The following is a 56,532-nucleotide window of genomic DNA, read 5'->3' as shown; positions in this document are numbered from 1 at the left end:
TCGGCCGGGGCACTCATCCCGAACTGCTCCAGACCTGTCCGACGTACGTCGAGATCGTGGAGTCCCAGCGGTCGGCGGAGGAAGCAGCATGACGGATCAGAAAGCGGCCGGACCGGCCGTCGAGGACCAGCCGGCCGAGACGGTGAAGTCGACCGAGCGGCCGACGATGAACCGCGGGTTCGGCCCACCCGGTGGCATTCCGGGGGACAAGTCGATGAACTTCGGCCCGTCGGCCAAGCGGCTGCTCCGGCGGCTGCGGCCGCACCGGGTGCAGGTCGGCGCGGTCGTCCTGCTGGCGATCGCCAGCGTCGGGCTGGCGGTGCTCGGGCCGAAGATCCTCGGCCGGGCCACCGACATCATCTTCTCCGGCGCGATCGGCAAGACCCTGCCCCAGGGACTGACGAAGCAGCAGGTGATCGACCAGGCCCGTGCCTCCGGCAACGGCCGGTTCGCCGACCTGCTCGGTGGCATCGACCTGATCCCCGGCGTCGGGATCGACTTCGATGCCCTCCGCAACGTGTTGCTGCTGGTGCTGGCGCTGTACCTCGGGTCGTTCTTCCTCTCCTGGATGCAGGGCTACATCCTGAACGGCGTCGTCCAGCGGACCGTGTTCGAGCTGCGCTCGGAGGTGGAGGACAAGCTCAACCGGCTGCCGCTGAGCTACTTCGACGGCGCTCCCCGCGGTGAGCTGCTGAGCCGGGTCACCAACGACATCGACAACATCTCGACCAGCCTGCAGCAGACCCTGAGCCAGTTGCTCACCTCGCTGCTGACGGTGGTCGGCGTGGTCACGCTGATGTTCGTGATCTCGCCGGTGCTGGCCCTGATCGCGCTCGTCACGATCCCGATCTCGATGATCCTGACCGCGGTGATCGCCAAGCGCTCGCAGGCCCGGTTCGTCGCGCAGTGGCGGCACACCGGCACGCTGAACGGCCAGATCGAGGAGGCCTTCACCGGGCACGAGCTGGTCAAGGTGTTCGGCCGGCAGAAGGAGATCGAGGCGAGCTTCGCGCAGAAGAACCAGGAGCTCTACGAGGCTTCGTTCGGGGCCCAGTTCATCTCCGGGCTGATCATGCCGTCGATGATGTTCATCGGGAACCTGAACTACGTGGTGATCGCGGTGATCGGCGGGCTGCGGGTGGCGTCGGGGACGATGACGCTGGGCGACGTACAGGCCTTCATCCAGTACTCGCGCCAGTTCACCCAGCCGCTGACCCAGGTCGCGTCGATGGCGAACCTGCTGCAGTCCGGCGTCGCGTCGGCCGAGCGGGTGTTCGAAGTACTGGATGCCACCGAGCAGCGGCCGGAGGAGGCGACGCCGGCGAAGCTGTCGGAGTCGCGAGGCCGGGTCGAGTTCGAGCACGTGTCGTTCTCCTACACCGAGGACAAGCCGCTGATCACCGACCTGAGCCTGGTGGCCGAACCGGGGCAGACGGTCGCCATCGTCGGCCCGACGGGCGCGGGCAAGACCACCCTGGTCAACCTGATCATGCGGTTCTACGAGCTGAACGGCGGCCGGATCACGCTGGACGGTGTCGACATCACCGAGCTGAGCCGGCACGATCTGCGCCGGCGGATCGGGATGGTGCTGCAGGACACCTGGCTGTTCGGCGGGACGATCCGCGACAACATCCTGTACGGCAACCTGGACGCGACCGAGGAGGACATGCTCGCCGCGGCCCGGGCGACGTACGTGGATCGCTTCGTGCACAGCCTGCCGGACGGCTACGACACGGTGATCGACGAGGAGGGCAGCAACGTCAGCGCGGGGGAGAAGCAGTTGCTGACCATCGCCCGGGCGTTCCTGTCCGACCCGCAGTTGCTGATCCTCGACGAGGCCACCAGCTCGGTCGACACCCGCACCGAGGTCCTGGTGCAACGGGCGATGGCCGCGCTGCGGTCGGACCGGACGAGTTTCGTGATCGCGCACCGGTTGTCGACCATCCGCGACGCGGACCTGATCCTGGTGATGGAGGACGGCTCGATCGTTGAGCAGGGCAACCATCAGCAACTGCTGGCGGTGGATGGTGCTTATGCGCGGCTGTACAACGCGCAGTTCAGTGGCGCGTTGACCGACGGGGCCGAGGAGATCGCGGACGGGGCTCCGGGGGCTGCCGCGGTACCGGCCGGCCCGCCCGCGCGCTGACCGCCCGGTCCCACTCTGGTGTCTTCGGACACAAAGCGGCGACCTTGGACAGGTAATAACCTGTTCAAGGTCGCCATTGGGTGTTCAAGGGCGCTGCGGGGTGCAGGGGGCAGGGGCGTCAGTCGGCGCGGGTGAGGCGGCGGACGGCGAGTTCGGCGAGCAGGGCCGCGGCGTCGGGGAGAACGGAGTCGTCGAAGTCGGCCAGCGGGGAGTGGTTGTCCGCGGCGGTGGTGTGGTCGGGGGCCGAGCAGGCGCTGAGGTTGACGTAGGCGCCGGGGACCTCGTTGAGGACGTAGGACATGTCTTCGGCGCCGCACTCGGCGTTGGGGCGTTCGCGGAAGCGGTCGGGACCGAAGAGGTCGACGATCGCCTGACGGGCGAAGACGTACTCCAACTCGTCGTTGACCGTGACGGGATAGCCGACCCGGTAGTCGGCTTCGGCGGTCAGGCCGTGGGCGGCGGCGATACCCTCCACGAGCCGGACGCAGGCCTCCTGCATCGTGGCCCGGGACTCGGCCGAGAAGCTGCGGACGGTCGCGTCGAAGAAGGCGTCGTCGGGAATGATGTTCTCCTTGGTGCCACCGGCGATCTTGCCGACCGTCAGCACCACCGGGTCGAACACGTCGAACTGCCGGGTCACCATCGTCTGCAGGGCGCCGACGATCTCGCACAGGACCGGGATCGGGTCCTTGCCGCGGTACGGCTCGGAGCCGTGGGCGCCGGCACCGACGACGCGCACGCTGAGCTGGTCGGCGGCCGCCATCAGCGGGCCGGCCTTGCTGCTCCAGACGCCGAGCGGATCACCGGCCGACTGGACATGCAGGCAGTACGCCGAATCGACGCGTCGCCCGGCCGCCTCCAGCAGACCCTCGCGAATCATGATCGGTGCGCCACCGGTGGTCTCCTCACCCGGCTGGAACATGAAGACCACGTCGCCGGCGAGCTGATCGCGCAGCTCGTGCAGGATCTTCACGGCGCCGACCAGACCCGCGACGTGCAGGTCGTGGCCGCAGGCATGCATCAGTCCGGGGTGGGTCGACCGGAACGGCACGTCGACCCGCTCGGTCACCGGCAGCGCGTCCATGTCGCCGCGCAGCAGCACGACCGGGCCCGGGCCGGCGCCACCTCGCAGTACGGCGGTGACCGAGGACAGCTCCTTGCCGAGCGTGATCTCCAGGTCGAGACCTTCGAGCGCCTGCAGGATCAGGCCCTGCGTCTTCGGCAGGTCGAGGTCGTACTCCGGGACCTGGTGCAGCGCGCGCCGGAGCTCGACGATGCTGCCACCGTACTTCTGGCCGAGCTCGAGCGTGCGGGTCATGCGGTTCCCTTCGGGCGGAGGATCAGGGGGTGGCTCACACGGAGTCCTTCGGCCCGAGCTTCAGCGCGGCCATCACGCGCTGGGCGCTGCTGCCGAGTTCGAGCAGCTCGACCAGGTCGAGCCACTTCTCGGGGTCGTGCACCTGGGCCGGCAGGGTGGCGTCGAAGCTGCCCACCGGGGCGTCCTTGGCGACCGCGACGACCTTCGGCGCGACATCCAGGTAGTCGCTGGAATCCAGGATCTTGCGCTTCACGCTCGGCGACATCGGCGTACCGGGGTCGGCCGCGGCGGCGCGGATCGCGGCGAGATCGCCGTACGCGGTGATGAGCGACATGGCCGTCTTCTCGCCGACCCCCTTGACGCCGGGCAGCCCGTCGGAGGCGTCGCCGCGCAGGGTGGCGTAGTCGGCGTACCGGCTGGCGGGGATCTCGTACTTCGCGAGCAGCGCCTTCTCGTCGTACACGTCGGCGCGGCCGACCCCCTTGGCGGCGGTGTAGATGATCCGGATGCCGCGCGAGTCGTCGATCAGCTGGAACAGGTCACGGTCGCCGGTGACCACGTCGACCGGCATCTTGGCCTGGTGCGACAGGGTCCCGATGACGTCGTCGGCCTCGTGGTCGGGCGCGCCGACGATGGGAATCCCGAGCGCCTCGAGACAGGCCCGGATGTAGGGCACCTGCAGCTCCAGCCGGTCCGGCACATCCTCGACCTGCTCACCTCCCGTGGCAACGAACTCGACCCGCTGCGCCTTGTACGACGGAATCAGCGCGACCCGCCACGAAGGCCGCCAGTTGTCGTCCCAGCAGGCGACCAGATGCGTCGGCTGGTGGTTGTCGACCAGCCGGGCGATGAAGTCGAGCAGCCCGCGGATCGCGTTGGTCGGCGTACCGTCGGCCGCCTTCATGGTGTCGGGCACGCCGAAGAAGGCGCGGAAGTAGAGAGACGCGGTGTCGAGCAACATCAACTTCTGAGGCATGGGGGGATGGTTTCATATGTGTTGAGGCTGCGCCTGCTCCTTCGTCGCATGGGTTGCTACGGGCTCCGCTAGACCTGGGCGGGATGGGTTGGGCTCACCGCGGTTGGAACCCGGTCGGGATGAGTGCGGCTCGCCTCGGCCAGCCGCCGGGCGACGGAGGTGCCGAATCGCCGGAGAACGCAAGACGCGAGCAGCCGCATCCGCCTTCACCGGGGCGACGTAGGAGCCCGTCGCCGGAGCATGCGACGAAGGAGCAAGCGCAGGCGTGGACGCGCCAGAGCACGCAAGACGCGAGCAGCCGCCTCGCCTCATCGGGGCGACGTAGGAGCCCGTCGCCGGAGCATGCGACGGAGGAGCAAGCGCAGGCCCTTGGCAGGCGACAGCTCATTCGACATGCGATAGTCCGGCGGCTGCATCGCCTTGTACGGCACGCAGGAGACAGCTCACCCAAGCCGCCAACACCTGGGCGGCTGCGTTCGCCTTCGACAGGGCGACGGAGGAGGCGAATCGCCGGAGCATGCAAGACGCGAGCAGACGCATTCGCTTTCACCGGGGCGACGTAGGAGCCCATCGCCGGAGCATGCGACGGAGGAGCAAGCGCAGGCCTTTGGCAGGCGACGAAGGGCAAGCGCAGGCGTGGACGCAATACAGCGGGAGCGCTCTCTCAGAGTAGGGTCGGCGCATGGAGGACCTGGATCGCAAGATTGTGGCGTTGCTCGCGTCCGATGGGCGGATGAGCTTCACCGACCTGGGGAAGGCGACCGGGTTGTCGACGTCGGCGGTGCATCAGCGGGTCAAGCGGCTGGAGCAGCGCGGGGTCGTCCTGGGGTATGCGGCAACGATCGACCACACCGCGCTCGACCTGCCGTTGACGGCGTTCATCTCGATCCGGCCGATCGACCCGTCGCAGCCGGACGACTCGCCCGAGCGGTTGCGGGAGGTTCCGGAGATCGAGTCCTGTTACTCCGTCGCCGGTGACTCCAGCTACATCCTGATCGTCCGGGTCGCGACGCCGTTCGCGCTGGAGCAACTGTTGGCCGTGATCCGGGCCAAGGCCAACGTCTCCACCACGACCACCATCGTGCTCAGTACGCCGTACGAGCGCCGCCCGCCCGCCCTCTAGTCCTTCTGCGCGAACACCGACAGGTACGACCGGCCGGGCCGGATGCCGGGCTCGAGCAGTTGGGCGGTGATCGTGAACCCGGCCGACCGGATGCTCTCGACGATGCGCTCCGGTGGCTGGATGAACGACTCGTACCGAACCGGTACGCCGTAAGCCTCGGTGAGCAGCCGCCGTTCCTCGTCGCCCGCATGCGTCCCGATCAGCAAACGTCCCCCGGACGACAGCACCCGATGAAAGCCGGCCAGCACCCCAGGCAATTCGCCCGGCGGCAGGTGATGAATCGAGTACCACGCCACCAGCCCGCCCAGCTCACCATCGGCCAGCTTCAGCGAGGTCATCGACCCGACGTCGAACCGCAGCCCCGGGTACGCCGCCCGCGCGATCTCCACCATCCGCGGCGCCAGATCGATGCCCCGGATCTCCACCCCGAGCGACGCCAGGTGACTGGTGATGTTGCCCGGCCCGCAGCCGACCTCGGCCACCGGCCCGTCCACCAGTTCCGCGAAGGCGCCGAGCACTGCCCGCATCATCGGCAGGCCTTCGAGCTTGCCGCTCACGAACTCCGTGTAGTTCTCGGCCGCGGCGTCGTACGACGCCCGCGTGGCCGCAAGATGGTCGCTCACCCGCGCTATTCAACCCCGTCGCTACCGCGCTGGTGTTCGGCGCCCGTGTCGAAGAAGGTGTCCAGGTACTTCTCCGGCGGCAGCGAGCTGCTGCGGATCAGCGAGTAGACCTCGGTGCCCGGGAGGATCTGGGTGACGTCGTCGCCGAGGTAGAAGCACTGGGCCAGACCGAGATAGGTCCAGCCCATGTCCTCGATGTAGTCGAGCGCCTCGTTCTCGGCCAGCTCGATCGCGGTGTCGAAGTCGTCGGCCCGCCACAGCGTGATGCGTTCCTCGTACGGCGAACGGCCCTCGCGGTCACCGTCCAGCTGGAACACACAGCGAACGTTGTACCAACCCATCGCACCCACCCGCCCCCGCTAGCCCCGTCATCCCCTGTCCGACGAGACCAGTGTGCAGTGTCAGAAGTTCGTTCCATCAGTTTTGGATGGCTGAGTTTCTGGATCTGGCCGGTTTGGCGGGTGTTGGCGGCACGGTGGCGGATGTTTCGTGCAGCAACGGAGGTGTCCCGGGGCTGGGGTGGGTTTTCCCCCCGATCCGGGACATTTCCCTCCCCAACCCGCTGTTGGGGAGGGGAGAATCCCTCAGCTGATCTCGATCAGCTTCTGCGCCTCGGCGGCGTTGCGGCTGGCGGCGGCCTGCTTCTCGGCCTCGGCCAGCGAGTCGCCGGCGTGCTCGTTCCACCAGGTCTGGCCCTCGACCGGCAGGGTGTCGATCGGGTCGTAGTACTCGTAGGTGCGGTTCAGCGCTTCGGGGTCCTGCTGCTCGATCCCAGTGCGGTAGTTCTTCTTCCAGTACGAGATGCCACGGACCTCGTCGTACTCCGACAGTTGGTGCACCCAGCGCTTGCCGACGTACGGCACGTCGCAGACGATCCGCGGCGTCGCGAAGCCCGGCAGGTAGCCGAGGATCCCGTGCTGCAGGTGCTGCGCTTCCTTGACCGACACCCGCCAGTGCTCGGAGAACGGGATCATGTCGCACATGTAGAAGTAGTACGGCGTGATGGTCGCGCCGTCGAGCAGCGCGAAGCACAGGTCGAGCAGTTGCGGCACCGAGTCGTTCACGCCGCGCATCAGCACGCCCTGGTTGCGTACGTCCCGCAGGCCGGCCTCGAACATCGCCTTGGTCGCCTCGGCCACCAGCGGCGTCACCGACTGGGCCGCGTTCACGTGGGTGTGCATCGCGATCATCACGCCGCGCTTGCGGCCGAGCTGCGCGACCCGCTCGACGCCGGCCCGGACGTCGTCGGACAGCCAGTGCTGCGGCATCCCCATCAGCGCCTTGGTGGCGAGCCGGATGTCGCGGATGTTCTCGATCTCCAGCAGGCTGGTCAGGAACGACTCGAGCCGTGGCCAGGGCATGTTGGCCACGTCGCCACCGGAGACCACGACGTCGCGGACGCCGGGGGAGCGGCGCAGGTAGTCGAGCATGTCGTCCAGGCGCTGCTGCGGCTTGATGGTGAACTTCAGCTTCTCGATCACCGGGGTCGAGTTCCCGACCAGGTCCATCCGGGTGCAGTGTCCGCAGTACTGCGGGCAGGTCGGCAGGATCTCCGCCAGCACCTTGGTCGGGTAGCGGTGGGTCAGGCCCTCGGTGGCCCACATCTCGTGCTCGTGCAGCGAGTCGCGGGCGGCGTGCGGGTGGGACGGCCAGTCCGTCCGCCGGTCGGTGAACATCGGCAGCATGTAGTGCCGGACCGGGTCGGTGTAGAAGGCCTCGGTGTAGTCGTGGCCGGCCGCCGCGCCCTGCGGGACGATCGTGTTCAGCATCTGCGGCGGCAGCAGCATCGACATCGTCGCGCGCTCCGCCTGGTCGCGGGTCAGGTCCTCGTAGACGCGATCCTCGAGCAGGTCGCCCATCACATCGCGCAACTGCTTGACGTTCTTCACGCAGTGCGAGCGTTGCCACTGGACCGAGCGCCATTCTTCGGCGGTGACGTCCTTGAACCCCGGCATCCGGGTCCAGTCGGGCTCGACGAGGTCGGCCCGGCGGTACGCGTACGGCTGCTCGTTCGGCGTCTCGCCGAGGGCGGCAGCTGCAAGCTCCGGGCTGATCAGATCGGTCACGAGTCCTCCTGGGGCTCTACGACGGTGTCGGTCTTCTGTGAGGATAGCGATAGAAGTTACGGTAGATCCATTAGAACACCGCAAGATTTCCTCTGTGTTGCCGCCACACTAGTCTTTTGCCCGTCGTCACCAAGGAGCCCCCGTGCCCGACAGCACTGGTTCGCCAGTCGGACTGCATCGCGTCATCGCACCTGCCGGAGTGTTGCCGCAGGCAGCCGAACGGCTGGACGCGTCCCCTGACCTGTGGCCCGACGAGGTGCGGATCTCGGTCGAGCGGCTGAATCTGGACGCCGCGTCGTACCGGCAGTTGGCCGAGGCGCACGACGGCGACGGTGAAGCGGTCAAGCAGGCCGTACTGCGGATCGTCGCCGAGCGCGGCAAGATGCAGAACCCGGTCACCGGGTCGGGCGGCATGCTGGTCGGTACGGTCGACGAGGTCGGCCCCGACTCACCGCTCGGCGTCGAGAAGGGCGACCGGGTGGCCACCCTGGTGTCGCTCACGCTCACGCCGCTGCTGATCACCGACGGCCTCGCCCAGTGGGACGGCCGCAGCGAGCAGGTGCCGGCCGAGGGGCACGCGATCCTGTTCGCCCGCTCGATCGTCGCCAAGCTTCCCGACGACCTCGCTCCGGAGCTTTCGCTGGCCGTGATGGACGTCTGCGGTGCCCCTGCGCTGACGGCACGAGTAGTGCGCGAGTATGTCGACAAAGGCATAAAGCCTGTCGTGTCAGTAATTGGCGGCGCAGGGAAAAGCGGGTCGCTCTCGCTGGCCGCTGCGCGGGATGCGGGCGCTGCCCGGACGATCGGCATCGTTCCGTTCCAAGCCGAGGCCGACAAGCTCACCGAGGCCGGGCTGGCCGACGTCGTCGCACTCGCCGATGCCCGTGATCCGGTCGCGCTCGCGAAGGCTGTGGCTGACTCGCAGGCGCGTAGCGCGGTGGGCAGCGAAGCCAACTTCACCCAGACTGAGGAGACCGCCGACATCACCGTGGTCTGTGTCGACGTACCCGGCTGCGAGCACGGCGCCGTGCTGTCCACCAAGGCCGGCGGCACGGTCATCTTCTTCTCGATGGCGACGTCGTTCTCCGCTGCCGCGCTCGGGGCCGAAGGGCTCGCCGCGGACGTGACGATGCTGGTCGGCAACGGTTATGTGCCCGGCCACGCGGAGTACGCGTTGAAGCTGTTGCGGGACGAGCCGGGTGTCCGTGGACTGTTCGAGCGCAGGCTGGCGGAGGATTAGGCCGTGCGCACACTTCTGACGAACGGTTCCGTCTACTCACCCGCCGACCCCCACGCCACCGCGATCGCCTTCGACGACGGTGTTGTCAGCTGGCTCGGTGACGACAGCAGCGCGGCCTCCTACGCGGAGGGCGCCGACGAGGTCGTCGACCTGCAGGGCAAGCTCGTCGCGCCGGCCTTCGTCGACGCGCACGTCCACACCGCGCAGATCGGCGCGCTGCTGACCGGCCTCGACCTCGCCGGTACAGCGAATCTCACCGAGGCGCTCGACCGCGTGGCCGCCTTCGCCGCGAAGCTCGGGCCGGACGCGGTCGTCGACGGCTCCGGCTGGGATGAGACCAAGTGGCCGGAGGGTCGCCCGCCCACCGCGGAGGAGCTCGACCGTGCCGCTGGCGGCCGCCGTGTCTACCTGTCCCGCATCGACGGCCACTCCGGCGTCATCTCGTCGTCCTTCGCCGCCGCGGTCGGCGATCTGGCAGCACAGGCCGGGTACGACGCGACGGGCCGGGTCGAGCGCGCTGCCCACCACGCTGTCCGCGACGCGTTGGGCGAGCTGGTCGGCGCCGACCAGCGGCTCGCCGACTCCCGCGCCGCGGTCGAGGCGATGGCGCGGCGAGGGATCGGCGCCTTCCATGAGATGGCGGCACCACATATCGGCCCGGTGTGGGAGCTGCCGCTGGTGCGCCAGGCCGCCGAGGAGCTGGGCCTGTCGGCCACTTTGTACTGGGGCGAGCCCGGCGTCTTCGACAACGTCACCAAGTACGGCCTCGCAGGCCTGGCCGGTGATCTCAACGCCGACGGTGCCCTCGGCTCGCGGACGGCCGCGCTGCGAGCGCCGTACGCGGATCGCGCGGATCACACCGGGCACGCGTACCTGACCGCCGAGCAGATCTCCGACCACGTGGTCGCGTGCACCGAGCGCGGGGTCCAGGCCGGCTTCCACTGCATCGGCGACGCGGCCCTCGACAACGTCGCGCGCGGCTTCGAACTGGCCGCGGCAAAGGTCGGCGTGCAGGCGCTGGTGGCCGCGAGGCACCGGCTGGAGCACGTCGAGATGGTCGACGACGCGGCGATCGCGACGCTGGCCCGCTGTGGCGTCGTCGCCAGCGTCCAGCCGATGTTCGACCGGCACTGGGGCGGACCGAACGACATGTACGCCGAACGCGTCGGTGACCGTTGGGCCGGCATGAACCCGTTCGGCTCGCTCGCCCGGGCCGGCGTCGTACTGGCCTTCGGGTCGGACTCGCCGGTCACCGAGGTCGGCCCCTGGGAGGCCGTGCGGGCCGCCGCGTTCCACCATGAGCCGGGGCAGCGGATCACGGTCCGGGCCGCCTTCGCCGCGCACACGCGAGGCGGGTGGCGGGCTGCGGGCATCGACGACGCCGGCGTGCTCGCGCCCGGAACCGCGGCGACGTACGCGGTCTGGGAGAGCGATGCGGAGCTCGTCGTCCAGACGCCGGACCAGCGTGTGGCGGCCTGGTCGACGGATCCGCGGGCAGGCGTTCCCGTGCTGCCCGACCTGAGTGACCAAGCCCCTGTCCCCGTCTGCCGGCGCACTGTCGTCGCTGGTCGCGTCGTGTACGAATCCGAAGGATGGTCCTCGTGACCCGTGCAGTGAAGAAGCTCGACCTCGATCCGGTCACCGTCCGCAAGGCGCGAAGCCTGGCCCGCAAGGCCGGGCGGCCGATCGTCGACATCGCCAAGCAGCACACGACGGTCTCGGTCGAGCGCGCCGTACTGCGCCTGGCCGGGCTGGCCGGCGCCGACAGCGACGGCATCCCCTGGGTGAACCGGCTCGCCGACACCGTGCGGGCCGACGTCGGTCTGGAGCACGGGCTGGCGCTGCCGGTGTGGGACGCCTTGCTGCGTGGCGAGGCGGAGGATTTGTCCGTGCTGGCGCAGAAGGCCGCCTCCGGATCGGTCACGTTCCGGCTGCCGGAGGGGCGCGACGCGGTACGGGCGAAGGCCGCGGCGCGGAAGGCCGCGGCGGGTGGGTTGAAGCTGGTCGACGGGCGGCGGCGCGAGCGGGACCGGTTGATCAAGAAGCACGGTGATCCCGAGCAGCGGCCGTGGATCTACCTGATCGTCGCGACCGGTGACATCTACGAGGACATCCCGCAGGCGCAGGCCGCGGCCCGGGCCGGCGCGGACATCATCGCGGTGATCCGCTCCACCGGACAGTCACTGCTGGACTACGTGCCCGAGGGTGCCACCCGTGAGGGCTTCGCCGGGACCTACGCGACCCAGGAGAACTTCCGCCTGATGCGGGCGGCGCTGGACGAGTCGTCCCGCGAACTGGGCCGCTACATCCGGCTGACCAACTACGCGTCCGGGCTGTGCATGCCGGAGATCGCGACGCTGGCCGGGCTGCAGCGGCTGGACATGATGCTGAACGACTCGATGTACGGCATCCTGTTCCGCGACATCAACCCGATCCGGACCTTCGTGGACCAGCGGTTCAGCCGGCAGATCCACGCCCGGGCGGGGATCATCATCAACACCGGCGAGGACAACTACCTGACCACCGCCGACGCGGTCGAGGCCGCGCACACGGTGACGGTGTCGCAGCTGCTGAACGAGTTCTTCGCCAAGGAGGCCGGGCTGGCCGACTGGCAGCTGGGACTGGGACACGCGTTCGAGATCACCCCGGAGATCCCGGACTCCTTCCGGATGGAGCTGGCCCACGCGATGCTGGCCCGGCAGCTGTTCCCGGAGGCGCCGCTGAAGTGGATGCCGCCGACCCGGCACATGACCGGTGACGTCTTCCGCGGCTACCTGCTGGACGGGTTCTTCAACCTGGTCGGCGCGCTGACCGGTCAGGGCATCCTGCTGGTCGGGATGATGACCGAGGCGGTCGTGACGCCGTGGATCTCCGACCGCGACCTGGCGCTGCAGAACGTCCGGTACGTATTGGGTGCCGCAGGCAACCTTCATGAGGACTTCCACCCGGCGCCGAACGGGTTCATCGCCAACCGGGCCCGGCAGGTGCTGGGGGAGTCGGTGGAGCTGCTGGAGCGGATCGTCGACGACGGTCTGCTGAACGCGATCGGGGACGGCACCTTCGGGCTGATGAAGCGCCCGCAGGACGCCGGCCGCGGGCTGGACGGCGTGGCTCGCCGTTCGCCGGAGTACTACAACCCAGCTATCGAGTTGCTCGAGGAGGCGCAGTGAGCATCATCCGGCCGTACGGCGACACCACCGGGGACGGGATGGTGCAGATGTCGTTCACGCTGCCGATCCCGCACGACAAGCGGGCCGAGGGCGCGGCGATCCAGCTCGCGAACAAGATGGGGATGGATCCGGCGCTGGTGGTGCACGCCAAGCCGATGGGCCCGGACTTCACCTTCTTCGTCGTCTACGGTCCGGTCAACCACCTGGTCGACACCGACAAGGTCGAGGTGATCGAACGCGACTACCCGCTGCTCTCGCCGAAGGACGCCAACCTCGCCATCCGCAAGGGCCTGCGCCGCCGGCTGACCGTGGTCGGCGCCTGCATCGGCACCGATGCGCACACCGTCGGCATCGACGCGATCATGAACATCAAGGGCTTCGCGGGGGAGAAGGGCCTGGAGTACTACCGGGAGCTGAAGGTGGTCAACCTCGGCGCCCAGGTCGCCGTACCGGAGCTGGTCCGGCGCGCGAAGGCCGAGAAGGCCGACGCGATCCTGGTCTCCCAGGTGGTCACCCAGCGCGAGGCGCACATGATGAACACCAAGGAGATGTCGGCCGCGTTCCGGGAGGCGTACCCCGAGGACGCGCGCCCCGTGTTGGTTGCTGGCGGCCCCCGTTTCACCGAGGCGATGGCGGCGGAGCTCGGCGTCGACCGGGTCTTCGGCCGCGGCACCACTCCCGGCGAGGTGGCCAGCTACCTCGTCGACGCCCTCGTCACCCGTCGCAAGCAGCCATCGGTTCGGAGAACTGCATGACCAAGGCAACGATCGGCCTCACCGTCACCCACCGGCGCTACGTGCCGTACAGCCACGCGCACTACGCCGGCAACCTGGTCGACGGCGCCTACGTGCTCGGCCTGTTCGGTGACGTCGCGACCGAGGTGTGCATCCAGGCCGACGGAGATGAAGGACTTTTCGCTTCGTACTCCGACGTCCAGTTCCTGCAGCCACTGCGGGCCGGTGACGTGGTGGAGGTGAAGGCGACGATCTCCCGGGTCGGCAACCGCAGCCGGGAGATCTCCTTCGAGGCCGCGGTGGTCTGCCGCGGCCGGACCGACCTGTCGGAGTCGGCGGCCGAGGTGCTGGCCGAGCCGCTGCTGATCACCCGCGCCACCGGCACGGTCGTCGTACCGGTCGCGTGACGATTGGTTGCCCTGGGTAACGATCACGTGGAGTGCCGAGACGGCTCTGTAACGTGACGCGGATGCCGATGGCTCGTTTGTCCTGTCAGGACAGGCAAACGTGTTACAACGACTTCAAGTAGCCGCCGGAGAGGTTGACACCACGGCTGCGAGCGAGCATCGTTTCTGGAGTCGTCACCACCCGTTTTCCCAGCAGTTCAAAAGAGGTTCGGCCACCGGATGATCCCGCGACGCTGACCAGGCCAGTGCCAGGCCTGAGTCGACGGGGGCTGAGATCGCCGGTGGTTAGCCCCCCGCGGGGCAGAGGTAAAAGAGGCTCGGCGCCCAGTAGACAACAGCCGGGTGGCTCGCAACCAGCGGGTCTCCGGTTGGTCCGAAGGGCGTCGGGCCTCTTTCCTTTTCCCGTACCGACCGGCTGCTGGTCACCGACCGGATATATCCGGGCCCACCGGACGTTGTACCGTCGTGCACCCGGCAGTGGCCGGGCGGTGAGGCGAAGGGGCGTGGTTGTGGAGCGGCTGAAGGCGTTGGCGCGGATCTTGCCGAGAGTGGCTGTGGCGGTCGGTGCCGGTGCGCTGCTCGGGTGGTCCTTCGAGCCGCAGGACCGCCCCTGGCTGGCGATCGTCGCCGTACCGCTGCTGCTGGCCGCCCTGAACGGCGTCTCCAAGAAGGGCGGCTTCCTGGTCGGTTCCGGCTTCGGGATCACGTACTACGCCGTCCTGGTGCCGTGGCTGACGGTGATCGGCGGCGATGCCGCGATCGCGCTCGCCATCCTCGAAGGACTCTTCTACGGCGTCTTCGGCCTGTTCGCCGGCCAGGTGCTGAAGCACCGGCTGTGGATGCTGTGGATCCCCGGCCTCTGGGTCGCCACGGAGTACGCGACCGCGTCGGTTCCGTTCGGCGGATTCCCGTGGGGCCGGCTGGCCTGGGCGTTCGCCGACTCGTCCCTGGGCAAGCTCGCCTCGCTGGTCGGCATCGCGGGACTGAGCTTCGTGATCGCGTTGCTCGGAGTCCTGGTCTACGCCGTACTGCGGCGCCGCAGCGCGCTGAGCCTGCGTGCGGTCGCCCTGGTCGCCGGAATCGCGATCGTCGGCCTCAGCGGCCTGGTCACGCTCTCCACCGAGGGCAACGGCCAGACCGTCACCGCGGCGATGATCCAGGGCAACGTGCCGGGCAAGGGGCTGGAGTTCCTCGGCCGCGCCCGGACGGTGACCAAGAACCACATGAACGCGACCCTCGATCTGCAGAAGCAGGTCGAGGCCGGCACCCAGGTCAAACCCGATCTGGTGATCTGGCCGGAGAACTCGACCGACATCGATCCGTACAAGGACGCCGAGACCAGGGCCGACATCGAGACCGCCGTCCAGGCCGTCAAGGTGCCGATCCTGGTCGGCGCCGTGACCGAGGGGCCTGGGCCGAACGAGCGCCAGACCACCGGCATCGTCTGGGATCCCAATACCGGTGCCGGCCAGCGGTACGCCAAGCGGCATCCGGTGCCTTTCGGGGAGTACGTCCCGTTCCGCGAACAACTGCTGCCCTACATCAAGCGTCTCGAGATGGTCGGGCGCCAGACCGCGCCGGGGGTCGGTCCGGGGCTGATGCCGATCAACGGCGTCACCTACGGCGACCTGATCTGCTTCGAGCTGGCCTACGACAACGTCGTGTCCGACGTGGCCAAGGGCGGCGCGCAGATCCTGATCGTGCAGACCAACAACGCGACGTACGGCGGCACCGGACAGCCCGAGCAGCAGTTCGCGATCACCCGGATGCGCGCGATCGAGACCGGCCGGACGGTGCTGGTCGCCTCCACCAGCGGCATCTCCGGCGTGATCACTCCCGACGGGAAGGTCGAGCACAAGTCGGGCGAGTTCGTCCGCGACGTGTACGTGGCGGAGGTCCCGGTCCGGGACGCGAAGACCCTGGCGACCAGGCTCGGCGGCTGGCCGCAGTGGATCTTGACCGGCCTGGGCATCCTGGGAGCACTGGTGGCGTTGGTGAGCGGCCGCAAGCCGCGCGCCGGCAACCCGCCCGCGGCGACCCCCGACCGTGAAAAAGTACCTGTCTAGGTAAGAAGGTGTGACTATGCCCTGGTTCGTTGCGGTCGCGTTGCTGGTCGTCCCGGTGATCGAGATCTACGTCATCATCCAGGTCGGTCAGGCGATCGGCGGCTGGCCGACGGTCGCCCTGCTGCTGGTCGAGAGCGCCCTCGGCGCCTGGCTGATCAAGCGGGAGGGCCGACGGGCCTGGAACGCGCTGGTGGACGCCACTCAGACGGCGCGGATGCCCGGCAAGGAGCTGGCCGACGCCGCGCTGGTACTGGTCGGTGGCACCCTGCTGCTGGCGCCGGGTTTCATCACCGACATCTTCGGGTTCTTCTTCGTGCTGCCGTTCACCCGGCCGCTGGCCCGCAAGGTGCTGGCCGGGTTCCTGAACCGGCGGGTCGCCGTCCAGCTCGGCGGCAATCCGATGACCGGCTTCATGCCCGGCACCTTCCGGCCGCCGACCGCCGACGACGCCGACCGGGCCCGCCGTGAGCGGGCTGCCTCGGACGACGTGATCCAGGGTGAGGTCATCGACCCACCGGACAACCGCCCGGCTCCCTGAGCCTCGACCGCCGAGGATCTGGCCCCGGACATGACAACGGGCCGTCACCACGGTGTGGTGACGGCCCGTTCGGGGTTCGTCAGGCGCTGCGCTTGCCGGTGGAACGGGTGCGGTGCAGGTGCGCCGGCCCGATCTCGCCGGACCGCAGCAACGCGACCCGCTCGGCCAGCAGTTCCTCCAGTTCGGAAATGCTGCGCCGCTCACGCAGCATGTCCCAGTGCGTCCGGGCCGGCTTCTCCTGCTTCGGCTCCGGCTTCTCACCGGTCGAACGGGCGGCCTCGCTGCCGCAGTGAGGGCACTCCCAGATCGCGGGCACCTCGGCGTCGTGCGCCATCGTGACCTCGACCACGTGGCCACGCGGGCAGTCGTAAGTGATCATCTGTCGCGGCGCGAACTCCACGCCACGGTCATCCTCGAAGCTGACCCCACCCAGCCCCGAACCACGCAGAACGCGATTAGACATGTCAAACCTCCGAGATTCGTCATCCGTGCCAACGGTCGGCCGACCCGGATCATTCCCATTTTGGCATGCCCGAGCCCCAGGTACGCACCTGACAGCACCGTCGTCACGCCTTGTCATCGGGCGTTCACCGATCACTGTGTGTCGCAGGCCACAGTGCGGGCCCGATCGGACTCGATCGCGGTTCGATACAGTCTTGGCTTGATTCAGTGACGGCTGTATCGTCGGCGTCATGACTTCAGTGGCAGTGGACGCCGGCGCGCTGGCGCGGGTCGGGACCGCTCTGGCGGACGAGAACCGGCGGCGGTTGCTGCTGGCGCTGCTGGACGAGCCGGCCTACCCGTCGGACCTGGCCGACCAGTTGGGGATGACTCGAGGCAACGTGTCGAACCACCTGTCCTGTCTGCGCGGGTGCGGGCTGGTCAAGACCGTTCAGGTCGGGCGTCGAGTGCGGTACGAGCTGGCTGATCCCAAGCTTGCGAACGCGCTGGCGGGGCTGGCCGCGTTGGTGCTGCTGGTCGATCACGACGGTGCGGACGACGAAGTCTGTGGACCTGAGGACTACGACTGCGCGCCGGTGTCTCGTGGGTGACGCGTGCTGCGCCACCGACACCCCGTCCGCATCGAGCGAGGTGACGCCGCCGGGCTCGGTCTGGCAAGTCCGGGAATTGCAGGCCGCTGGGCTGGCAGCGATCGTGCTCCTGAGCGCGCTCGTACTGCCCGGCGATTGGCCGAGGATCGCCGAGTTGGTAGCGCTCGGGATCGGTGCGGCGACGTTCGTGCCCGGAACTGTTCGGGCGCTGCTGCGCGGCCGGATCGGGGTCGGCCTGTTGATGACCCTGGCCGCCGCCGGAGCGGTTGCTTTGGGCAACTATGGCGAAGCGGCCATGCTGGCGGTGCTGTTCTCGATCGCCGAAGGGCTCGAGGAGTACGCGATCGCGCGGACCCGGCAGGGACTGCGGGCCCTGCTGACCCTCGTGCCTCCGGCAGCGACCGTACTGCGAAGTGGCGCGGAGGCGCAGGTCGCGCCGGAGGAGCTCCGGGTCGGCGACGTACTGGTGGTGAGGCCCGGTGAGCGGCTCGCGACCGACGGCGTGGTCTCGTCCGGGCGGAGTTCGCTGGACACCTCGGTGGTCACCGGAGAGTCGGTGCCGGTGGAGGTCGGGCCGGGAAGCGTCGTCTTCGCCGGGACAGTGAACGGTGCCGGAGCACTCGAGGTGACGGTCACTGCGACGGCGGAGGACAACTCGCTGGCGCGGCTGGTGCATGTCGTGCAGGAGGCGCAGGAGCGGAAGGGAACAAGTCAGCGGCTGGCGGAGAAGTTCGCCCGTCCGCTGGTTCCGGGAGTGCTCGTGCTGGCAGCTCTGGTGGCTGTTGTGGGGAGCTTGCTCGGGGACCCCGCTGTCTGGGTCGAGCGGTCGCTCGTTGTGCTGGTGGCCGCGGCGCCGTGCGCGTTCGCGTTGTCCGTACCGGTTGCCGTGGTCGCGGCGATCGGAGCGGCGTCGAAAGCCGGCGTACTGCTGAAGGGCGGTGCGGCGGTCGAGGCGCTCGGTGGGGTCAAGGTGGTTGCGCTAGACAAGACCGGGACGCTGACCCGGAACGAGCCGTCGGTGGTCGAGATCGTCGCGGCGCCGGGTGTCGGCAAGGGGCAGGTGCTCGAGATCGCGGCGGCGCTGGAGGCGCGCAGTGAACATCCGCTCGCTGCCGCCGTCCTTGCTGCGGCTGACGACGCTGCTGCCGGTACGTCGGAGCATGTCGCCGGGGTTGTGCTGAGCCGTGGGGTTCGAGGCAGTGACATGGAGGCTGTGCCGGGTCGGGGGATTCAAGGCAGCATCGATGGGCGCGAGGCGCGGCTGGGGAAGCCCGGGTTCGTCGAGGCCGGTGAGCTGACTGCCGAGGTCAGGCGGTTGCAGGACGCTGGTGCGACGGTGGTTCTGGTGGAGCACGGCGGTGCGCTGTTGGGGGCGATCGCCGTGCGCGACGAGATCCGGCCGGAGGCCGCGGAGGCGGTGTCGATGCTGAAGAGGCTCGGCGTCGATGTGGTGATGCTGACCGGTGACAACGCCCGTACGGCTGCCGCGATCGCGCTGGAGGCCGGCATCACCGACGTACGCGCTGAGCTGTTGCCGGAGGACAAGGCTCGCATCGTCACCGAACTGCAGGCTCGCGGACCGGTCGCGATGGTCGGTGACGGAATCAACGACGCCCCGGCGCTGGCGACGGCTGATGCCGGGATCGCGATGGGTGTGATGGGCAGTGACGTGGCGATCGAGGCGGCCGAGGTCGCGCTGATGGGCGAGGATCTGCGGCGCCTGCCGGACGCGATCGCGCACACGCGCGCAGCGCGGCGGATCTTCACGCAGAACCTGGTGCTGAGCGGCGGCATCCTGGTGACACTGGTGCCGCTCGCGGCCACCGGGGTGCTCGGGCTGGCGGCGGTGGTCGCGTCGCACGAACTGGCTGAGGTGCTGGTCATCGCAAACGGCATCCGGGCCGGGCGGAAGAACAAGCTGCCGGTTCATCGAGCGCTCGGAGCAGCGCGGCGAGCGGGCGCCGCGCGGGCTTCCGCGCCGACGCCGATTCCGGTGCCGTCCGGCAGACCGATGTTGTCGCTTGGCGCGGCGGTGCCCAAGGCGGTTGCGGCGGGTTGCTGTGCGGATTGCGGCGAAGGGTCGAAGACGCCGGAAGCCACTCGATGAGTTAGCCAGCGCTGGCGGCTGTGCTTAGACAAGACTAATGTTGAGGCTGTGCCTTCCCAAACTGCCGTGTGCTGCGAGATCTCTCATACCGAGGCGGTCGAGGACTGCCTGCGGACGATCTTCAAGCTGGCCGGGCGGAAGGTGCCGGTGACGACTTCGGGGCTGGCCGAGCAGTTGAGGGTCGCGCCGCCGACGGTCTCCGCGATGCTGAAGCGGCTGGAGGCCGGTGAGCTGCTGACCAGGTCGGCGCATGAGATCCGGCTGACCGGCCACGGGGAGCGGCATGCTCGTGGGGTGACTCGACGGCATCGGCTGGTCGAGACGTTCCTGGTCGAGGTGCTGGGGCTCAACTGGGACGAGGTGCACGAGGAGGCCGACATCCTGGAGCACGCGCTGAGTGAGCGGCTCGAGGACCGGATCGATGCCTACCTCGGACATCCGACGCACGATCCGCACGGCGACCCGATCCCGCCGCGCAAGGGACGGCACGTGGAGTCGTGGGCAGCGCCGTTGAGCGGGGCGACGGCCGGGAGCCGGTTCCGGGTCGAGCGGGTTGCCGATGACGACAGCGCGGCGTTGCGGTATCTCGCGGAGCGGGGCATCACGCCCGGTGTCGTCCTCGAGGTGATGGAGCGGGAGCCGTTCGGCGGGCCGTTGTGGGTGAAGGCCGGGGCCGAGCGGTACGCGCTGCCGCCGCTGCTGACGGATCTCGTGCACGGAGGGGCGGTCTGATGGGCGCCTCCCGCAGAGGGTTCCTGCTGGGTGGCGCGGGAGTCGCTCTCGGCGCGATCCCCGGAGCGGCGTACGCCGACCCGGCGCAGCAGAATCGGCAGGCTGACCCGGCGCCGAACCATCCCGGCACGGCGCACGGCAACCACGGCGCGCACGGTGGAGGCGTCAACGGCCCGACCTTCCGCGGCGGGCCGGTCGACCACGCGGCGAACGGGTTCAATCCCACCGAGATCCTCCGCAGCTTCGACTACGGCAAGACCTCCGAGCTGCCTGACGGGCGCACCCTGCGGGAGTGGGAGATCTACGCGATCGACCGTGAGATCGAGGTCGCGCCGGGAGTCCGGTTCCCGGCCTGGACCTTCAACGGCAGCGTCCCCGGCCCGACCCTGCGCTGCCGGGCCGGTGACCGGCTGCGGATCAAGTTCGTCAACGGCTCCGAGCATCCGCACACGATGCACTTCCACGGCATCCACCCGGCCGAGATGGACGGCGTACCGGGGATCGGCCGCGGCGTGATCGAGCCGGGCGGCGAGTTCGTCTACGAGTTCGACGCCGAGCCGTTCGGGATCCACCTCTACCACTGCCACGTCGGGCCGCTGGCCGAGCACATCGCCCGTGGGCTGTACGGAACCTTCGTCATCGATCCGCCCCAGGACCGGCCGAAGGCGGACGAGCTGGTGATGGTGATGAACGGCTACAACACCAACTTCGATGCCCAGGGCAATCAGCTGTACGCCGTGAACGGCATCCCGTTCCACTACCTGCACGAACCGGTCCGGGTACGGCGGGGTGAGCTGGTGCGGATCTACCTGGCGAACATCCTGGAGTACGACCCGATCAACAGCTTCCACCTGCACGGCAACTTCTTCGACTACTTCCCGACCGGTACGCGGCTGGAGTCCTCGGAGTACACCGACACCGTCGTCCAGGCCCAGGGCCAGCGGGGGATCTGCGAGCTGCGGTTCCCGCACCTGGGCAAGTACATGTTCCACGCGCACAAGAGCGAGTTCGCCGACCTCGGCTGGATGGGCTTCTTCGAGGTGATCGAGTGAGCACCGCCGGCCTTCGCGGCCGGATGCCGGTCACGGCCGTCGCGATCGTCGTCGTGGTCCTGGTGGCGCTCGGGCTGGCCGCGCTCGCGCTGCTCGGCAACCGCAGTCTGCCGGAGCGGACCGGACCACCGGTCGAGGAACTCGCGGTCGAACGGGTCACGCTCTCGCCGGGCATCATCGAGCTGACGCTGCGCAACACCGGCCCGGACCCGGTGCAGGTCGCGCAGATCGCGGTGAACGACGCGTACGCCGGATTCACGGGTGCCGAGCAGCCGTTGGGGCGACTCGGCAAGGAGATCGTCCGCATCGACTACCCGTGGGCCGAAGGCCAGCCGTACACGCTGGCGATGCTGACCTCGACCGGCGCCGTGATCGAGCACGAGATTCCGGCTGCCGTCGAGTCGCCCAAGGCCGGCAAGAACCTGCTCGGCCTGATGGCGTTGCTCGGCACCTATGTCGGCGTCATCCCGGTGGTGCTGGGCATGATCTTCCTGCCGGTACTGCGAAGGGTCCGGCTGCGGGTGATCCGCGGCCTGATGGCCTTGACGGTGGGGCTGCTCGCGTTTCTCGCCATCGACGCGGCCATCGAAGGGCTCGAACTCGCCGCCGTGTCGGGTGGTGCCTTCGGCGGACCGCTCCTGGTGATCCTCGGCGCCGGCCTCGCCTTCCTGGCCCTGACGGCGGTCGACCGCTACCTCAAGAGCCGGGAGTCCCGGCATCCTCTCGCCGAGCCGGACGGTGGCCGGCTCGCCCTGATGATTGCCATCGGCATCGGGTTGCACAACCTCGGCGAAGGCCTGGCGATCGGATCGGCGTACGCCGTCGGTGAGCTGGCGCTGGGCGCCGCGCTGGTGGTCGGCTTCGCGTTGCACAACACGACCGAGGGACTGGCCATCGTCGCGCCGCTCGCGAGCCGGTCACCGTCGCTGGTCCGGTTGCTCGGTCTCGGGTTGCTGGCCGGGGGACCGGCGATCGCCGGCGCGGCGATCGGCGCCTCCGTCAACGATGCCGCGCTCGCGTCGGCGCTGTTCGGGGTCGGGGTGGGCGCCATCGCTCAGGTGATCGTCCAGCTGGCACCGAGCCTCCGCTCGGCCACCGGGAAGCTGCTTGATCCAACGGTGGCCGGCGGGGTGGCGGCGGGGCTGCTGGTCATGTATGCGACCGGGTTGCTCGTCGCCGCCTGACCTTCACAGGAGGGTGCGCCAGTACGACCAGAACTGCTCGCCGATCGCAGTGAGCAGGATGACGAACCAGACGGTGAGTACGACGCCGTGGTACCGGGCCGCGGCCTTCAGGTCGAAGTTGCGCAACGTCACGTACCAGAAGATCGGGATGGTGACGGCCCAGACGACCATGCAGTACGGGCACAGCGCGCCGATGCGGTAGAGGCTCTGGAAGATCAGCCAGTGCACGAAGACGACACCGAAGGTGACGCCCGCCTGCAGGCCCAGCCAGAACCAGCGGCGGAAGCCGGCGCCGGCCAGCAGTGCGGCGCCGATGACCGCGACCATCGCGAACCCGGCGATCCCGAGAAGCGGGTTGGGGAAACCGAACACCTCCGCCTGTGGCTTCGTCATCACCGTGCCGCAGGACAGCACCGGGTTGATGCTGCAGGACGGCACATAGCTGGGATCGCGCAGAACGGCGATCTTCTCGACCGTCAGTACGGCGGCCGCGAGCGATCCCACGATCCCGCCGACGAGCAGCAACCACGGGAACAACCGTGGGATCGGGCCGGACGGCACGCCGTCCGGCCCGCCGGCGTTACTCGAGCGCGGCATCGATGCTCGCCTTGAGATCGTCCACGGACCTGGGCTGGAGCTTCTCCCCGTTGACGAAGAACGTCGGCGTACCGGTCACGCCGAGCGCCTCACCGTCGGCGGCGTCCTTCTTGACCCGTTCGAGGGTGGCCGGGTCGTTGTAGGCCTGGTCGAAGGCAACCAGGTCGAGGCCGAGACCCTTGGCGAGCTCGCGGAACCGCGCGTCGGCCGGTACCTGCTTCTCGCCCCACTCGGTCTGCGTCTCGTACATCCGCTGGTACATCTGCTCGAACTTGCCCTGCTTCGCCGCGGCCTCGACCGCCCGGGCGGCGCGCTCGGAGTTGAAGTGCGACTGGATCGGGAAGTAGCGGACGACGAAGGTGACCCGGTCGCCGTACTGCTTGCGGAGCTCCTCGACGGCGGGGAACGCCGCGCGGCAGGACTCGCACTCGAAGTCGAGGAACTCGACGAAGGTCACTTTGTTGTCGGGGGCAACGTTGAGTTTGTGGCTGTCGGGCCGGACCAGGCGTTCCTGGCGCTCGGAACCGGTGGTGGTGCCGGCGGCCGGGGTGGCGTCGCCGTCGGAGCCGCCGCCGTTGAGGGCGAGCAGTGCGATCAGCACGACGGCGAAAGCGGCCGCGATGCCGATGGAGATACGGGTGTTGAGAGTCATCAAAAACTCACTTCGTGGTCGAAGGTGATGGGTGGCAGGCATGCCGGAGAAACCTCTCGCGAGGTGAGGTGAAACCGCAGGCGAGGGTCGGCTTAAATGCGCAGAATGCCGTGCTTGACCGGCGACAGAATTCGCCGGCCGCCGGAACTGCCCGCGGCGGCCGCGTGCATCGCGATACAGCGCGGAGAGATCTGCCGCTTGGCACTGATCAGCCGGCCGGCCGCCCACCCGAGGAGCAGCAGCGTGCCGGAGGAAAGGAACGCCGCGCAGGTCTCCTGGCAGTGATCCGGCGGCGCGATCGGCGCGGCGACCACCACCTCAGCCAGGTCCAGCACCCAGGTTGCAGGCGCGCTGAGCACCTCGGCACCGTCGTCCAGGACGACGACCTGCTGAACGGTCGGCCCGTCACGCAGGACCGGAGCCGGCCCACGATCGAGCGTGACCCCGTGCCCGGCGATCACCGAGATGACCCCGAGCACTCCCACCACGAACAGGGCGCGCGAAAGCACCGAGTCCAGGAGTCCCCGACCGAGCTTCATCCCCCACAGGCTACCCAGACCACCAACCCACCACCGAACCAGTGGGGCGGGAAACAAGCTGGAAAAGAACTGAAGAAACAAAGATCAGAAGTTCTCGGTGGTGCTTGCGGTAGGTGCCTGGCTGCGAACCATGACAAAACCTAGACGTTCGGCAAAGGCAGCGTGAGTCCTCTTGAGATACTTCTCCGCATCGCTGGGACGCGCGTACCAGGTCAAAGCCTCGAACAGAAGCAGTTCGAAAGCCAGACCTTCGAACCAGTCGATGTCCTTGGTGAATCCGGTGAGCGCGTTGACGCCGAGCGCCTTGCGGAGTTCCTGTTGCTCCGGTTGATCGAGGTCGAGAACCGAACACGAGCCGAAATGGAGCGCCTTCTTCGCGAGGGCGGCCTTCGGAAGTTGCCCGCCGAGTTGATGGAGATCGACTGTTCTTCGTCCGATGTGTACGGCGCCCGGACTGCCATGCAGGGCGACGTACCCGATGTTGAAACCGCTGTGCTGCTTCTGGCCCCATTGCTTGAGGCTCTGCGCCAAGTCGTCCGGGTCGTTGATGTGTCGTTTGGCATGGTGTGCGCGGCGATTGTCCTGCAGCGCCGACAGCACTGGGTCGACCGAGCGTACGTCGCGCACGGATGCTGACCAACTGCCTTCCATCACCCACAAGCCTGGCTTTCTGCGTCCTGCCATCGAGCCACTCCCTCCCGCAGCACGTGAGTACGCGCCGGCGCCGAGCGCTCATTGTGGCGGGTGTCTGAGCTCGTCAGCGGAAGGCTCGCGCGGCCCGGGAAAACAGCGAAGGCAAGGAGAAGGATCTCCTTGCCTCTTCCAAGTTATAGCTCAGGGGTGGGCTTGCCGCAAGGGGCGGGTGGTGCTGCAGAATCCTCGGTCGTTGGCCTAAAACGAAGACGAAAGCCGGGGGATTCATGTACGACGTGGTGGTTGCCGGAGCTGGGCCGACCGGGTTGATGCTGGCCGGGGAACTGCGGTTGCACGGGATGCGGGTGCTCGTGCTGGACCGCGATCCCGAGCCGACGCCGATCGTCAGGTCGCTCGGGCTGCATGCGCGCACGATCGAGGTGCTGGACCAGCGCGGGTTGCTGGAGCGGTTCCTTGCCATCGGCAAGGAGTATCCGCTGGGGGGCTTCTTCGCCGGGATCGCGAAGCCGCAGCCGCCGGGGCTGGACACGGCGCATGCCTACGTCCTGAGCATCCTGCAGCCGGAGACCGATCGGCTGCTGGCCGAGCACGCGGTCGAGGCCGGCGCGGAGATCAGGCGTGGGCGTGAGGTGGTCGGGCTGCGTCAGGACGACGACGGCGTCACGGTCGAGCTGGCGGATGGCGCGGAGGTGCGGTCGCGGTACCTGGTGGGGGCCGACGGTGGTCGCAGTACGGTGCGGCGGCTGGCCGGGATCTCGTTCCCGGGCGAGCCGAGTACGTCGGAGGCGCTGCTGGGGGAGATGGAGCTGACCGAGGACCCGGAGGTGGTGACCGCCGTGATGACCGAGGTTCGCAAGACCCAGTTGATGTTCGGCGCGGGGCCGGTCGGCGAGGGGAGGTACCGGATCGTCGTACCGGCTGGTGGGCTGGCCGGTGACCGGTCGGTTCCGCCGACGCTGGAGGAGTTCAAGGAGCAGCTTCGGGTGACGGCGGGCACGGATTTCGGGGTGCATTCACCACGCTGGCTGTCCCGTTTCGGTGACTCCACCCGGCTGGCCGAGCAGTACCGGGCAGGACGGGTGCTGCTGGCCGGTGACGCGGCGCACGTCCACCCGCCGCTCGGTGGGCAAGGGCTCAATCTGGGGGTGCAAGACGCCTTCAACCTCGGCTGGAAGCTGGCTGCCGAGATCAACGGCTGGGCGCCGGACGGACTGCTGGACAGCTACCACACCGAACGCCACCCGGTCGCTGCCGATGTGCTGACCAACACCCGGGCTCAGGGGTTGCTGATGTCCACCGAGCCAGGACCTCAGGCGGTACGCCGGTTGATGATCGAGCTGATGGACCTCGACGAGGTGAACCGGTTCCTGACCGAGAAGATCATCGCGATCGGTCTTCGCTACGACTTCGGCGAAGGCCCTGAGCTGCTCGGCAGACGACTGAAGGACGTCGAACTCACCAAGAGCCGGCTGTACGAGCTGATGCACGCGGGACGCGGACTGCTGCTCGACCAGACCGGCGGGAAGTTGTCGGTGCAAGGTTGGGCCGACCGGGTCGACCACGTGGTCGACACCAGCGAAGAGCTCGACGCCCCGGCCCTCCTGATCCGCCCGGACGGGCACGTCGCGTGGCTCGGCGACGACCAGCAGGACCTCGACAGCCACCTGACCGAGTGGTTCGGCACGACCGCAGGCTAGCCCGTCTGCAGCGGAGCGTAGTCCTTGGCCGTGAGGGGCTTGGTGGTCAGCGCGCCGTCGGCCAGCAGGGTCTCGACCGGTACGCCGTCGCGCCAGAAGACGATCTCGTCGATCGCGCGCAGGGTGGTGAAGGACAGGACGATCTGACCGACGGCCAGGACGTTGTCGGTGGCGGAGCGGCCGTCGGTCTCGCCGGTGAGTTCGAGGACCGCGCGCTTGCCCTGCACCTCGACTACGGACAGTTGGAGGCCGGCCGGGATCGCGGAGCTGAGGCCGGCGGCCTGTTCGTTGTCGGTCGGGCCGGCCAGCAGGTTCAGTACGACGGTGTTCAGCTGGTCGGTCAGCGCGGGGCTCGGCGCCTCTCTCGTCAGACTCACCAAGCGGTCCTCGCGGACGAAGTAGATCGGAACGAGCAACTGGGCGGGCGGCGCTGTCGTGGTCGCGCTCGGGGAGTTGCCTGGGGTACCGAGCCTGCTGGGCACTGCCTCCGGCTCGATCGGCGAGGCCTGGTCCTGCATGGGGACGCCGCATCCGGTCAGCAGCACCAGTACCGCGAGAAGGCAACTACCCGCTCTCATCGGTCCACCTCCGCCACCGGCAGCCGGACGACGAAACGCGCACCGTCGTCCGGCGAGTTCGTGCACCACACCGAGCCGCCGTGCACCGTAGCCGTTTCGGCGACCAGCGCGAGTCCCAGGCCCGTCCCCGACGACGATCCGCGTTTCGTCGGCCCGGTGGCGAAGCGCTCGAAGACCCGGTCGCGCTGGGGCCCGGGGATACCGCTGCCCGAGTCGTCGACGAACACCAGTACCTCCGTCTCGGCCCGGGCGACGCTGACGGCGGTGAGCCCGCCGCCGTGCCGCTCGGCGTTCTCGAACAGATTCCGGAACAGCCGGCTGAGCCGCGACTTGTCCGCCAGTACGACGACGCCGCCGGGCATCGTCAGAACTGACGGGTCGTGCTCCACCTCGCTGAGCACCTGCCGCAGCAGACCGCCCAGCTCGACCTGTTCGGTCGGGCGGCTGTCGAGACCCGCGTCGGCCCTGGCGAGTTCGAGCAGATCGTCGAGCAGCCGGCGAAAACGCTGCAGGTCCGCGGTGACCAGATCCAGCGCCCGGCGAGAACGCTCCGGCAGTTCGTCCCGGCGCGCGTTCAGCAGGTCGACCGAACCGACCAGCGTCGTCAACGGCGACCGCAGCTCGTGGCTCACGTCGGCGGCCAGCCGCGCATCGCGGTTGATCCGTTGCTGCAGGGTGTCGACCATGCTGTTGAAGGAGCCGACGATGGTCGCGAGCTCGGGGTCGTCGGTCGCGGGAAGGCGGGTGTCCAGGTCGCCGCCGGCGATGCTCGCGGCGGTCGACGCGACCCGGTTGAGCGGTGTCACGACGGACCGGCTGGCCCACCGGCCGAGAAAGGCGCCGGCGGCCGTGGCCAGCAGCGCGCCGCCGATCAGGATCCCGCTCAGCAACCGCAGGATCCCGTCGAGTTCCTTCAACGGCGCGATCTCGTAGAACTCCGCTTCGATCGCCGGCATCGGTACGCCGACGGCCAGCGCCGGCCCCTCAGCTGACCTGAACCGCTGGCTCACCGCCTGCTGAGCGGCGGTCTTCGATTTCACGTCGGCAGGTAGCGCGTCCTGTCCCTGGTCGAGAGCCGACGCGTACCACTGACCACGCCAGCGCAGGATGATCGTGTGGCCAGGCGGAGTGCCGGCCGCGGTCAGTACGGCGGACACGTCGGCACCGGCACTCTCCAGCCGGCGCTGGACGAACGCGGTGTCGGCAAAGGCCTGATGGCGCACCACTCGTTCGCGCTGAGCGAGCAGGTAGCCGCGGGCCAGCAGATAGGTGCTGGCCGCGAAGACCGTCGAAACCAGCAGCGCCATCAGGGCGAACGCCAGCACCAGGCGATGCCGCAGGCCCGGCGTACGCAGCGATTTGATCACCGAGGATCCAGCCGGTAGCCCATCCCTCTGACCGTGGTCACGATCTGCGGATGACCCGGGTCCCGCTCGATCTTCGTCCGCAGCCGCCGGATGTGCACATCGACGATGCGCTCGTCACCGTAGTAGCCGTGCTCCCAGACCGACGCCAGCAAGGCGGCCCGGCTGAGCACCCGGCCGGCCGGCTGCGCCAGCTCGGCGAGCAGCCTGTACTCCGTCACGGTCAGCGGCACGTCCTTGCCGTCCAGGACCGCCGCGCCGCGTGAGGTCGACAGCACGAGCGGCCGACGGGGATCCGAGTCGAGCACGATGTCGGGCTCGACCACCTCGCTGCCCGTGCGCAGCCGTCGCCGCAGCGCGCGCAGCCGGGCGGTGATCTCCTTCACCTGGAACGGCTTGGTGACATAGTCGTCCGCGCCCGCCTCCAGGCCGGCGACGATGTCATGGGTGTCGGAGCGGGCGCTGACGATGACGATCGGCAGATCGCTCAGCCGGCGGACCTCGCGGATACAGGTGTAGCCGTCGACCTCACCGAGCATCAGGTCGACCAGCATCAGGTCGGGCATCTCCGCCCGGACCTGGTCGAGCGCGGACGCCGTGTCGGCCGCTTCGGCGACCTGGTAGCCCTCGTCCTCGAGAGCGAGGCGCAGTACGGCCCGGATGCGATCGTCGTCCTCGACGACCAGGACCTGTGGCGGCATCGTCCCATCGTCGCAACTCCGCGCCGCCGCGGGACGACCGGGGGAGGCGATGTCACCTGATCGTAAAGATCGGTCCGCCGCCGCGGTGCCGGCCGGCCCCGGAGTCACACGATCGTCAAGTGGCGACCCGACCGATCGCAACCTCGATCGGCCAGAGTTGGAGCATCAACCGAACTGACCGGGGGAGGCGCCTGGAATGCAGGACACCAGGGGAGGACCACTGCTGCCGAAGGCCATCGTCGCGTTGTCGGAATCCGACCTCGACGACGGCGTGGCCGCGCTCGGCTGGCGGCTGCGCGGGCTGGTGATGGACGGTGCCAGCCTGGTCGTCATCGACGTCTCCGAGCTCAGCCACATCTCGTCGACCCTGCTCGCCGAACTGCTCGAGACCCACCGGGTCTGCCGCCGCCGCGGTGGCGGGATCGTCATCCGGCACGCGAACCGCAAGATGGCCGACGTCCTGCACCGCACAGGTCTGGACCGCGTCTTCGACGTGGAGGTGGCGGCGTGAGGCGTGGCCGGCCGACGGATTGCGGGCCGCGCTCGCCGTTGACCCGGCGCTGCCTGCGCAGTGACGGCACACTCGCGACCCGCCGGTCGGCGGCCCGCGGTACAGGCCCGCTGGTCTACGTCGACGTGACGATCGTGGAGTTCGCGCAGCACACGGCGTACCTCGATCCCCGGGCCGGCACGGGCTACCTGGTGACGCCCGGGCCCGCGGCAGGGGTGGCCGGTGAGGACGACTGGCTCCACGCCCTCGACCACCTGGAGCAGCTCGGCTGGGAGTTGCTCCGGGACGAGGAGGGCAGGATCGAGGAGGCGGGCTGGACGACCGGCGGGCTGCTCGCCGTGTGCCTGTACGGGTCGGAGCCGCCGACGATCGAGCCCACCTTGGAGAACCTCCGCCGTTCGCTCGCTGCCCTCGGCCTGGCGGCCGACCTGGAGCAGCGAGCGTCGAACTAGGCCGACGGGAACTAAGCCGACAGGGCGTTGGTGAGCAGCGTGACCAGCGCTTCGAGCTGAAGGTCGGCGGACGAGGTCACTTCCTCGTCGGAGCCGTCCAGGGCCCGGGCCGCCAGGCCGGCCTTGGCGTCGATCAGGTCGGCGATCCGGGTGTCGATGGTCTGGGCGGCGATGATCCGCCAGGCCGTGACGGGCTCTTCCTGGCCGATCCGGTGCACCCGGTCGATGGCCTGGGTCTGCTCGGCGTTGGTCCAGGACAGCTCGGCCAGCACGACGTTCGAGGAGACCTGCAGGTTGAGGCCGACGCCCGCGGTCAGCAGCGAGCAGACCGCGATGGAGACCTCGGGATCGTTGACGAAGGCGTCGATGTTGGTCTGCCGCTTCTTCGGCGTCTGGTCGCCGCGGATCGAGGCGTACTTGATCCCGCGCTCGGCGAACAGCGCCTCGGCGGTGTCCATCACCTCGATGTGACGGGCGAAGAAGACCACCTTGCCGACGTTGTGCGCCAGCTGCGCGGCGTAGTCGGCGGCCAGGCCCGCCTTCGCCTCACCGATCCGGCGGACCAGGCTGAAGATGTTGTCGCCGGACTTCGCCTTGGCCTGCTCGGTCCGCTCCCAGCCCGCGACCGCCCGGACCAGGTCGTGGTCGATGCCCTCGACCGTGACGCCGGAGGTGCGGGTGGTGAGAGCGGTCTGGTAGCGCTTGACCAGCCGGTCGGCCAGTTCGCGCTCGGCGGCGCGGATCGAGCGGCCGACCGCGCCGTCCAGCTCGACCGGCAGGTCGGCGATCCGGCGGGCCGGGATGTCGGCGGCGACGTCGACCTTGCGCCGGCGGACGATGCCCATGTCGATCACGCAGGCCCGGGCCGCCGCGTAGAAACCGGGGTCGGCCGGGGTCAGGTCGGTGTCGTCGAGCTTGGCCATCAGCTCGGCCCGGGGGGCCTTCTCGTCGATCCAGCCGAGGTACTGCCAGATCGCCCGGAAGTCGTCGATGTCGTTGATCAGCGGCGTACCGGTCAGCGCCATCAGCAGCGGACGGACGGTCCGCGACTGGATCCGCTCGGCCAGCTGCAGGACGTTGCGGGAGCGCTGGGACTTCTTGTTCTTGATGAAGTGCGCCTCGTCGACCACCATGCCGCGCATGCCCAGTTCGCCGAGCCAGCCGACGTGCCGGTCGAGCACCTCGTAGTTGACGATCACGATGTCGGCGAAACCGTCGATCGTGTCGCCGTCGCCCTGGATCACGGTCGCGACCCGCTTCGGCGTCCAGATCCCCGCCTCGCGGGCCCAGTTCGTCTTCACGACGCTCGGAACCACGACCAGCAGCGGGTAGGCGTTCGCCGCCTGCGCGGCGAGGAGAGCCTGAGCCGTCTTGCCGAGACCCGGCTCGTCGGCCAGCAGGAAGGTCCGGTGCCCGTCAGCGGCAGCCGCGACCAGCTCCGCCTGGTGCGGCATCAGCTCCTGGCCGCCGGGCAACTGCAGCGCGGAAGGCTCGGGAAGCGTCTTGCTCGACGACGCGGTGGCGAACTCGAAGGACTTGAGCAGCGGGCCGATCAGCTCCCAGCCGGACAGGCGGCGGGCCTGCGGCTGACGGGGGATCGACGCGGCGGCGCTGAAATCGGGAGCAAGGAACGGATTGGCCAGTTGCCGGGAGACGACCGACTGAGGCACCACCTGGCGCGGCGGCGCGGCGGCCGGCGTCGGCGGCTCGAACACCGCGGGCTCGACCTCGGGCGGCTCCTCACCGGCAGCGCGCTGCATCTCACGCTTCAGCAGGGTGGCAGCCTCGGAGACCACGGCGTCCTCGGCGAGCAGCGCGAGCAGGGACGGCTCGAGCGCGGCGCTCTTGGCAAGGATCGTCGCCAGTCCGTCGAGCCGGCGCAACTGGGTGGTGCGGTAGGCCTCGGTGGCCTTGGCGTCGCCGTTGACCCGGGCCCGCTCCTCGCGCACCAGCAGCGCGACCACCTGGAACTTGGTCCGCACCGAAGGCTGCACGCTGGACCGCTCGACCGCGGCCTCGATCTCGCGGACGGCACGGGCCAGAACGGGGATCAACCCCTCGGCATCGCGGGCAGGACGCCGCTTCCGGGGAGCAGCAGCGGTACGCCGAGCGTCGGGCTGACGCTGGCCTCGTCGGGCCAAACTTTCCTCCTCAGGACTGCCACGGCGAGCTTGCCATGGCGGTACGGCGGCACCGCACGCCCTCGTGCGGACGGCACGACCTCGCAGGAAGTGGTCCGGGCCGGCCGATCTGCGGGCGGCTCGGGCGCACCGCTCCTGGAGCGGTCGAGATGAGTCCGGCGGAGCCGGCCACCGGGGTGGAACCGACCATCGACGGTCGATGCCAGTCGGCAGGCGCTGCCGTCACGAGGTGATCGGCGGCGCGAGAAGCGTCGCCGATGTTTGGTGCTGTCCCAATCGTAGCCGCAGGGAGGTCCGCTGGATATTTCAGGTCACCGAAAAGTTCGGCCGGGTCCGGGGGAGGGGTACCCCGGACCCGGCCGAACCGGCTTCAGTTGGCGCGCCTGCGGCGGGTGAGGAGGACGACGGCGGCAAGAGCCGTCGTGAGCGCCGCACCGCCGGCCAGCACCAGGCCAGTGTCCGGACCGGTGCTGGTTCTGGTCACGGTGGCGGACTCGTTGTAGCCACCGGCCGTGCCGTTCTTCGCGTACGCGCTGTCGGCCTGCTTGTCCGCGTAGCGGCTGCTGACCTGCTGCCGGTACGCCGCCAGGCTGACCGGGTTGCTACCGACGGCCTTGGTCGCTTCCGGGTTGAGGGCTCGCAGGGTGCTGCCGTTGACGGCGTACCAGGCGCCGATCTGCGGCTCGGTCAGCAGCTTCCCGCCGCGGGCGGCTGCTGCCATCGTCGCTTCGGTGTTACCGGTGGCGACGTTGACAGGGTGCCAGGCGCCGGCTTGGTCGGGTGCGGTGAAGACGGTCAGCTTGGTGCTGCCCTTGGTGGCCGGAGTCGCGACGTACCAGAGGGTGCCGACGTCACCGGACCCGGTGCGGACGAAGTCGGCGCTCAGCGCGTAGACCGGGATAGTGGCCTGCTGGACGGCGAGCTTGGAGGTCGCTGAACTCTTCGCGGAACCGGTGCTGTGGGACTGGGCAGCTTTGTTCAGCAGCTTGGTGGCTTCGGCCGAGTGGGCAGCGTTGGCGGCCGCCGCGAGGTCGGGGCCAGAAGCGGCGGTGGCGGTGGCGGTGACCGAGAAGGCGAGGAAGGTGCCGACCAGGCCGGCCGCGGTACGCAGTACCAGGTGCTTCACGGGGATCATGGCTCAGGCTCCGATCCGGTAGAGCGAGTGCGTCCAGGCGAACTGCGTGTTGTTGCGGTACCAGTTGTAGGTCGAGTAGTTGTACCGGGGATCGCTGCCCCACGGGTTGTAGTACTCGATCGACGAGTCGGCCGAGTCGTAGCCGATGATGTCCATCATGTGACCGCCGCCGGCCTTCCAGCCGATCCGGGTCATCACCGGGCGGTTGGCGTTGATCTCGGTGACGAGGGTGCTGAAGCTCAGGGTGCCGTTGACGTAGCTGCCCGGGGTGATCCCGATGGCGCGGAACGCCCGCTGGTCGTTGGCCAGAGTGGCCTGGTCGTTCGGGCAGGCGGCGTTCTGGCTGTAGCCGAAGGCCAGGTTGCAGAACTGGTTCTGCGAGTAGTTCTTGCCGTAGTACCGGGCGATGCTGTTGCCGGTGGCGGCCCAGCACCAGTTCGACTTCTCCTGTGCCTGGCCGGTGAGGTTCAGGTAGCGGCTGGCGGCGACAGCCGACGCGGTGGGGGCGACCGGAGCGGCGGCGGAGGCGACGGGCGCGAGCGGCAGCAGCGCTGCCAGACCCACGATCGTTGCCGCGAGCCACGACCTGGTGCGGGGAGTACTGACCCTCCTCATAGGGGGCCTCCTTCACTGGGGCGGTGAGGGCACTCATCGTGATCACTCGGCCACCGGCGGACAAGGTGTGATTCCGGCCTCGCCGGGGCGGTGTGAACAGCCGGCCCGAGGTGAACGGCAGCGGGTCGCTGCCTGCTCGGCCGGGTTGTGAACGTTTACACTGACGCAAACCTGCCTCGGCCCGGGAGCGGAGATGACGCAAGCGCGGACCCACGTTCCCGGCGTCGGCCCGGAAGCGCCGTTCGCGGACGCGCTCCGAGCCGCGATCGCGAACCGTGGGCTGGCGCTCAACCGGATTCAGGCCCGTCTTGCCGACCAAGGACTGCACGTCGGTGTCGCCACCCTCAGCACGTGGCAGAGCGGCAGCCGCCATCCGCGCGCGGGTTCACTGGCAGTGGTGACCGCACTCGAGGACCTGTTGGACCTCCCGGCCGGCTGGCTCGCCGTCCGGATCCCGCCGGCCGTCGAGGCCACCACCCGCCCGTACGCCGTGGTCGATAACGCGCCGACGCTGATCCGCCTGCTCGACGAGGTACGCCGCGACGCCCATGGCCGGATGCGCAGCATCACCGTGGTCGAGGAGCTGGTGATCGGCGCTGACCGCAGCCCGTCCACCAAGCGGGTGATCCAGGCGCTGGTCGCGGTCAAGGAGGTGGACCGCCAGATCGTCGTCCATCAGGGCGAGCCGGGGTCGGATCCGGCGCGGATCGTGCCCCGGGGGCTGGCCGGTTGCCGGACCGGGCGGGTGGCCCGTGATCCGGAGGCCGGTGCGGTGCTCGGCGAGTTGTTGCTCGATCGCACCCTGATGATCGGCGACACGACCGTGGTGCAGTACGAGATCGTCGATCTGAACGGCATCCCGTCGACGCACTACTATCGCTTCCACGAGTGGGCCGGCACGCACCACGTGCTGGAGATCCAGTTCGACCGGGCGGCGCTCCCGGTCCGGGTGAGCGAGTTCCGCCGGCATCACACGGCGGGGCCGGACTTCCTGCGCCGCGAACTGATGATGACGCCGGACGGCCGGGTGCACGTCGTCGTACCGGCGGTGGATCGCGGTGTCGTCGGCATCGATTGGGAGTGGGACTAGTGGTACTGCAGCTGACCAGGCAGCAGGCGCGACGGATCGCCGTACGGGCTCAGTTGCTGACCGCTGACCGGCCGGCGGACCTGGTGACGATGGTCCACGATCTGACCTTGCTGCAGGTCGATCCGACCGCGGCGGTCGCGCCGAACGCCGACCTGGTGGCCTGGAGCCGGCTGGGCGCGGTCTACGAGCCGGCCCGGCTGCGGCAGGCCCTGGAGATCGACCGGACGCTGTTCGAGCACAACGCGCTGATCCGTCCGGCCAGCGACGTCGGGCTGTACCTCGCCGGAGCCGCGGACTGGCCGGAGTGGGAGCGGATGCGGGAGTGGCTGCGGAAGAACGAAACTTTCCGGCGCGACGTCCTCGAACTGCTCGGCGAGCGAGGTCCGCTGACCTCGCGGGAGATTCCCGACACGTCTGTCGTGCCGTGGGCCTCGACCGGCTGGACCAACGACCGCAACGTCACGCAGCTGCTGGAGTGCCTGATGTCGCGCGGCGAGGTCGCGATCTCCGGCCGGATCGGCCGGGAGCGGAAATGGGATCTCGCCGAGCGGGTGTATCCGGCCGACCTGGTGGTCCCGACCGTCGAGGAGGCGACCCGGCGGAAGAACGAGCGGCGCCTGCGGTCGCTGGGGATCGCGCGGGCGAAGGGTACGGCGGTGCCGGTCGAGCCCTGGATCGTCGGGTTCGTCGGTGAGCCGGCCGAGGTCGAAGGCACCAAGGGAGAGTGGCGGGTGGATCCCGCCGCGCTCGAAACCGACGACTTCGCCGGCCGTACTGCGCTGCTGTCACCCTTCGACCGGCTGGTTCACAACCGTGGCCGGGCGGAAGAGCTGTTCGGCTTCGAGTACACGCTGGAGATGTACAAGCCGGCCGCGAAACGCCGCTGGGGATACTTCGCGCTGCCGGTCCTGCACGGCGATCAACTGGTCGGCAAGGTCGATGCGACAGCTGACCGGAAGGCCTCCGTGCTGCGGGTGAACGCTGTCCACGAGGACGTCGCGTTCAGTCGCCGGATCAGCAAGGACGTCCAGAGCGAACTGGAGAGTCTGGCGGAGTGGCTCGGCATGACCGATCTCCAGCACTGACCGCGGCACAGAACTCGTCACTCGGCCGCATGGTGTCAGCCACCGTCGGGAGCGGCTTCTTCGATCCTTTGCTGCAGGAAGGCGCGTTCGGTGTCGGTGGGTGCCTGGCCGAGGGCCTCGCGGTACGCGGTCGCGGCCTCGTCGTGGCGGCCGGCCCGGCGGAGCAGATCGGCCCGGGTGGCTGTCAGCAGGTGATAGCCCGGCAAGGTGCCTGAGGCAACCAATTCGTCGACGACCAGGAGCCCGGCTTCGGGACCTTCGGCCATGCCGATCGCGACTGCCTGGTTGAGCCGGACGACCGGCGTGGGGAGCCGGCGAGCGAGCTGGCCGTACAGCCCGGCGATCTGCGGCCAATCGGTGCCCTGGGCATCCTTCGCGGTGGCGTGGCAGGCGGCGATGGCGGCCTGGATCTGGTACGGACCGGGCTCACGCCGGCGGAGTGCGGTCTCCAGTACGTCGATGCCTTCGGCGATCTTGCCGGCGTCCCACTGGCTTCGATCCTGCTCCTCCAGGGGAATCAGCCGCCCGGCCTCGTCCTGGCGGCTCGCGCTGCGCGCGTCGTGCAGGGTCATCAGGGCCAGCAGGCCACCGACCTCGGGCTCGTCCGGCATCAACTGGGCCAGGACCTGGGTCAGGCGGATCGCCTCGGCGCTGAGCTTCCGGCGGACGAGATCTGCTCCGGTCGTCGCGCTGTAGCCCTCGTTGAAGAGCAGGTAGAGAACGGCCAGCACGGCGGGGGTGCGGTCGGGGAGGAGGTGTGCGGGTGGGACGCGGTACGGGATGGCCGCGTTCCTGATCTTCTGTTTGGCGCGGTTGATGCGCTTCTGCATGGTCTGCTCGGTGACGAGAAAGGCCCGGGCGATCTCCGCGGTACTGAGTCCCGCCAGGGTGCGCAGGGTCAGGGCGACCCGGGCTTCGACTCCCAGCGCCGGGTGGCAGCAGGTGAACATCAGGCTCAGCCGGTCGTCGGGCACGGCACCGGCCGGTGCGTCGTCAACCGTGTCTTCGGCCATTGCGGCGACCTCTCGTAGCTTGGCGGCGCCCACCGCCTCACGGCGCAGCCGGTCGATGGCCCGGTTGCGCGCGGTCGTGGTCAGCCAGGCGCCGGGCCGGTCGGGGATGCCGTCGCCGGGCCAACGCTCCAGGGCGACGGCGAACGCGTCCTGCGCGCATTCCTCGGCGAGATCCCAGTCGGCCGTCACCCGAATCAGCGTGGCGACCAACTGCCCCCACTCCTCCCGGAACGCCCGCGCGACCGCCTCCTCCACCTCGCGCCGCCGCCGGACGAGGGGTGGCTCTTCGCCGGCCGCCGGATCGGGTGCCGGACCGTTCGCCGTACCGGGTGCCGGACCGTTAGCCGTACCGGGTGCCGGACCGTTAGCCGTGCCGGGTGCCGGACCGTTAGCCGTGCCGGGCGCTGGGCCGTTAGCCGTGCCGGGTGCCGGACCGTTAGCCGTGCCGGGCGCTGGGCCGTTAGCCGTGCCGGGCGCTGGACCACCCGCTGGGCCGTTCGCTGCGCCGGGTGCTGGGCCGGGTGGGGTCACCGGGATGGCGGCGGGCCGTCGATCACCGGGCGGATCTCGATCGTGCCGTAGCCGGCCGCCGGGTGTTTCGCGGCGATCTCGATCGCCTCGTCGAGATCGGCACACTCGATCAGCACGAAGCCGCCGACCATTTCCTTGGTCTCGGCGAACGGTCCGTCCGTCAGCAGCACCTCGGCGTCACGGACACGGACCGTCGTCGCGTCGGCGGGAGGGGCGAGTCCGGCGCCGCCGCGGACGACGCCTCGACGCTCCATCTCCTCCGACCAGCCACCACATCCTTCGCCGGCGTGCTCGGCGGCGGACTCGTCACCACAGATCATCAGCAGATACTTCACAGCAGTTCCTCCTTGTGCCCGACCGACGAACGGGAACGGCCCGAACGGACAGCCGCGCACCAAGAATCCAGTGTGCCGCCTCCAAAATTTGTTCCCCAAGTTCGGGTGGCTGTGTTTCTGGATCTGGGCGGTTGGCAGGGACCGCGCCGGGCTCGGCGGGATGTGGTGGAGTCGCCCGGTCTGTACGGACCGGACGGGCTGGGGTGGGTTTCCCCCCGATCCGGGCCATTTCCCTCCCCAACCGGCGGCCTTCACCTGTCACACCGACTCACCGCTGCAACACGGGACAATCTCCCTGGACATCACAGCTAGCCGAGTTGCTCGAGGATCCTGGTGAGTTGCTCCTCGGCCTGCTGGGGCGGCGGCGCGGAGACGGTCAGCGAGTCGAGGACGTGCGTGTAGGCGTCCAGGTCGTCTCGTTTGTCGAGGTACAGCGCGCTGGTCAGATGTTCCAGGTAGACGACGTCGGGCAGGTCGGCCTGGGGGAAGCGCAACACGCTGAACGCGCCGGCCGTCGCGGCGTGACCTGCGCTGCCGAGCGGGATGATCTGCAGCGTGATATTCGGTTGCTGGACCGCCTCGATCAGGGCGGCGAGCTGGTCGCTCAGGACCTCCAGCCCGCCGATCGGGCGGCGGAGCACGGACTCTTCGATCACTGCCCACAGCCGCAGCGGCGGATCGCGGTAGAGGACGGCTTGCCGGGTCGTCCGCAGGGCCACGATCCGGTCGAGCTCCGCGGTGGAACGCTCGCTCCCCGAGGTGAGCCCAGCCACGGCCCGCGTGTACTCCGGGGTCTGCAGCAGCCCCGGCACGAACTGGAGCTCGTAGGTGCGGATCAGCTCGGCCGCGGCCTCGAGCCCGAGATAGTCGTCGAACCACTGCGGTGTGACGTCGTGGTACCGATACCACCAGCCGCGACTGTTGGCGTCTCGGGCCAGCTGCAGCAACCGCTCCCGCTCCGCGACGTCGTCGACGGAGTACAGCGTGAGCAGGTCCTCGACATCCCGCTCCTTGAAACCGACGCGCCCCAGCTCCAGTCGGCTGATCTTCGACTCCGAGGACCGGATCGCCCAGCCCGCAGCCGACCGGGTCACCCCGGCCCGCTCCCGCAACCTCCGCAGATGCGATCCCAGCATGATTCGCAACGCGGTGGGCCCCGCCTCACTTCGCCCAGCCATACCGCAGTCTAACTCATTATCGAACACATGTTCTACTCGATCTGCCTGGTCAGACGTGCGCAGTCTCAGCTAGTCGCGGAGATACTCCGCTCGCCAATGGTGGCTTGTGCGGGAGGTGGGGCTAGGGGAGCGGTCCACCTGGATCAGCTTGAGGTCGGAGGTGGCGAACGCATCGATGGCAGAGCGGGTCAGGGGCCACGGGGGACCGTCGATGGCGGCATCGGGGGAATGGTCGTCGTCGCGGGCGGAGGCGATGACGACGAGAGTGCCGCCGGGGCGGACGAAGTCGGAGACCTGAGCGGTGGCGGCGGGTTGCAGGGAGATCGGCAGCGCCTGAACCGTGTAGATCTCGATCACCAGGTCGAAGGCGTGGTGCCAGTCGGTGGGTGGGTTCAGCAGGTCGGCCACCTGGTAGGTGGCCTTCGAGCCGGGGTGAGCCTGCTGAGCGGTGTCGACAGCGGTGGGGGAGATGTCGAAGGCAGTCGTGTCGTAGCCGCGGTCGGCGATGAGCTCCGCGTCCCAGCCGGTGCCGGCGCCCACGACGAGTGCCCTTCGGCCGTCGCCGGACGGTTGGGCTGTGTCGATCCAGTCCAGCAGCAGAGGATGCGCGGTACCGCGGTCCCACGGGACGACCGCCGAGCCGTCGGCGGCAGCGGAGTACAGGCGCTCGAACCAGCCGGTCGGATCGTCCTGCCGCAGGGATTCGTGCGCCAGGCGCCGGGACGCGAGGGCGGGGTCGTCGGAGTCACTCGTCATCGGTCGGTCCTTCGGTAGGTTGGTGGATCGCGCGGACTGCCTGCACGGTGTCGACCTGCGCCGGGGTCTTGTCCTCGCGGTACCGCAGCACGCGCGCGAACCGCAGCGCCATGCCGGCCGGGTACCGCGGGGAGGTCTGCACCCCGTCGAACGCGATCTCGACGACCACCTCCGGCCGCAGGTACACCGTGGACTCGTCGCGGCCGGCCTCGAGCTCCTGGAACCTGGCGGTCTGCCAGCGCAGCAGCTCGTCGGTCAGCCCCTTGAAGGTCTTGCCCAGCATCACGAACTCGCCGGTCTCCTCGTCCCGCGCCCCGAGGTGCAGGTTCGACAGCCACCCCGTACGCCGGCCGTGCCCCCACTCCGCCGCGAGCACGATCAGGTCGAGGGTGTGCGTCTGCTTGACCTTCACCCACCCCGATCCGCGCCGCCCCGCCTCGTAGGGCACCGCCAACGACTTGACCATCACGCCCTCGTGGCCGCGCCGGACCGCGTCGGTGAAGAACGCCTCGCCGGCCTCGGCGTCCGCGGTCACGAACCGCGGGATCCGGCGCTCCTCGGGCACCACCGTGCTCAGCCACTCGTGCCGCTCGGTGGAGTCGAGCCCGAGCAGGTCGTGCCCGTCGAGATGCAGGATGTCGAAGAAGTACGGCGTCAGCGGAACCGTCTCGGGACCGGTCGCGGCGCGGGTCGCGGTCCGCGAACCCGTCACCTGGAAAGCCTCCGGGCGGCCGTCCGGCCGGAGGGCGATCAGCTCGCCGTCGAGCACGATCTTGTCCGCCTTCAACGCGAGCACCGCGTCGGCCACCTCGGGCACCCTGCTGGTGATGTCGTCCAGCGTGCGGGTGTAGACGACGACCTGGTCGCCGTCGCGATGCACCTGGATCCGGATGCCGTCGAGCTTCCACTCGATCGCTGCCGGCGTGCCGGTCTTCGCCAGCGCCTCCGCGATACCCGTCGCGGACTGCGCCAGCATCGGCTGCACGCCGCGCCCGACCTCGAGGCCGAACTGCTCCAGCCCGGCCTCACCTTCGGTCAGCACCGCGACCGCGACCGGCGCGGCGGCTCCGCGCAGCATCGTCGCTGCCCGGATCTTCTCCAGCGGAATCCCGGTCGCCTTGCCCACGGCGTCGGCCATCACCCCGTCGAGCGCGCCCTGCCGCAGCTCTCCGCTCACCAGCAGTCGCAGGAACCGTTGCTCGTCCTCCGTCGCCCGCGCGAACAGCGCGTCGACGGCCGCCCGCCGCCTGCCCTGCGACCCCGCGCCGGCAAACGCCGACAGCTCGGCGAACGCCTGGTCGACCTCCTCGATCGTCAGCGACGGTGACTCGGCGGGGGCCGGCGCGTCGGCGAGCGTCCGCCAGCCCACCCCGGTACGCCGTTGCCGCAGCTCACCGGACAAGTAGGTCACGACGATCTCGGTCTCCGCCGCCTCGGTCGCGGTGGTGAGCAGGGTCGCGATCAGGTCGGCCTTGGCGCGGCGCGACCTGGTCTGACTCAGCGACGTCGAAGTGGCGACCACATCAGCGAGCAACATGACCCCAGTCTCGCCCACCGCACCGACAGTTTCCGCCGGCCGCGAAGATCAAGAATCGCCCTCGACGCCGCAACTTTTCCCGCGCCCGGCGCATCTAGCCCATCGACAGGTTCGATACTGGCCACAGGTCTGGACCAGTTCTGATCCGGAAGGACAACGACGATGATCGCTGTTGGACGAAGGCGCGTTCGGGGTACTTCCGCGGTACTGGGGCTGACACTGCTGGTCGCTGGACTCACACCTGGCGTGGCGAGGGCGGCAGGCACGGTCGCGGAGGGGTCGACCGCAGCCGCCCTCGCCTGCAGCGTGAACCTGGGATCCTTGACCGGCGACCAGCACATCCTGCGCGAGGTGAGGGCGACGAAGCCGGTCACCGTGACGGAGACCAGGTCCACGACCGGTGTCTACCCGGTCGGTGGCCGGCCTGCGCTGCAGAGTTACTTCACCTATGAGCCGGGGGTTGCGAACGACGGGTACTCGGCGGGTCTGGCGGTGCAGCAAGGCGTCATGTACGAGATCGCCTACTCGACCGCGAGCACCGACGGTCCCGCTGTACCGCCTCGGCAACGCAAGCGGATCGGTGGCGGCTGGGACGGCTTCAGGCTGCTGGAGCAGGTCCAATGGCAGTCGCCGAACTTCACCATGCCACTTCGCCGCAGTGTCTACGCGGTGCACGACGACGGCGTTCTGCACCGCTGGACGATCGATCCGGCCGGAGTCTGGCGCAAGGCAGAATCGGCTCCCGGCTTCGCGTCACTCAAGTCGATCGCGATGATCAGCAAGAACTACTCGTTCGACACGTTCCTCGCCAACACCCGCGGCGGGGCGCTCTACACCATCCGGATCCCGACCACGGCGGCACTGAAGCCGGTCGTCACGATGGTCCGGTCGAAGACCTGGCAGGGTTTCGAGTCCCTCGTCGCGCAGTCGTGCAGCCTCGGGGAGGTGGTGGTCGCCATCGACGGGGACACCGAGTCGGCCTACCTCTACGCCATCGGCCACGCCAACGGCGCGAAGACCCCGATCGAACTGCGCGGGCAACTCCCCGGTGGCTACGCCGACCCTCTGTGGTTCCGCTGGGGCACAGCGCCGGAGAACGAGATCTTCCGCGGCGACAACTGACGTTCTCCCGGCCGAACGGCGTGCGGTGGTCAGGGCGCCGGGGGCAGCTCGTCCAGGAAGTCCGCAGTCGGGGTGTAGAAGAGCGTGCCGGTGACGGCGGTGGAGAAGTCGAGGATGCGGTCGTAGTTGCCCTCGGGCTCACCGAGGAACATCCGGCGCAGCATCAGCTCGGTGACGCCGGGATCCTTGGCGTAGCCGATGAAGTAGGTGCCGAACTCCTGGCTGCCGACGGTGCCGAACGGCATGTTGTCGCGCAGGATCTGCAGCTCGTTGCCGTCCTCGTCCTCGATCACCGTGAGCGCGATGTGAGAGTTGTCCGGTTTGACTTCGTCGGACAGTTCGATGTCCTCGAGCTTGGTCCGGCCGATCACCCGCTCCTGCTGCTCGACGGTGAGCGCGTTCCAGGCTTTCAGATCGTGCAGGTACTTCTGCACGATCACGTAGCTGCCACCGGCGAACGCCGGATCCTCCACACCGACCAGGACGGCCTCGTCGGCTGCCGTACCGCTCGGGTTCTCGGTGCCGTCCACGAAGCCGAGCAAGTCGCGCATCTCGAAGTACTTGAAGCCGTGCACCTCGTCGACCACGGTCGCGGCGCCGTCGAGCTGTTTCATGATCTGCTGCGCGAGCTCGAAGCACATGTCCAGCTGGCCGGCCCGGATGTGGAACAACAGGTCACCTGCGGTCGCCACCGCCCTGTGCTTGACGCCTTGCACTTCGACGAACGGGTGCAGCGCTGCCGGCCTCGGTCCGCCGAACAAGCGGTCCCAGGCGTCCGAGCCGATGCTGGTGACGCAGGACAGGTTGCCGGCCGGGACCCGGAAACCGACCGACCGGGTGAGCCCGGTGACGCGCTCGAGCAGTCCGCGGGCCTGTTCCTCGCCGCCGGCCTCGATCCGGACCACCAGGAAGATCGCCGACCCGGTGAGCGGCGTCAGCACCGACTGGGGCAGGGCGCGCGTCGTCGCGGTCGGTCCGGCGGTCGGATCGGTCACCATCGAGGGTCTCCTCCAGGTCTTCACAAAGGTCGGCCAAGCATGCAACAGGCGTTGCCGCCGCGGCTCAGGCGGGGCGCATCAGGCGGTCGAGGAAGGCGATCAGCAGGGCCTCGCGCAGGCGTGGGGGAGCCACGTCGAGCAGCGCGTTGACCGGGGCCATCCGGTCGGGCAGCGTCTCACCCGTTCCGAGCCCGGCCAGCTGGAGCAGTCCGTCGAACGCGTCGTCGTCGAGCAGCGCCGGGTCCAGCGCCTTGGCGGCTTCGGCGAGTTCGGGCGCGATCTGGACCGGCCCCGCGGCTTGGGCCGCGGCGACGGCCTGCGTCAAGGCCGCGATCAGGTCGTCGAGGCCCGCTGCCGTCGCCGCGCTCATCGAGAGGTGCAGGGAGGCAGGTTGATCGCGGAAACTCAGTTGTGGCTGAACGAACCAGCCGAGTGCCGTCAGTTCGTCCGCGATCGTGAAGACGTCGGCACGCTCGTCGCTGCGAAGAGCGAGCAGCGTCGTCGCCGGGCGGGCGAGCACCGTCAGGCCTTCCACCTTCGCGGCCGCTTCGGCCAGCCGCAGCGTCGCGTCGTACGACGTCCGGGCGAGGCGTTGGTAGCCCTCGTCCCCGATGTGGTGCACGACTGCCCAAGCCGCGGCGAGGGGAGCACCCGACTTGGTCGACTGGGTGGTCGAGTTCAGCATCGTGTAGCCCGGCCAGTCGGCATGGGCGAAGTACTGCGGCCGGCGCAGCGCGGGAGTGCGGTGCAGCAGGATCGACGCGCCCTTCGGGGTGTACGCGTACTTGTGCAGGTCGACCGAGATGCTCGTCACCCCCGGTACGGCGAAGTCGAACGGCGCGACGTCGACCCCATCGGCTCGCAGGTAGGGCAAAACCCACCCGCCGATGCAGGCATCGACGTGACAGCGAATGCCGCGCTCCGCGGCCAGTTGGGCGAGCTCCGGAATCGGGTCGACGACACCGTGCGCGTACGACGGGGCGCTGGCCACCACCAGCACCGTGGTGTCGTCGCAGGCCGCTGCCATCGCGGCCGGATCGGCCTGGAAGGTCACCGGGTCGACATCGACCATCACCGCGCGGACACCGAAGTAGTGGGCGGCCTTGTGGAACGCGGCATGCGCTGTGGAAGGCAGCACCATGCTGGGTTGCTGACCGCCTGCATGGCCGCTGACCGTGGCGGCGTCCCGTGCAGCCTGGACTGCCAGCAGGATCGACTCGGTGCCGCCCGAGGTCACCGTGCCGACGGCGCCATCACCTTGCAGCAAGCGGGCCGCCCAGGCCACCAGTTCGTTCTCCAAGGTGCGCAGGCTGGGAAACGCGGTCGGGTCGAGACCGTTCGTCGCGCCGTACTGCGCGAGGGCCCGGCGGCCGATCTCGTCTGCCTCGGCCAGGCCGGAGTCGTAGACATAGGCCAGGGTTTGGCCGCCATGGGTCGGCAGATCGCCTTGCTGCAGGGCACGCAGCCGGGCCAGTACGTCGCTCATCGGGCCTCCAGAACCTCGTCGGCGGTCAGCCGGTAACGCAACAGGGGAACGAAGCTGACGGCAATCAGCAAAGCAGGGACCACGGACAGTCCGGCCACGATCGCGGTCAGCGCCGAATCAGGTTGGACGGCATCGCGGGTCGTAGAGGAGACGTAGCCGCCGGCAGCCAGCACCACGGCGTAGAGGCCGGGTCCCAGCGCGAGTCCGAGAGTCTCGCCGGCGGTCCAGATGCCGGTGAAGACGCCCGCCCGGCGAACCCCGCTGCGGGCCGCGTCCACAGCAGCCACGTCAGGCAGCATGGCGAGCGGGAACACCTGGACGCCGGTGAAGCCGATTCCCACGATCGCAAGGACGAGATAGACGCACCAGATCGGCACGTGCTGCACCGTGGCCAGCGAAACAGCGCCGAGGCCGAGCACCGCGGACGCGATGACGAAGCCCGCTTTCTTGCCGAGTTTGTTGCCTATGGCAAGCCAGAGCGGGCTGACCAGCAACGCGGGTCCGACGACGCAGACGAAGCCGATACTGGCGGCGCCGGGATCTCGCAGTACGTAGCGGGCCAGGTAGTCGATCCCGGCCAGCATCGAGCCGAGCGCGAGGGCCTGCAGGACGAGAGTGGTGAGGAGGCGGCGGAAGTCGGCGGCCTGGGCGACCACGCGGAGCTGCTCACCCAGGGTGCCGGTCGTCTCGCGCGGAACGCCGATCGGGGCGTTGCGGGTGCCGTAGTACGCGCCGAGTGTGCCGATGGCGAGCAGGACGGCGACGGCCAGGCCCATCACGCGGTAGCCGTCCCGGCCACCGATCGCGTCGCGGATGACAGGTGCGCTGCCGCCGCTGATCAGGATCGCGATGGTCAGGACGGCGACCCGCCAGGTCATCAGCCGGGTGCGATCGGCGTAGTCGTCGGTGATCTCGGCGGGCATCGCGACGTACGGCACCTGGAAGAACGCGTACGCCGTCGCGCAGCCGGCGAAGGCGAGCACCACCCAAGCCGCGTCGAGAGCGCGCGAGTCGAGATCGGGAGCGGCGAAGAGCAGCGCGAAGCAGGTCGCCAGTGCCAGGCCGCCGCGGAGCAGGAACGGTCTCCGCGGCCCCTGTGGGGACCGATGCCGATCGGAGATCCGGCCGGCGACCGGGTTGAGCACCACGTCCAGTGCCTTCGGCAACAAGACGATCGCGCCGGCGGCCACCGCCGCGATCCCCAGCGTGTCGGTGAGGTAGGGCAGCAGCAGCAACCCCGGCACCGTCCCGAAGGAGCCGGTCGCGACCGATCCCAGCGAGTACCCCACCCGAACCCCCACACCACTCATGCCCGAAGCATGCCAGTCCGCACCCTTGTTCACCCCCGACCTCATAGAGTCTTTTCATGGCACCCCACCAGGACCCGCCCCCTGCGGGCGATGCCCAGCCTCCCGCCGATTCCGCCAACACCCCGGACGGCCGGCGGCCGGTCGACTCTCCTGCGGCGCAGCAGCCAGGTCAGCAGCCGCCTTGGCCGTGGCAGGAGCCGGGACAGTCGTCGGGCTGGCAGGCGCCGGGGCAGCCTCCTGGAAAGGCACAAGCAGGCGCGCCCTATGTGCCCCCAGGCACCTCGCCGTACGGGCAGCTACCGGCGGCACCCCCGTACGGCGCACCGCCCAGCGGGCCGAGGCCGGGTGCGCCGCAGTACGGGCCACCTGTCGGGCAAGTGCCGTACGGCGGGCCGCCGCCGTACGGACAACCGCCTGTGCCGTATCCGCCTCCGCAGTACGGGCCTCCGCCGTACGGGCAGCCGTATGGCGGCTACCCACAGCAGTGGGCGATGAAGGAGCCCTCGACGGCCACCGCCCCACCCGGTACGCCGTACCACCGGCTGGCCCGGACCCCGCGGCATCGCTGGTGGCGGCCGATCATCGGGACGGTCGTGCTCGTCGTCGGCGCGTTCTTCACGATGCTCGGGGTGGTGCTGGTCTGGGAGCTCGCGCACGCGCTGGTCACCGGCGAGTTCGCCGAGCCCGCCGCGGTGGACAAGCTGTTCGACAACCCGACCGAGGACCTCGCGGTCAACCTGGTGATCCTCGGCATCCTCACCCCGGTGGTGCTGTTCACCGTCCGGTGGATCCAGCGCCGCCCGGCTCTGAGCGTCGCATCGGTGCTGAACCGGATCCGCTGGCGCTGGATGCTCCTGTGCTGCCTGCCCGGTGTCGGCTACCTGGCGCTCAACTACGGCCTCGGCGCCGCCTTCGAAGCGCTCTTCCCGGGGGTCGGTGACGGCACCGATCCGGCCGACGACGGCTCCTTCGTCGGCTGGGCCCGCTTCGTCGTGCCTGCGCTGGTGATCCTGCTGCTGGTGCCGTTCCAGTCCGCCGCCGAGGAGTTCGTGTTCCGCGGCTGGCTGGTCCAGGCGATCGGCTCCTACGGTCCGGACGACACCGACGGCAACGCCGTCGTCCAAGCGATCAAACGCCTCTTCCGGACTCCGTGGCCGGCGCTCGTGATCAGCAGCATCGCGTTCGTCTTCAGTCACGGCTACACCGGCTGGGCGATGGCCGACATCTTCCTGTTCGCGATCGTGATCGGCTGGCTGACGATCCGGACCGGGGGACTGGAGTGCGGCATCGCGCTGCACTCGGTCAACAACATCGTCGCTTTCATGATCCCGGCGGCCGTCGGCCAGCTCGGCGGCTGGGCCGATCAGGGCGGTGCTCCGTGGCCGGTCTTCGTGCTCGACCTGCCCTGCATGGCCCTGTACGCCGTCGCCGTGCTCCGGCTGGCCAAACGGCAGAAGATCGCCGAGGTCAGCTGACCGGCCGCCGAAATCCGGGTGAGTTCTGTCGGCGCTCTCTGGCAGGGTGTCCGCCGTGACGAACGCGAAGAGTGAACCGATCGAAGCCGTCCTGTTCGACTGGGGCGGCACGCTGGCGACCTGGCACGACATCGACCTGTACGCCGTCTGGCGGTCGGTGGCGAGCCTGGTCGACGAGGAACGCGCCGACGAGCTGGCCGCCAAGCTCCTCGCCGCCGAGAACTCCGTCTGGCGGCGCTCCCGCGATGAGCACCTGAGCAGCACGCTCGAAGAGGTGTGCCTGCTCGCCGAGGTGGAGCTGACGCCGGCGGCGCACGCGGAGTACGAACTGCAGTGGCACCCGCACACCGAGCTGGCGCCCGACGCCATCGAGACGCTGCGCGAGTTGCGTGCTCGCGGGCTCAGGATCGGGGTGTTGTCGAACACGATCTGGTCCCGCCGGCGGCACGAGGAGATCTTCGCCCGCGACGGCGTGCTCGACCTGATCGACGGCGCCGTCTACACCAGCGAGGTGCCGTGGACCAAGCCGCACCCGGAGGCGTTCCTGTCAGCTATGAAGGCGGTCGGGGTGACCGAGCCGGCCCGCTGCCTGTTCGTCGGGGACCGGCTCTTCGACGACGTCTGGGGTGCCCAGAACGTCGGCATGCGGGCGGCGCACATTCCGCACAGCGCGATCCCGACCAACCAGATCGGCCACACCGAGGGCACGCCGGACGCGACCGTCCAGACACTGGCAGACCTGATCCCCTTACTGGACAGCTGGAATCCGCCCACCCCCTGAGCCTGCCCCAGCAAAGTGTTACCCCCGCGACTGGAGAGTTACCCCACGTTCGACCAAGGGGTAACTCTCCAGTCACGGGGGTAACACTTGACGGCTGGGGAAGCGCGAAGAACCCCCGGGCCGGATCGCGGCTCGGGGGTCCTGGGGGGAGCTGGTGGTGGGGGTCAGGCTGCCAGGGTGGGATCCGCCAGCAGGCGGAGCCGTCCGAGGGCCTCGCGCTCGATCTGACGGACGCGCTCGGCGGAGATGCCGTGCACGGCGCCGATGTCGGCGAGCTTGGCCTGGCGGCCGTCGTGCAGTCCGTAGCGGCGCCGGATGACGTCCGCGGACCGGGGGTCGAGCTGGTCGACCAGGCTGAACAGGCCCGAGCGGTCCGACGCGTCGGCGACCAGCTGGTCGGGGCCCGGCGCGGTCTCGGCCGCGATCAGGTCGCCCAGCGAGGTCTCGCCCTCGTCGTCGATCGGGTTGTCCAGGCTGATGTGGTCCCGGCCGATCCGGATCAGGTCGGTCACCCGCTCCGGGTCCAGGTCCAGCTCGGCGGCGATCTCGTCGATCTCCGGCTCACGCCCGAGCTTGCGCTCCAGCGTCCGCCGGGCCGACCCGATCTGGTTCAGCTGCTCCACCACGTGCACCGGCAGCCGGACCACTCGGGCCTGCTGCGCGATACCGCGGGTGATCGCCTGCCGCACCCACCAGGTCGCGTACGTCGAGAACTTGAATCCCTTGCGGTAGTCGAACTTCTCCACCGCGCGGATCAGGCCCGTGTTGCCTTCCTGGACCAGGTCCAGGAGCGGCATCTGGGACCGTCCGTAGCGGCGGGCGATCGAGACCACCAGCCGGAGGTTCGCGGTGACGAACCGCTGCTGCGCGCGCTGGCCCTCCTCGGCCAGCCACTCGAGCTCCTCCGCCGTTGCATATTTGGGCGCTCCGCCCTTCTTGCGTCCAGTTCGCCCCTCGGCCAGCAGTTGCTCCGCCAGGAGACCTGCCTCAACCGTTTCAGCGAGCTCGACTTCTTCTTCCGCCGTCAGCAAAGGAGTGCGAGCGATCTCTTCCAGGTAGAGACCGACGCTGTCCTTACCGTCGATACCTTCGTCCATTGACCGGACACGAGCCATGCGAGCCACCGAAACTCCCTTCGTCGTTACATGGAGAGCAACGCTCGAGTGAGGTTCAAGATTCCACGATGAGTGTGTAAACAGCCTGAACGTTCCCTGAGATTTCCCGGCAGCCCCACTCAGGCGGAACCACTGCCTGATCCACGCTCAGTACCCCGGTTCATGGCCGGCCAACACAAGCTGTGCGGACAATCAGCTACACCTGTGGGGTTTCTGCCCCGAAAGGGCGCCGGAGTTGTTTCTCAGCTTTCTCGCAGGACGGCTCCGAACGGCAGCGGAAGCGGCCTTTCGGAGCCGATAGATGTGTTGCAGGACACACCTATCGGCTGCTCTCGTAGTTGTGCAACGCAGGAAGAGCGCGCGGCCTTCCCGGCGGTCAGGCCAGACCGAGGGTGTCGAGCTCCCAGGCCAGCGTGAAGGCGACCTCACGCCAGGCGTCGTACCGGCCGCTGCGTCCGCCGTGGCCGGCCTCCATCTCGGTCTTCAGCAGCACATCGACGTCACCGGTGGCGGTCGCCCGCAGCTTGGCCACCCACTTGGCCGGCTCGACGAAGAAGACCCGGGTGTCGTTGAGGCTGGTGATCGCGAGGATCCGTGGGTACTGCTGGGCCGTCACGTTCTCGTACGGCGAGTAGGACTTCATGTACTCGTAGACCGCCGGGTCCTCGAGCGGGTTGCCCCACTCCTCCCACTCGATCACGGTCAACGGCAGCGACGGGTCCAGGATGGTGGTCAGGGCGTCCACGAAGGGCACCTCGGCGACGATGCCGCCGAAGGCCCGCGGTGCCAGGTTGGCGACCGCGCCCATCAGCAGACCGCCGGCACTACCGCCCTGCGCGACGATCCGCTCCGGCTTCGACCAGCCGGCTCCGACCAGGTGCTCGGCCGCCGCGACGAAGTCGGTGAACGTGTTCCGCTTGGCGAGCATCTTGCCTTCGTCGTACCAGTGCCGGCCGAGCTCGCCGCCACCGCGCACATGCGCGATCGCGAACACGACGCCGCGGTCCAGCAGCGACAGCCGCGGGATCGAGAACCACGGGTCCATCGAGCTTTCGTAGGAGCCGTAGCCGTACAGCACGACCGGCGCGTTCCCGTCCTTGGCGACATCCTTGCGGGCCACCAGAGAGATCGGCACCTGGGTGCCGTCGGGAGCCGTCGCCCACTCCCTGTACTGCGTGTACGAGCTCAGGTCGACACCACCGAGCACAGGCTGTTGCTTGAGCTTCCGGCGCTCGCCGGTCACCACATCGACGTCGTACGTCGTGCCCGGTGTCACCAGTGAGGTGTAGCCGAAGCGGTACCGGGTGTCGTGCCACTCGTCGTTGCGGCTGGGGGAGACCGTGTAGATCGGCTCGTCGAAGGTCAGCGCCTCCGGGGAGCCGAAGGAGTCGCCGGTCCGCCGCATGATCGCCAGCTCGGTGAGCGCGTCCCGGCGGCGGTAGAGGATCACGTGCTCGGCGAAGGCGTCGACGCCGAGCAGCCGGCTCGACTCGTCGCCCTCGATCAGCGTGGTCCAGTCGCCGGGGGAGTCCAGCGGGGCCGTCGCGAGCGAGAAGTTGGACGCGTCCGCGTTGTGCACGATCAGCAGCTGGTCGCCCGCGTGCTCGACGTCGTACTCGACGCCTTCGCGCCGCGCCGCGACCAGGACCGGGTCGCCGGCCGGGTCGTTGGCGTCCAGCAGCCAGGCCTCGCTGGTCAGCTTGCTGCCGATGGAGATCTGGATGGCCTGCCCGTTGCGGGTCAGGTCGACGCCGATCCAGAACCGCTCGTCCGGCTCCTCCATCACCAGCACGTCGCCGGCCTGGCCGAGGGTGTGCCGCCAGACCTGGAACGGACGCCAGGCGTCGTCGACCTTGGAGTAGAAGATGGTGGAGCCGTCGGCCGACCAGGCGGAGCCGTAGTGCACGCTCGGCAGTTCGTCGGGCAGCAGTTCGCCGCTGTCGAGGTCCTTGATCCGCAGCGTGAACCGCTCGTCGCCGATCAGGTCGACGGAGTAGGCGAGCAGCCGGCCGTCGGGGGAGACGTCGACCGTGCCGAGGGAGAAGAACTCCGAGTCGCCGGCCAGCTCGTTGCCGTCCAGCAGCACCTCTTCGCCGGCGATCTCGCCGTCGGTCGCGGGCGGCTCGTCACCGGCCACCTTCACCCGGCAGCTGATCGCGTACTGCTGACCCTCGACGGTGCGGGAGTAGTACCAGAACCCACCACGCCGGGCCGGCACGCTCAGGTCGGTCTGCAGGGTGCGGCCGGAGATCTCCGAAAAGATTGCCTCGCGCAACGATTCCAGGTGCGCGGTGCGGGCCTCGGTGTAGCTGTTCTCGGCCCGCAGGTAGTCGAGCACCTCGTCGCTCGTCTTGTCCCGCAGCCACTCGTAGTCGTCGGCGAAGACATCTCCGTGGTGGCTGCGTTCGATCGGTTTGCGGGCGGCGACTGGTGGCTTCAACTCGGACATGCCCGGAGACTACATCTCGTACGTCGCCACCACCGGCGCATGGTCGCTCCAGCGTTCGGCGTATGTCGGGGCGCGGTGGATCGCGCAGGAGGTCGCGGCGGCGGCCAGTTCGGGCGAGGCGATCTGGTAGTCGATCCGCCAGCCGGCGTCGTTGTCGAAGGCTTTTCCGCGCCACGACCACCAGGAGTACGGTCCCGGGCCCTCGCCGCCGAACCTCCGGCCGAGATCCACCCAGCCGGCCTCGAACAAACGATCCATCCAGGCGCGTTCGTCGGGCAGGAAGCCGCTCTTCTTCCGGTTCGCCTTCCAGGCCTTCAGGTCCACCTCGCGGTGCGCGATGTTGAGATCGCCGCAGACGAGCACGTGCCGGCCGTCGGCGCGCAGTGCCGACAGGCGCTCGGCGAAGGCGTCCAGGAAGGCGTACTTCTCGGCCTGCCGCGGCGGCGTCTCGAACTCACCGGTGAAGACATAGGTGCTGATCGCGGTCAGCGTCGAGCCGTCGTCGAGGACGACGTCGGCCTCCACCCACCGCCCGGAGCCGCTGAACCGCTCGGGCCCGATCTCGCTGTTCTCCTGCTTGATCGGCCGCCGGCTCGCCACCGCGACACCGGCGCGGCCCTTGTGTCCGGCCAGGACAGGCTCGGAGTGCGCGATCTGCCAATCCGCGCCGAGGTGGTCCCGCAGTACCTCGTCGGTCGCCCGGACCTCCTGCAACAGCAACAGATCCGGGTCGGTCTCCGCCAGCCACCCGGCCATCCCTCGCCGGTACGCCGCCCTGATCCCGTTCACATTCACTGTCGCAACCTTCAGCACCCGGGAACCTTAGCGCCCTGGGTCAGACACCGGTCGTCGAGCCGGGCCGGATGATCATCAGGACGGTGACGGTCGCCCACAACAGGCCGAAGATGCCGGTCGTCATCGACAGCTTCCTCGCCCGTGGGAGCAGCGCGGCCCTGGCTTCGCCATCCTGCCCGGCCACGGCGAGCACCTCGGCCTGCGTCGGCAGCACGGCCAGCAGCAGCACCCCGGCCGCCAGCGCGGTCAGGCCCATCGACACGATCAGCCAGACCTCGCCCAGTACGCCGAGGCCGGCGCCGACCGCGAGGCCGAAGACCGGCACCGCGATGCCGCCGACGGCATAGACGTTGCTGATCCGGTGCAGCACCCGCAGGACCGCGGTCTCCGGCCGGTCGGCGGCCAGTTCGCGCCGGGCGACGGGCGGGAACATGCTCGCTGCGACCGTCACCGGGCCGATGAAGATGATGGCGGCCAGCACGTGCACGCTGAGCAGGAACTTGTTCATCGGTTCTCCCTGACGATCGAAGTTTCAGGCAGACTGTAACTGAGGTATCAGCCGGACTGAAACCTGGCCTGCGATGATGGCGGGGTGACCGACGACGCGACCCCCAGCGGCCCACCGGACGGAGCGGCCGTGAGCCCGTCGTTGCTGCTGATGATGCTGGGACGCCGGCTCCGTGAGCAGGTCGAGGCGGGGCTGCGCGAGCAAGGCCTGTCCATGCGGCACTTCTCCGCGCTCGGCCATCTCGCCCACCATCCAGGCCTGTCCTACAGCGAGCTCGCGCGCAGGGACGGCATCACTGCGCAGAGCATGCAGTCGACGTTGCGGCAGTTGCGGGAGCTCGGCGCAGTCGAGTTGCTGACCGAACCGGGGCGGGGGCGGACCGCTGACCTGCAGGTCACCGAAGCGGGCCAAGCACTGTTGGAGCGCGGCCGCGCCGTACTGCGGGCTGCCGACCAGCGACTGGTTGATGCCATCGGCAACGAAAACGGCGAGCTGCTGGCCGGGTTGGTCCTGCGGGCCTTCGTCGGACTGAAGCAGTAGTCGAGCTCAGGTGCCGGTCGTGCTGAGGACCGCGTCGAGAGAGCGCTCGCAGAGGCTCTCCAGCTCGGCAGGGGAGATGGTCGGGTTGCCGATCCAGGTCAGCAGGAGCTGCTCGACGTACCCCTGCCAGCCGTGGCAGGCCAGTTCGACGGCGGGCGTGATCGAGATGCCTCGCTGGGCGACGGCGCTGATCACCCACTGGCTGAAAACCTGACGCAGCTCCGAATGCAGGGCCCGGACCGCGGGGTCTCCGGCCGCGGACATCAGCAGGGTGGCCCGATAGAGCTGCGGTGCTTCGAGCACGGCCCGCACGAAGGCCCGGATGCCACTGCGGAGCTGCTCCTCGGGTGGGAGGGAGAGATCCGGCGCGGTCCGCAGCATCACCTCGGCGGCGGCCGCCTCGATCACGGCGTACTGGAACTTCTTCTTCGAGCCGAAGTAGTGGAACAGCAGCGCGGGGGAGACGCCGGCCTCCGCGGCCACCACCTCCACGCTCAGCTCGCGATGCGGGTCGGCTTCCAGCACCCGGCGCGCGGCGTCGAGAATCTGGGTCCGGCGCTCCTCCGGCTGCAGCCGGGTGGACGAGGTGTGACTCACGGGCACAGTGTATTGAGCAATGGATCAACAAGCACCTACTGTTGAGTATCCACTCAACAAGTCGGAGGTCACGATGGCTGGCAAGGTCGTACTCATCACCGGCGCTTCCCGCGGGATCGGCGCCGCCGTCGCCCGCCGGCTGGCGAGCGAGGGAGACACGCCGGCCCTGGTCGGTCTCGAACCCGACGAGCTGAAGAAGGTCGCCGAGGACTGCGGCCCCGATGCCGGCTGGTGGGAGGCCGATGTCACCGACACCGAGTCGCTGCGAACCGCGGTGGAGGCGATCGCCGAGCGGTACGGCCGGATCGACGTCGTGATGGCCAACGCAGGGATCGCCGCGCCCGGCTTCACCCGCAGCATGGACCCCGACGTCTGGGAGCGCGTTCTCGACGTCGACCTGTACGGCGTCTGGCGGACCGTGCACCTGACCCTGCCGCACCTGCTCGCGAGCAAGGGCTACCTGTTGCTCGTGTCATCGCTGGCCGCGGTCGTGCACATCCCCGGCCTGGCGTCGTACAACGTCTCCAAGGCCGGTGTCGAGGCGATGGGCAACAGCCTCCGCTCCGAACTGCGGCACCTCGGCGTCCGGGTCGGCGTGGCCCACATGACCTTCGTCGACACCGACATGGTGCGCGGCGTGGACGACCACCCGGTGTTCGGCGGCGCCCGCACCGGGATCCCGTTCGTCGGCAAGACCTACTCGCTCGACTTCGCGGTGGACAAGTTCACCGCCGGGATCAGGAAGCGCTCTCGCGTGGTCCACGTGCCGGGCTGGATCGGCGTCCTCAAGATCTTCCGGTCGCTCGTTCCGCACGTGGTCGAACTCGGGGCACGCTTCAGCGTGCCGAAGGCCGACCGTGCCGCGCTGGCCGACATCGAGGCCCGGGGCGCCGCGGCGTCGTCGCGCGCGTCCGGTGCCGGCGGTCGCGCGGATGCCGAGAAGGCGGCCAAGCGATGAGCCGCGAGTACGACGTCGTCATCTTCGGCGCGACGGGCTTCACCGGCGCGCTGACCGCGAAGTACCTCGCCGAGAACGCGCCGGCCGAGCTCAGGTGGGCGCTGGCCGGCCGCAACCGGGCCAAGCTGGAAGCGGTCCGCGCCGAACTCGGCGTGGAGGTCGACCTGCTGATCGCCGATGTCGGCGACGCCGCCTCCCTGCAGTCGGTCGCCGAGGCTGCCAGGGTCGTCGTCACGACCGTCGGCCCCTACATCCGGTACGGCGAACCGCTGGTGGCCGCGTGCGCCGCCGCGGGCACCGACTATCTCGACCTCACCGGTGAGCAGGAGTTCGTCGACCGGATGTACGTCGCGCACCACGCGCTGGCTGCCCGGACCGGAGCGCGGATCGTCCACTGCTGCGGCTTCGACTCGATCCCCTACGACCTGGGCGTGCAGTTCACCGTCGAGCAGTTGCCGAAGAACGTGCCGCTCAAGGTGGACGGCCTCGTCCGGGCCGGCGGCAAGCCGTCGTCCGGCACGCTGCACACGGTGGTTACGGTGCTGTCGCGTGGCAAGTCGAACCTCGACGCCCGGCGGGCGCGCCGCCAGGTCGAGCCGCGGCTGGAGGGCCGTTCGGTGAAGGCCGCAGCCGGCAAGCTTCACCGTAGCCAGGGGTTCTGGGCCGTACCGCTGCCGACCGTCGATCCGCAGATCGTCGTCAC

The 56,532-nt window shown here is 69.2% G+C and carries 55 protein-coding genes (2 of these 55 running past the window's edge); 26 read left to right on the top strand and 29 right to left on the bottom strand.

All coding sequences use genetic code 11. From position 1 onward, the window contains the following. Positions 1-92, top strand: partial view of an ABC transporter ATP-binding protein gene (locus tag OX958_RS19110; RefSeq protein WP_270130208.1) — the final stretch only. It extends 1,642 nt beyond the left edge of the window; the window shows 92 of its 1,734 coding nt (coding positions 1,643-1,734); its start codon lies beyond the left edge, outside the window; the stop codon is at positions 90-92. Beyond that, positions 89-2,146, top strand: a complete 2,058-nt coding sequence (locus OX958_RS19105) for an ABC transporter ATP-binding protein (protein ID WP_442913204.1) — start codon at positions 89-91, stop codon at positions 2,144-2,146. Before OX958_RS19110 ends, OX958_RS19105 begins: the two co-directional genes overlap by 4 nt. 118 nt (positions 2,147-2,264) lie before the next feature. On the opposite strand, the gene OX958_RS19100 is transcribed toward OX958_RS19105, so the two are convergent. After that, the gene (locus OX958_RS19100; RefSeq protein ID WP_270130206.1) at positions 2,265-3,464 is read right to left on the bottom strand and encodes a M20 metallopeptidase family protein; all 1,200 of its coding nucleotides are present in this window, start codon (positions 3,462-3,464) and stop codon (positions 2,265-2,267) included. 34 nt (positions 3,465-3,498) lie between these two features. Next, a complete protein-coding gene (locus tag OX958_RS19095; RefSeq protein WP_270139092.1) occupies positions 3,499-4,425 on the bottom strand; it encodes a 5'-3' exonuclease in 927 nt (308 codons plus the stop codon). Between the two features lie 697 nt (positions 4,426-5,122). On the opposite strand from OX958_RS19095, the gene OX958_RS19090 reads away from it, so the two are divergent. Next, positions 5,123-5,563, top strand: a complete 441-nt coding sequence (locus tag OX958_RS19090) for an Lrp/AsnC family transcriptional regulator (RefSeq protein ID WP_270130204.1) — start codon at positions 5,123-5,125, stop codon at positions 5,561-5,563. On the opposite strand, the gene OX958_RS19085 is transcribed toward OX958_RS19090, so the two are convergent. The 3 genes from OX958_RS19085 to OX958_RS19075 form a co-directional block, all read right to left on the bottom strand. After that, the gene (locus OX958_RS19085; RefSeq protein WP_270130202.1) at positions 5,560-6,186 is read right to left on the bottom strand and encodes a class I SAM-dependent DNA methyltransferase; all 627 of its coding nucleotides are present in this window, start codon (positions 6,184-6,186) and stop codon (positions 5,560-5,562) included. The two genes, OX958_RS19090 and OX958_RS19085, sit on opposite strands and share 4 nt — an antisense overlap. 5 nt (positions 6,187-6,191) lie before the next feature. Continuing rightward, on the bottom strand, positions 6,192-6,527 hold the full coding sequence (locus OX958_RS19080; RefSeq protein WP_270130200.1) for a DUF4288 domain-containing protein: 336 nt from the start codon (positions 6,525-6,527) through the stop codon (positions 6,192-6,194). Between the two features lie 243 nt (positions 6,528-6,770). After that, positions 6,771-8,252: a KamA family radical SAM protein gene (locus tag OX958_RS19075; protein ID WP_270130198.1), complete on the bottom strand. Its 1,482-nt coding sequence runs from the start codon at positions 8,250-8,252 to the stop codon at positions 6,771-6,773. Between the two features lie 142 nt (positions 8,253-8,394). On the opposite strand from OX958_RS19075, the gene OX958_RS19070 reads away from it, so the two are divergent. The 7 genes from OX958_RS19070 (at position 8,395) to OX958_RS19040 (ending at position 16,407) form a co-directional block, all read left to right on the top strand. After that, positions 8,395-9,492, top strand: coding sequence for an L-erythro-3,5-diaminohexanoate dehydrogenase (locus OX958_RS19070; RefSeq protein ID WP_270130196.1), 1,098 nt, complete (start codon positions 8,395-8,397; stop codon positions 9,490-9,492). Between the two features lie 3 nt (positions 9,493-9,495). Beyond that, a complete protein-coding gene (locus OX958_RS19065) occupies positions 9,496-11,097 on the top strand; it encodes an amidohydrolase (RefSeq protein ID WP_270130194.1) in 1,602 nt (533 codons plus the stop codon). Further along, complete coding sequence (locus OX958_RS19060; RefSeq protein WP_442913203.1) at positions 11,094-12,662, top strand: lysine 5,6-aminomutase subunit alpha; 1,569 nt, start codon at positions 11,094-11,096, stop codon at positions 12,660-12,662. Before OX958_RS19065 ends, OX958_RS19060 begins: the two co-directional genes overlap by 4 nt. Beyond that, entirely contained in the window at positions 12,659-13,417 is a 759-nt protein-coding gene (locus tag OX958_RS19055; RefSeq protein WP_270130190.1) for an OAM dimerization domain-containing protein, read from the top strand. The genes OX958_RS19060 and OX958_RS19055 overlap by 4 nt, the downstream gene beginning before the upstream one ends. Further along, entirely contained in the window at positions 13,414-13,803 is a 390-nt protein-coding gene (locus OX958_RS19050; protein WP_270130188.1) for a hotdog domain-containing protein, read from the top strand. The genes OX958_RS19055 and OX958_RS19050 overlap by 4 nt, the downstream gene beginning before the upstream one ends. Before the next feature lie 509 nt (positions 13,804-14,312). Next, complete coding sequence (gene lnt, locus OX958_RS19045; protein ID WP_270130186.1) at positions 14,313-15,869, top strand: apolipoprotein N-acyltransferase; 1,557 nt, start codon at positions 14,313-14,315, stop codon at positions 15,867-15,869. Between the two features lie 16 nt (positions 15,870-15,885). Beyond that, on the top strand, positions 15,886-16,407 hold the full coding sequence (locus tag OX958_RS19040; RefSeq protein WP_270130184.1) for an FxsA family protein: 522 nt from the start codon (positions 15,886-15,888) through the stop codon (positions 16,405-16,407). A 79-nt stretch (positions 16,408-16,486) separates the two neighbouring features. Here OX958_RS19040 and OX958_RS19035 read toward each other — a convergent pair whose 3' ends face one another. Continuing rightward, on the bottom strand, positions 16,487-16,870 hold the full coding sequence (locus tag OX958_RS19035; protein WP_026162638.1) for an RNA polymerase-binding protein RbpA: 384 nt from the start codon (positions 16,868-16,870) through the stop codon (positions 16,487-16,489). Between the two features lie 229 nt (positions 16,871-17,099). On the opposite strand from OX958_RS19035, the gene OX958_RS19030 reads away from it, so the two are divergent. The 5 genes from OX958_RS19030 to OX958_RS19010 are packed head-to-tail and all read left to right on the top strand — an operon-like array spanning position 17,100 to position 22,534. Next, positions 17,100-17,459 (top strand): ArsR/SmtB family transcription factor, encoded by a 360-nt coding sequence (locus tag OX958_RS19030; protein ID WP_270130181.1) that lies wholly within the window; start codon positions 17,100-17,102, stop codon positions 17,457-17,459. Beyond that, the gene (locus tag OX958_RS19025; RefSeq protein ID WP_270130179.1) at positions 17,452-19,566 is read left to right on the top strand and encodes a heavy metal translocating P-type ATPase; all 2,115 of its coding nucleotides are present in this window, start codon (positions 17,452-17,454) and stop codon (positions 19,564-19,566) included. Before OX958_RS19030 ends, OX958_RS19025 begins: the two co-directional genes overlap by 8 nt. Positions 19,567-19,614: 48 nt before the next feature. Then, on the top strand, positions 19,615-20,298 hold the full coding sequence (locus tag OX958_RS19020) for a metal-dependent transcriptional regulator (RefSeq protein WP_270130176.1): 684 nt from the start codon (positions 19,615-19,617) through the stop codon (positions 20,296-20,298). Beyond that, the gene (locus tag OX958_RS19015) at positions 20,298-21,350 is read left to right on the top strand and encodes a multicopper oxidase domain-containing protein (protein ID WP_270130174.1); all 1,053 of its coding nucleotides are present in this window, start codon (positions 20,298-20,300) and stop codon (positions 21,348-21,350) included. The genes OX958_RS19020 and OX958_RS19015 overlap by 1 nt, the downstream gene beginning before the upstream one ends. Next, positions 21,347-22,534, top strand: coding sequence for a ZIP family metal transporter (locus OX958_RS19010; RefSeq protein WP_270130172.1), 1,188 nt, complete (start codon positions 21,347-21,349; stop codon positions 22,532-22,534). The genes OX958_RS19015 and OX958_RS19010 overlap by 4 nt, the downstream gene beginning before the upstream one ends. Before the next feature lie 3 nt (positions 22,535-22,537). Here OX958_RS19010 and OX958_RS19005 read toward each other — a convergent pair whose 3' ends face one another. The 4 genes from OX958_RS19005 to OX958_RS18990 all read right to left on the bottom strand — a co-directional run bounded on the left by OX958_RS19005 (position 22,538) and on the right by OX958_RS18990 (position 25,006). Beyond that, positions 22,538-23,131, bottom strand: coding sequence for a vitamin K epoxide reductase family protein (locus tag OX958_RS19005; RefSeq protein WP_270130170.1), 594 nt, complete (start codon positions 23,129-23,131; stop codon positions 22,538-22,540). Next, the gene (locus tag OX958_RS19000; protein ID WP_270130168.1) at positions 23,115-23,783 is read right to left on the bottom strand and encodes a DsbA family protein; all 669 of its coding nucleotides are present in this window, start codon (positions 23,781-23,783) and stop codon (positions 23,115-23,117) included. Before OX958_RS19000 ends, OX958_RS19005 begins: the two co-directional genes overlap by 17 nt. Positions 23,784-23,875: 92 nt before the next feature. Next, the gene (locus OX958_RS18995) at positions 23,876-24,322 is read right to left on the bottom strand and encodes a hypothetical protein (RefSeq protein WP_270130166.1); all 447 of its coding nucleotides are present in this window, start codon (positions 24,320-24,322) and stop codon (positions 23,876-23,878) included. A gap of 84 nt (positions 24,323-24,406) precedes the next feature. Then, the gene (locus tag OX958_RS18990) at positions 24,407-25,006 is read right to left on the bottom strand and encodes a DUF6642 family protein (protein ID WP_270130164.1); all 600 of its coding nucleotides are present in this window, start codon (positions 25,004-25,006) and stop codon (positions 24,407-24,409) included. A 236-nt stretch (positions 25,007-25,242) separates the two neighbouring features. Between OX958_RS18990 and rox the strand changes: the two genes are divergently transcribed. After that, on the top strand, positions 25,243-26,673 hold the full coding sequence (rox, locus tag OX958_RS18985; RefSeq protein WP_270130161.1) for a rifampin monooxygenase: 1,431 nt from the start codon (positions 25,243-25,245) through the stop codon (positions 26,671-26,673). Here rox and OX958_RS18980 read toward each other — a convergent pair. Genes OX958_RS18980 through OX958_RS18970 form a run of 3 tightly spaced genes read right to left on the bottom strand, consistent with a single transcriptional unit; the run spans position 26,670 to position 29,316 of the window. After that, on the bottom strand, positions 26,670-27,251 hold the full coding sequence (locus OX958_RS18980; protein ID WP_270130159.1) for a GerMN domain-containing protein: 582 nt from the start codon (positions 27,249-27,251) through the stop codon (positions 26,670-26,672). The two genes, rox and OX958_RS18980, sit on opposite strands and share 4 nt — an antisense overlap. Continuing rightward, positions 27,248-28,618, bottom strand: coding sequence for a HAMP domain-containing sensor histidine kinase (locus OX958_RS18975; RefSeq protein WP_270130158.1), 1,371 nt, complete (start codon positions 28,616-28,618; stop codon positions 27,248-27,250). Before OX958_RS18975 ends, OX958_RS18980 begins: the two co-directional genes overlap by 4 nt. After that, the gene (locus OX958_RS18970; RefSeq protein ID WP_270130156.1) at positions 28,615-29,316 is read right to left on the bottom strand and encodes a response regulator transcription factor; all 702 of its coding nucleotides are present in this window, start codon (positions 29,314-29,316) and stop codon (positions 28,615-28,617) included. Before OX958_RS18970 ends, OX958_RS18975 begins: the two co-directional genes overlap by 4 nt. Positions 29,317-29,512: 196 nt before the next feature. On the opposite strand from OX958_RS18970, the gene OX958_RS18965 reads away from it, so the two are divergent. Continuing rightward, on the top strand, positions 29,513-29,827 hold the full coding sequence (locus tag OX958_RS18965) for an STAS domain-containing protein (protein WP_270130155.1): 315 nt from the start codon (positions 29,513-29,515) through the stop codon (positions 29,825-29,827). Then, a complete protein-coding gene (locus OX958_RS18960) occupies positions 29,824-30,279 on the top strand; it encodes a hypothetical protein (protein WP_270130154.1) in 456 nt (151 codons plus the stop codon). The genes OX958_RS18965 and OX958_RS18960 overlap by 4 nt, the downstream gene beginning before the upstream one ends. An 11-nt stretch (positions 30,280-30,290) precedes the next feature. Here the strand turns inward: OX958_RS18960 and OX958_RS18955 are convergent, their stop codons facing one another. The 3 genes from OX958_RS18955 to OX958_RS18945 all read right to left on the bottom strand — a co-directional run bounded on the left by OX958_RS18955 (position 30,291) and on the right by OX958_RS18945 (position 34,170). After that, the gene (locus OX958_RS18955; protein WP_270130153.1) at positions 30,291-32,420 is read right to left on the bottom strand and encodes a DEAD/DEAH box helicase; all 2,130 of its coding nucleotides are present in this window, start codon (positions 32,418-32,420) and stop codon (positions 30,291-30,293) included. 370 nt (positions 32,421-32,790) lie between these two features. Next, positions 32,791-33,555 (bottom strand): hypothetical protein, encoded by a 765-nt coding sequence (locus OX958_RS18950; RefSeq protein ID WP_270130152.1) that lies wholly within the window; start codon positions 33,553-33,555, stop codon positions 32,791-32,793. 3 nt (positions 33,556-33,558) lie between these two features. Continuing rightward, positions 33,559-34,170 carry a papain-like cysteine protease family protein gene (locus OX958_RS18945; RefSeq protein ID WP_270130151.1) on the bottom strand — a complete coding sequence of 204 codons (612 nt, stop codon included), beginning with the start codon at positions 34,168-34,170 and terminating at the stop codon, positions 33,559-33,561. A gap of 193 nt (positions 34,171-34,363) precedes the next feature. On the opposite strand from OX958_RS18945, the gene OX958_RS18940 reads away from it, so the two are divergent. Then, positions 34,364-35,260, top strand: a complete 897-nt coding sequence (locus tag OX958_RS18940) for a hypothetical protein (RefSeq protein ID WP_270130150.1) — start codon at positions 34,364-34,366, stop codon at positions 35,258-35,260. Further along, a complete protein-coding gene (locus tag OX958_RS18935) occupies positions 35,251-36,345 on the top strand; it encodes a DNA glycosylase AlkZ-like family protein (RefSeq protein WP_270130148.1) in 1,095 nt (364 codons plus the stop codon). The genes OX958_RS18940 and OX958_RS18935 overlap by 10 nt, the downstream gene beginning before the upstream one ends. A 35-nt stretch (positions 36,346-36,380) precedes the next feature. Here the strand turns inward: OX958_RS18935 and OX958_RS18930 are convergent, their stop codons facing one another. The 5 genes from OX958_RS18930 to OX958_RS18910 form a co-directional block, all read right to left on the bottom strand. Beyond that, positions 36,381-37,613 (bottom strand): RNA polymerase sigma factor, encoded by a 1,233-nt coding sequence (locus tag OX958_RS18930; protein WP_270130147.1) that lies wholly within the window; start codon positions 37,611-37,613, stop codon positions 36,381-36,383. A gap of 272 nt (positions 37,614-37,885) precedes the next feature. Beyond that, the gene (locus OX958_RS18925) at positions 37,886-38,224 is read right to left on the bottom strand and encodes a YciI family protein (RefSeq protein WP_270130146.1); all 339 of its coding nucleotides are present in this window, start codon (positions 38,222-38,224) and stop codon (positions 37,886-37,888) included. Positions 38,225-38,532: 308 nt separating this feature from the next. Continuing rightward, positions 38,533-39,402 carry a helix-turn-helix domain-containing protein gene (locus OX958_RS18920; RefSeq protein ID WP_270130145.1) on the bottom strand — a complete coding sequence of 290 codons (870 nt, stop codon included), beginning with the start codon at positions 39,400-39,402 and terminating at the stop codon, positions 38,533-38,535. Between the two features lie 69 nt (positions 39,403-39,471). Continuing rightward, positions 39,472-40,158 (bottom strand): class I SAM-dependent methyltransferase, encoded by a 687-nt coding sequence (locus OX958_RS18915; RefSeq protein WP_270130144.1) that lies wholly within the window; start codon positions 40,156-40,158, stop codon positions 39,472-39,474. Continuing rightward, positions 40,148-41,695, bottom strand: a complete 1,548-nt coding sequence (locus tag OX958_RS18910) for an ATP-dependent DNA ligase (RefSeq protein WP_270130142.1) — start codon at positions 41,693-41,695, stop codon at positions 40,148-40,150. The genes OX958_RS18915 and OX958_RS18910 overlap by 11 nt, the downstream gene beginning before the upstream one ends. 162 nt (positions 41,696-41,857) lie before the next feature. On the opposite strand from OX958_RS18910, the gene OX958_RS18905 reads away from it, so the two are divergent. Further along, the gene (locus OX958_RS18905; RefSeq protein ID WP_270130140.1) at positions 41,858-42,817 is read left to right on the top strand and encodes a hypothetical protein; all 960 of its coding nucleotides are present in this window, start codon (positions 41,858-41,860) and stop codon (positions 42,815-42,817) included. A 29-nt stretch (positions 42,818-42,846) separates the two neighbouring features. Here OX958_RS18905 and OX958_RS18900 read toward each other — a convergent pair whose 3' ends face one another. The 3 genes from OX958_RS18900 to OX958_RS18890 form a co-directional block, all read right to left on the bottom strand. After that, a complete protein-coding gene (locus OX958_RS18900) occupies positions 42,847-43,815 on the bottom strand; it encodes a Dyp-type peroxidase (RefSeq protein WP_270130139.1) in 969 nt (322 codons plus the stop codon). A gap of 64 nt (positions 43,816-43,879) precedes the next feature. Next, on the bottom strand, positions 43,880-45,301 hold the full coding sequence (locus tag OX958_RS18895; protein ID WP_270130138.1) for a pyridoxal phosphate-dependent decarboxylase family protein: 1,422 nt from the start codon (positions 45,299-45,301) through the stop codon (positions 43,880-43,882). Continuing rightward, entirely contained in the window at positions 45,298-46,611 is a 1,314-nt protein-coding gene (locus OX958_RS18890) for an MFS transporter (protein ID WP_270130136.1), read from the bottom strand. Before OX958_RS18890 ends, OX958_RS18895 begins: the two co-directional genes overlap by 4 nt. A 56-nt stretch (positions 46,612-46,667) precedes the next feature. On the opposite strand from OX958_RS18890, the gene OX958_RS18885 reads away from it, so the two are divergent. Together OX958_RS18885 and OX958_RS18880 are read left to right on the top strand one after the other, a co-directional pair. Beyond that, positions 46,668-48,086: a CPBP family intramembrane glutamic endopeptidase gene (locus OX958_RS18885; RefSeq protein WP_270130135.1), complete on the top strand. Its 1,419-nt coding sequence runs from the start codon at positions 46,668-46,670 to the stop codon at positions 48,084-48,086. A gap of 55 nt (positions 48,087-48,141) precedes the next feature. Continuing rightward, positions 48,142-48,867: an HAD family hydrolase gene (locus OX958_RS18880; RefSeq protein ID WP_270130133.1), complete on the top strand. Its 726-nt coding sequence runs from the start codon at positions 48,142-48,144 to the stop codon at positions 48,865-48,867. A gap of 164 nt (positions 48,868-49,031) precedes the next feature. On the opposite strand, the gene OX958_RS18875 is transcribed toward OX958_RS18880, so the two are convergent. From OX958_RS18875 to OX958_RS18860, 4 genes are all read right to left on the bottom strand, one after another. Continuing rightward, positions 49,032-49,991 (bottom strand): sigma-70 family RNA polymerase sigma factor, encoded by a 960-nt coding sequence (locus tag OX958_RS18875; RefSeq protein WP_270130131.1) that lies wholly within the window; start codon positions 49,989-49,991, stop codon positions 49,032-49,034. A 367-nt stretch (positions 49,992-50,358) separates the two neighbouring features. Continuing rightward, positions 50,359-52,431, bottom strand: a complete 2,073-nt coding sequence (locus OX958_RS18870) for a S9 family peptidase (RefSeq protein ID WP_270130130.1) — start codon at positions 52,429-52,431, stop codon at positions 50,359-50,361. Between the two features lie 9 nt (positions 52,432-52,440). Next, entirely contained in the window at positions 52,441-53,226 is a 786-nt protein-coding gene (gene xth / locus OX958_RS18865; RefSeq protein WP_270130128.1) for an exodeoxyribonuclease III, read from the bottom strand. A 40-nt stretch (positions 53,227-53,266) separates the two neighbouring features. After that, positions 53,267-53,734, bottom strand: coding sequence for a DUF2269 family protein (locus OX958_RS18860; protein ID WP_270130126.1), 468 nt, complete (start codon positions 53,732-53,734; stop codon positions 53,267-53,269). An 84-nt stretch (positions 53,735-53,818) separates the two neighbouring features. Here OX958_RS18860 and OX958_RS18855 point away from each other — a divergent pair, with 84 nt between their 5' ends. Beyond that, positions 53,819-54,274, top strand: a complete 456-nt coding sequence (locus OX958_RS18855; RefSeq protein WP_270130124.1) for a MarR family winged helix-turn-helix transcriptional regulator — start codon at positions 53,819-53,821, stop codon at positions 54,272-54,274. 6 nt (positions 54,275-54,280) lie between these two features. On the opposite strand, the gene OX958_RS18850 is transcribed toward OX958_RS18855, so the two are convergent. Next, positions 54,281-54,871 (bottom strand): TetR/AcrR family transcriptional regulator, encoded by a 591-nt coding sequence (locus OX958_RS18850; RefSeq protein ID WP_270130123.1) that lies wholly within the window; start codon positions 54,869-54,871, stop codon positions 54,281-54,283. A 73-nt stretch (positions 54,872-54,944) separates the two neighbouring features. Here OX958_RS18850 and OX958_RS18845 point away from each other — a divergent pair, with 73 nt between their 5' ends. Beyond that, positions 54,945-55,829, top strand: coding sequence for an SDR family oxidoreductase (locus tag OX958_RS18845; protein WP_270130121.1), 885 nt, complete (start codon positions 54,945-54,947; stop codon positions 55,827-55,829). After that, positions 55,826-56,532: the 5' portion of a saccharopine dehydrogenase family protein gene (locus tag OX958_RS18840; RefSeq protein ID WP_270130119.1), read on the top strand. Its footprint extends 448 nt past the window's final position; the window shows 707 of its 1,155 coding nt (coding positions 1-707); it begins with the start codon at positions 55,826-55,828; the stop codon falls past the right edge of the window. Before OX958_RS18845 ends, OX958_RS18840 begins: the two co-directional genes overlap by 4 nt.

The organism is Kribbella sp. CA-293567 (assembly GCF_027627575.1).
GTDB lineage: Bacteria > Actinomycetota > Actinomycetes > Propionibacteriales > Kribbellaceae > Kribbella.
This window is presented reverse-complemented; position numbering and strand designations above follow the sequence as displayed.

Coding starts and splice junctions, on each gene's coding strand:
- OX958_RS19105 (WP_442913204.1), top strand. CDS start 89: ATGACGGATCAGAAAGCGGCCGGACCGGCCGTCGAGGACCAGCCGGCC.
- OX958_RS19100 (WP_270130206.1), bottom strand. CDS start 3,464: ATGACCCGCACGCTCGAGCTCGGCCAGAAGTACGGTGGCAGCATCGTC.
- OX958_RS19095 (WP_270139092.1), bottom strand. CDS start 4,425: ATGTTGCTCGACACCGCGTCTCTCTACTTCCGCGCCTTCTTCGGCGTG.
- OX958_RS19090 (WP_270130204.1), top strand. CDS start 5,123: ATGGAGGACCTGGATCGCAAGATTGTGGCGTTGCTCGCGTCCGATGGG.
- OX958_RS19080 (WP_270130200.1), bottom strand. CDS start 6,527: ATGGGTTGGTACAACGTTCGCTGTGTGTTCCAGCTGGACGGTGACCGC.
- OX958_RS19050 (WP_270130188.1), top strand. CDS start 13,414: ATGACCAAGGCAACGATCGGCCTCACCGTCACCCACCGGCGCTACGTG.
- OX958_RS19040 (WP_270130184.1), top strand. CDS start 15,886: ATGCCCTGGTTCGTTGCGGTCGCGTTGCTGGTCGTCCCGGTGATCGAG.
- OX958_RS19035 (WP_026162638.1), bottom strand. CDS start 16,870: ATGTCTAATCGCGTTCTGCGTGGTTCGGGGCTGGGTGGGGTCAGCTTC.
- OX958_RS19030 (WP_270130181.1), top strand. CDS start 17,100: ATGACTTCAGTGGCAGTGGACGCCGGCGCGCTGGCGCGGGTCGGGACC.
- OX958_RS19015 (WP_270130174.1), top strand. CDS start 20,298: ATGGGCGCCTCCCGCAGAGGGTTCCTGCTGGGTGGCGCGGGAGTCGCT.
- OX958_RS19005 (WP_270130170.1), bottom strand. CDS start 23,131: ATGCCGCGCTCGAGTAACGCCGGCGGGCCGGACGGCGTGCCGTCCGGC.
- OX958_RS19000 (WP_270130168.1), bottom strand. CDS start 23,783: ATGACTCTCAACACCCGTATCTCCATCGGCATCGCGGCCGCTTTCGCC.
- OX958_RS18995 (WP_270130166.1), bottom strand. CDS start 24,322: ATGAAGCTCGGTCGGGGACTCCTGGACTCGGTGCTTTCGCGCGCCCTG.
- OX958_RS18990 (WP_270130164.1), bottom strand. CDS start 25,006: ATGGCAGGACGCAGAAAGCCAGGCTTGTGGGTGATGGAAGGCAGTTGG.
- rox (WP_270130161.1), top strand. CDS start 25,243: ATGTACGACGTGGTGGTTGCCGGAGCTGGGCCGACCGGGTTGATGCTG.
- OX958_RS18980 (WP_270130159.1), bottom strand. CDS start 27,251: ATGAGAGCGGGTAGTTGCCTTCTCGCGGTACTGGTGCTGCTGACCGGA.
- OX958_RS18970 (WP_270130156.1), bottom strand. CDS start 29,316: ATGCCGCCACAGGTCCTGGTCGTCGAGGACGACGATCGCATCCGGGCC.
- OX958_RS18965 (WP_270130155.1), top strand. CDS start 29,513: ATGCAGGACACCAGGGGAGGACCACTGCTGCCGAAGGCCATCGTCGCG.
- OX958_RS18950 (WP_270130152.1), bottom strand. CDS start 33,555: ATGATCCCCGTGAAGCACCTGGTACTGCGTACCGCGGCCGGCCTGGTC.
- OX958_RS18945 (WP_270130151.1), bottom strand. CDS start 34,170: ATGAGGAGGGTCAGTACTCCCCGCACCAGGTCGTGGCTCGCGGCAACG.
- OX958_RS18940 (WP_270130150.1), top strand. CDS start 34,364: ATGACGCAAGCGCGGACCCACGTTCCCGGCGTCGGCCCGGAAGCGCCG.
- OX958_RS18920 (WP_270130145.1), bottom strand. CDS start 39,402: ATGGCTGGGCGAAGTGAGGCGGGGCCCACCGCGTTGCGAATCATGCTG.
- OX958_RS18915 (WP_270130144.1), bottom strand. CDS start 40,158: ATGACGAGTGACTCCGACGACCCCGCCCTCGCGTCCCGGCGCCTGGCG.
- OX958_RS18910 (WP_270130142.1), bottom strand. CDS start 41,695: ATGTTGCTCGCTGATGTGGTCGCCACTTCGACGTCGCTGAGTCAGACC.
- OX958_RS18905 (WP_270130140.1), top strand. CDS start 41,858: ATGATCGCTGTTGGACGAAGGCGCGTTCGGGGTACTTCCGCGGTACTG.
- OX958_RS18900 (WP_270130139.1), bottom strand. CDS start 43,815: ATGGTGACCGATCCGACCGCCGGACCGACCGCGACGACGCGCGCCCTG.
- OX958_RS18895 (WP_270130138.1), bottom strand. CDS start 45,301: ATGAGCGACGTACTGGCCCGGCTGCGTGCCCTGCAGCAAGGCGATCTG.
- OX958_RS18890 (WP_270130136.1), bottom strand. CDS start 46,611: ATGAGTGGTGTGGGGGTTCGGGTGGGGTACTCGCTGGGATCGGTCGCG.
- OX958_RS18885 (WP_270130135.1), top strand. CDS start 46,668: ATGGCACCCCACCAGGACCCGCCCCCTGCGGGCGATGCCCAGCCTCCC.
- OX958_RS18870 (WP_270130130.1), bottom strand. CDS start 52,431: ATGTCCGAGTTGAAGCCACCAGTCGCCGCCCGCAAACCGATCGAACGC.
- OX958_RS18860 (WP_270130126.1), bottom strand. CDS start 53,734: ATGAACAAGTTCCTGCTCAGCGTGCACGTGCTGGCCGCCATCATCTTC.
- OX958_RS18845 (WP_270130121.1), top strand. CDS start 54,945: ATGGCTGGCAAGGTCGTACTCATCACCGGCGCTTCCCGCGGGATCGGC.